The organism is Altericista sp. CCNU0014 (assembly GCF_044923475.1).
GTDB lineage: Bacteria > Cyanobacteriota > Cyanobacteriia > Thermosynechococcales > Thermosynechococcaceae > JAAURS01.
In genome coordinates, this window is the sequence record NZ_CP137338.1 from 3,885,093 (window position 1) to 3,939,334 (window position 54,242).

The following is a 54,242-nucleotide window of genomic DNA, read 5'->3' on the forward strand; positions in this document are numbered from 1 at the left end:
CGCCAACCCTTGTAACCCTGGAAAGTACGCACATGACTCCCCCACCCGACTCGGCACTTCTAGATACTCCGGTTAAGGATCTGACCATCACAAAGTCAACCGATCCAGCGAATCCCAAAGCTAAGAAATCTGGCGGCAATTGCGGCTGCAGCACCAACGAAAGCGCCAAACCCGCGCTCGACCAAAAAATGATGGATCGGATTTCCAAGCACCCCTGCTACAGCGAAGAAGCCCACCACCACTACGCCCGGATGCACGTCGCCGTTGCCCCGGCCTGCAATATTCAGTGCAACTACTGCAATCGCAAATACGACTGCGCCAATGAAAGCCGCCCCGGTGTGGTGAGCGAACTACTGACGCCAGAAGAGGCCGCCCACAAGGTATTAGTGATTGCGGGCAAGATTCCCCAGATGACGGTCTTGGGGATTGCTGGCCCTGGCGATCCGCTGGCAAACCCAGACAAAACCTTCCGTACCTTTGAACTGATTGCCGATAAGGCCCCTGATATTAAACTGTGTCTCTCGACCAACGGGCTGATGCTCCCCAATCATGTGGATCGCATTAAAGCCCTCAACGTGGATCACGTCACCATCACGATTAATATGGTGGATCCAGAAATCGGAACCAAGATTTATCCCTGGGTGCGCTACAACCGCAAGCGTTACACGGGCTTAGAAGCAGCTCGCATCCTCCACGAGCGCCAAATGGAAGGACTCCAAGCGCTCAAGGAAGCCGATATTCTCTGTAAGGTGAATTCGGTGATGATTCCAGGGATTAACGACGAACACCTGGCGGAAGTAGACCAAGTGATTCGTCAGAACGGGGCATTCCTCCACAACATCATGCCCCTGATTTCTGCTCCAGAACACGGCACCCACTTCGGGTTGACGGGTCAGCGCGGTCCTACTTCTAAGGAGCTCAAAGCGCTTCAAGATAAATGCGCCGACAGCAACATGAAGATGATGCGTCACTGCCGTCAGTGCCGTGCCGATGCGGTGGGCTTGTTGGGTGAAGACCGCTCCCAGGAATTCACCAAGGACAAGTTCATGGAAATGGAGCCAGAGTACAACGCCACAGTGCGTCAAGTGGTGCATTCCACCATTGAGCAGCGGCGCATCGAGCAGCAAGCCATCAAAGCTCAGGTGAAAAAGGCTCCTGCTGTTGAAACGCCCAAAATTTTGCTAGCTGTCGCGACCAAGGGCGGCGGATTAGTGAATCAGCACTTCGGTCATGCCAAGGAGTTCACGATCTACGAAGTGGATGGCAGCGAAGCTCGCTTTGTAACCCACCGCAAGATCGACCAATACTGCCAAGGCGGCTACGGCGAAGAAGCCACCTTGGAAGGGGTAATCAAAACCATCGCGGATTGCAAGGCCGTGCTGGTTTCCAAAATTGGCGATTGCCCTCAGAAAGAGCTGGAAATGGCGGGCATCCAATCCGTGGAAGCCTACGATGTCATCGAAAAAGTGGCCCGAGAGTATTACGACCAGTACCTGCAAACCCTGCAAGGAGGGTAGTCATGGCTTTCCAAATCACTCAGAAGTGCATCAGTTGCGATCGCTGTCGTCCGGTCTGCCCGACGGGAGCCATCCAAATCCAAGACAACCGCTACTTCATCAATGCCGATCTCTGCAACAACTGCGAAGGACATTACTCAGTACCGCAATGTCGCGCGGCCTGTCCGGCCAACGGCGGCGGATGCATTCCGGTCTTCCAAGATTATTGGGACTGGTGGTTTGCTACCTACAACCGCCATATCGATCGCCTCAAAGGCACGGCTTCCGCAGACTATTGGGAGCGCTGGTCTGAAGTCTATTCCGCAAAAATTGCTGCCCTGATCCATCCCGCCCAGTCCGCAGGAGCACAACCATGACGGTTATTTACCTAGACAACAACGCCACCACCAAGGTCGATCCGGAAGTGGTTCGAGCAATGCTTCCATTCCTCACGGAGTTCTACGGCAACCCGTCCTCCATGCATACCTTTGGTGGCCAAGTGGGCAAAGCAGTCAAAACCGCACGATCGCAGGTCGCCCAACTCCTCGGCGCAGAGGACTCGGAGATTGTCTTCACCAGTTGCGGCACCGAGGGCAACAATACCGCCATTCGCGCTGCGATCGCCGCCCAACCCGACCGCAAACACATCATCACCACGGCAGTAGAACACCCCGCAGTGTTGAACGTGTACAAGCAGCTCGAAAAGCAAGGCTACACCGTCACCTACCTCTCGGTGGATGGCAAAGGTCAGCTCGACCTCATGGAACTCGAAGCGTCCCTGACGGGCAATACCGCCTTAGTTTCCACCATGTACGCCAACAACGAAACGGGGGTTGTCTTCCCCGTGGAGCGAGTGGGACAACTGGCCAAGGAATACGGTGCCGCCTTCCATGTGGATGCCGTCCAGGTCGCGGGGAAACTTCCCCTCGACATGAAGACCAGCACCATCGACCTGCTGACCATTTCCGGCCACAAGCTCCATGCTCCCAAGGGCATCGGCGCGCTCTACGTGCGTCGCGGGTTCCGCTTCCGTCCCTTCCTGCTGGGCGGTCACCAAGAACGCGGTCGTCGGGCTGGAACGGAAAATGTTCCTGGCATTGTGGCCTTGGGCAAAGCTGCCGAGCTGGAATCCCTGCACATGAAAGAAGCCATCGCGCGGGAACGCCAACTGCGCGATCGCCTAGAGCAAAGCCTTCTCAAGGCCATTCCCGATTGCGAAGTCAACGGCGATCGCAAGCAGCGCCTGCCCAATACCACCAACATCGGCTTCAAGTACATCGAAGGCGAAGCTATCCTGCTCTCCCTCAACCAGTACGGGATCTGCGCCTCCTCTGGCTCCGCCTGCACTTCAGGATCGTTAGAACCCTCCCATGTGCTGCGGGCCATGGGTTTGCCCTACACCATCCTGCACGGCTCCATCCGCTTCAGCCTGTCCCGGTACACCACCGAAGCCGAAGTCGATCGCGTCCTCGCCGTGATGCCGGGGATTGTGGAACGCCTGCGCGCCCTCTCCCCCTTCAACAGCGACGCCTCCGACTGGCTCCAAGGCCGCGAAGAAGCCGTCCTCGCCACTCGCTAACTTCCCCATCTTTTGCACCCCTTTATCCTTAGGAACACGGCCATGTGGGACTACACCGAAAAAGTACTAGACCTCTTCTATAACCCCCAAAACCAGGGCGCTATCGAAGACCCGCAAGAATCGGGCATTGCCGTGGTCTACGGCGAAGTGGGCAGCATTGCCTGCGGAGATGCCCTCAGACTTCACCTCAAAATCGAGGTGGAAGCCGACAAAATCCTCGACTCCCGCTTTCAGACCTTCGGCTGCACCAGTGCGATCGCCTCTTCTTCGGCCCTGACGGAGCTGATCAAGGGACTGACCCTGGACGAAGCCCTCAAAGTCACCAATAAAGAGATTGCCGATTACCTCGGCGGTCTGCCGGAAGCCAAAATGCACTGCTCCGTCATGGGCCAAGAAGCCCTCGAAGCCGCCATTTATAAATATCGCGGCATTGAAGTGGAAGCCCACGACGAAGACGAAGGCGCGTTGCTCTGCTCCTGCTTTGGCATTACCGATGCCAAAATCCGTCGGGCCATCATCGAGAACAACCTGACGACCGCAGAACAAGTTACCAACTACGTCAAAGCCGGGGGCGGCTGCGGCACCTGTCTCGCTGATATCGAAGACTTGATTGCGGCGGTTCAGGAGGAAACTGCGGCCACTGCGACCAGAGTCGCGGCTGAAATTTCCATTGCTCAACAGCGCGCCCAACAACCCCTGACCAACCTCCAGAAAATCTCCCTGATTCAGGAAGTCCTCCAAGAGGTGCGTCCCGTGCTCCTCGCCGATGGCGGCGATGTCGAACTCTATGACGTCGATGGCGATCGCGTCAAGGTCGTCCTCAAGGGTGCTTGCGGCTCCTGTAGCAGCAGCACGGACACCCTCAAATACGCCATTGAAACCAAATTGCAAGAACGAGTATTACCCACACTCCAAGTAGAGGCTGTGATATGAACGCCATTCAACAGAAGCTGACCGTTGAGCGATCGCCGCCCAACCCAATTCGGGAGGGACTGCAACACTGTCCTACCCGCTGCCAACCTATCCCGAATTGATTGAACCCTCTCAACACCTCTAAGGAGAAAATCCATGACTGACGAAAACATTAGACAGATAGCCTTCTACGGCAAAGGTGGGATTGGTAAATCCACCACCTCGCAAAACACGATCGCGGGGATGGCTGAACTCGGTCAGCGCGTCATGATCGTGGGTTGCGACCCTAAAGCAGATTCCACCCGCTTGATGCTCCACAGCAAAGCTCAAACCACCATTCTCCACCTCGCAGCCGAACGCGGCGCAGTGGAAGATTTAGAACTGGACGAAGTGCTGTTGACCGGATATCGCGATGTACGCTGCGTTGAGTCCGGCGGTCCCGAACCCGGCGTCGGTTGCGCGGGACGAGGCATCATCACCGCCATCAACTTCCTAGAAGAAGAAGGCGCTTATGAAGACCTCGACTTTGTATCCTATGACGTATTGGGCGACGTGGTTTGCGGCGGGTTTGCCATGCCTATCCGGGAAGGCAAAGCCCAAGAAATCTACATCGTCACCTCTGGCGAAATGATGGCCATGTACGCGGCCAACAACATCGCACGGGGCGTTCTCAAGTACGCTCACTCCGGCGGTGTGCGTCTCGGCGGTTTGATCTGCAACAGCCGTAAGGTCGATCGGGAACTCGAACTAATCGAAACCCTCGCCAAGCGGTTGAACACGCAAATGCTGCACTTTGTGCCTCGCGACAACGTGGTTCAACACGCAGAACTGCGCCGGATGACGGTGATCGAGTACGCCCCCGATAGCCAACAGGCCGAAGAGTACCGCACCCTTGCCAAGAAGATCATCGACAACAAGAACCTCACCATCCCGACTCCTATCACGATGGACGAACTGGAAGATCTGTTGGTCGAATTCGGTATTCTCGGCGGCGAAGAAGAGTACCAAAAGGCCATTCAAGAAGGCACCAAAGCTCCCGCTGGCGTTGTCTAGCGGCGGCAGGCGAATTGCGCCCCCTTGATGCCTTTAGAAGGGGGGATAGGCAACGGGCGATCGGTGCTCTGATCGACAACCGCTTATCCCCTCTGCCCAATCCCCCCTTTCTAACCCCTATCTCGATGATGAGAGGAAACTATGACCTACACAGAAGACAAACCCGACATGGCTGAGGTAGACAAAAAACAGCTCATCCAAGATGTCTTGGAAGTCTATCCCGAAAAAGCGCAGAAAAAACGGGCCAAACACCTCAACGTATTCGAAGAAGGCAAATCCGACTGCGGCGTCAAATCTAACATCAAATCCGTCCCCGGTTCCATGACCACCCGTGGCTGTGCCTATGCAGGGTCTAAGGGTGTGGTCTGGGGTCCAATCAAAGACATGATTCACATCAGCCACGGCCCCGTAGGCTGCGGTTATTATTCCTGGTCTGGACGCCGCAACTACTACATCGGTACCACAGGCATCGACTCCTTTGGCACCATGCAGTTTACTTCGGATTTCCAAGAACGAGATATTGTGTTCGGTGGCGACAAAAAGCTCGCCAAACTGATTACCGAACTCGACGAACTTTTCCCCCTCAACCGAGGCGTGTCCATCCAGTCTGAATGCCCCATCGGGCTGATTGGGGACGACATCGAAGCGGTTGCCAAGAAAGCAGCCAAAGAAATTGGCAAAACCGTGGTTCCAGTGCGTTGTGAAGGCTTCCGGGGCGTGTCTCAATCCCTCGGACACCACATTGCCAACGATGCCGTACGGGATTGGGTTTTCCCCCAATACGACAAGGAAAAGAAAGCAGGCAACATTCCCGATGGCACCGAGTACGATGTTGCCATCATCGGCGACTACAACATCGGCGGAGATGCCTGGTCGAGCCGGATTCTTTTGGAAGAAATTGGGTTGCGGGTTGTCGCCCAATGGTCTGGAGATGGCACGCTCCATGAAATGGTCAACACGCCATCGGTGAAGCTGAACCTGGTTCACTGCTACCGCTCGATGAACTACATCTCCCGCCACATGGAAGAAACCTACGGAATTCCTTGGCTGGAATACAACTTCTTTGGGCCGACGCAAATCGCTGAATCCCTCAGAACGATCGCCGCTCGGTTTGACGAAACGATCCAAGCCAAAGCGGAGGAAGTCATCGCCAAGTACGAAGCTCAAACCCAGGCTGTCATTGAAAAATATCGCCCTCGACTAGAAGGCAAAACCGTGGCGCTGATGGTGGGCGGTCTGCGTCCTCGCCACGTCGTTCCGGCCTTTTACGACTTGGGCATGAAGCTGATTGGCACTGGGTACGAATTCGGTCACAACGATGACTACAAACGTACCACTCACTATGTGGAAGACGGCACGTTGATCTACGACGACGTTTCGGCTTACGAGTTTGAGGAGTTCATTAAAGAACTGAAGCCCGACCTAGTGGCTTCTGGCATTAAAGAAAAGTACGTCTTCCAAAAGATGGCGTTACCGTTCCGCCAAATGCACTCCTGGGATTACTCCGGTCCCTATCACGGCTATGACGGCTTTGCGATCTTCGCCCGTGACATGGATCTCGCCCTCAACAGCCCGACTTGGGGTCTGATTGGAGCACCGTGGAAAAAAGCAGAGGTCGCCACTGCGTGAGACACAACGCGATGGGGGGATAGGGGCATGGGGTCGCGGAGTAATGAGAACCCCTGCTCCCCTCTTCCCCGCCTCTCTGCCCCTCCTTCCCTCATAACCTTTGGAGAATAAGATCATGGCTCAAAATAATATCGATCGAATCAAAGACCACGCGGAACTGTTTCACCAGGATGAGTATCAAGATCTGTTTGCAGGTAAGAAACAGTTTGAAGGCGGACACGACCCCGACCTAGTGGCCCAGACGGCTGAATGGACCAAGAGCTGGGAATATCGCGAAAAGAACTTTGCCCGCGAAGCCCTGACGGTCAATCCGGCAAAAGCCTGTCAGCCCCTCGGCGCAATTCTTGCAGCGGTTGGGTTTGAAGGAACACTGCCCTTCGTTCACGGCTCCCAAGGTTGCGTGGCCTACTTCCGCAGCCACTTTACCCGCCACTTCAAAGAACCCTTCTCGGTAGTTTCTTCTTCGATGACGGAAGATGCGGCAGTGTTCGGCGGTCAAAACAACTTGATTGACGGTTTAGCCAACAGCTACAGCCTCTACAAGCCCAAAATGATTGCCATCTGCACCACCTGCATGGCTGAAGTCATTGGGGATGACCTCCAAGCCTTTATCACCAATGCCAAAGCCGCCGGATCGGTGCCGGAAGAATTCCCCGTGCCCTATGCCCATACGCCCAGTTTTGTCGGTTCCCACATCACGGGCTACGACAACATGATGAAGGGCATTCTGAGCAACTTGACCAAAAACCAGAAAGCTGAAACCACCAACGGCAAAATCAACTTTATTCCTGGCTTTGAAACCTACATTGGTAACCTGCGGGAAATTAAGCGGATTGCATCTTTGGTGGGCGTCGATTACACCCTGCTCGCAGATAACTCGGACTACCTAGACTCTCCCAACACGGGCGAGTACAACATGTATCCCGGCGGCACGCCGTTGGAAGCAGCAGCAGACTCCATCAATGCCGAAGCGACGATCGCCTTCCAGTCCTACTCCACCACCAAGACCCGCGAGTATATCGAGAAGGATTGGCAGCAGCCTACCTCCGTGGTCCGTCCGGTGGGCATTCGCGGCACCGATGAGTTTCTGATTAAGCTCTCTGCTCTGACGGGTAAACCCATTCCCAAAGAGCTGGAGGAAGAAAGAGGTCGCGCGGTGGATGCGCTCACTGACTCCCAGGCTTGGCTGCACGGCAAGAAAGTTGCCATGTACGGCGACCCGGATTTGGTCATCGGACTGACTCAGTTCCTCTTGGAAATTGGTGCAGAACCCACTCATATTGTGGTCACCAATAGCAACGAAGTGTTTGAAGCCGAATTGCGAGCCTTGTTAGATTCCAGTCCCTTTGGGGCGGGCGCGACCATCTGGGGCGGCAAGGATCTGTGGCACCTGCGATCGCTCCTGTTCACGGAACCCGTTGACTTGCTCATCGGCAACTCCTACGGCAAGTACCTCTGGCGCGATACCCACACGCCCCTCGTGCGGATTGGCTACCCGATCTTCGATCGCCACCACCTGCACCGCTATGCCACTTACGGATATCAAGGCGCGATTAACTTGCTCAACTGGATTGTGAATACGCTCCTCGACGAGTTAGATCGCAACACGATTATCCCTGCCAAGACCGATATCTCCTACGACTTGATTCGCTAGATCCTCCCCGTAGGGTGGGCGCTGCCCACCCTACCCACTCCTCACAGGTGATTCCCATGGCTACTGCAACCCACGACCATTCCCATTCCTTTATTCCGAGAGAGCCTTCCGACAATAAGCTGTTAGCTCCCCTGCGGCGATGGGTGGATGGAATTGAAGTGGGCGATCGCCGTTTTGCTCACCTGCTCTGTAAAATCATTCCCTGCCAATGCGCCTTCGAGCGAGACATTTCTCTCTTTGGGCGCAAGTATCACATCCCCGCCCTGTGCAAACTCAACCCGCTCTACTACGAAACCATTGGACTCCGGTTCAGAGCCTTGAGCTACCTCACGGATGTCTGCGGCGAAGATGTCACCTGCTACATTTGCTGATTTTTCTCGAACCATTTGGTTGGACGTTCCCCTCTACTTCCTTTATTTGGGACATGAGCCATGAAAATCACCCAGGGCAAAATCAACGAACTCCTCAGCGAGTCGGCCTGCGAACACAATCATAAAAAAGAAGGCAAGGGCAAAAATAAATCCTGCACCCAGGTGGCTCAACCCGGTGCAGCTCAAGGGGGATGCGCCTTCGATGGCTCCACGATCGCCCTCGTGCCCATCACCGATGCCGCCCATCTGGTTCACGGCCCGATCGCCTGTGCGGGCAACTCCTGGGGTAGCCGGGGTAGCTTATCCTCCGGCCCCATGCTCTACAAAATGGGATTCACCACCGATATTACCGAAAACGACGTCATTTTTGGGGGTGAAAAGCGGCTGTACAAGGCCATCCAGGAAGTCCACCAGCGCTACAGCCCTGCTGCGGTTTTTGTCTACGCCACCTGCGTCACGGCCTTGATTGGCGACGATCTAGATGCCGTCTGCCAGAAAGCTGCCGAGAAAACTGGGATTCCAGTCATTCCAGTCAACTCTCCTGGGTTTATTGGCAGTAAAAACCTGGGGAATCGAGTGGGCGGCGAAAGCTTGCTGGAGTACGTCGTGGGCACGGTAGAACCGGAAACCACTACCCCCTACGACATTAATCTCATCGGTGAGTACAACATTGCTGGCGAACTCTGGGGCGTGTTGCCCTTGTTTGAGAAGCTAGGCATTCGCGTCCTCGCCAAAATTACCGGAGACGGTCGCTACAAAGATATCTGCACGTCCCACCGCGCCAAACTCAACGTGATGATCTGCTCCAAAGCGCTGATCAACATGGCCCGGAAGATGGAAGAGCGCTACGGTATTCCCTACATTGAAGAATCCTTCTACGGCGTGGAAGATATCAACCGCTGTCTCCGCAACATTGCCCTGAAACTGGGCGACTCCGAGTTCCAAGCGCGAGTTGAAGATCTGATTCGGAATGAAACTGCAAAATTAGATCGAGAATTAGCCTCCTACCGCGCCCGTCTCAAAGGTAAGCGGGTCGTACTCTACACCGGGGGCGTCAAAAGCTGGTCGATTATTTCCGCCGCCAAAGATTTAGGTATGGAAGTCGTCGCCACCAGTACCAAGAAGAGTACCGAAGAAGATAAAGCCCGGATTCGGGAATTGCTGGGGGCCGACGGCATCATGATGGAAAAGGGCAATGCCCAGGAACTGCTGCGGGTGATCGATAAAACCAAAGCCGACATGTTGATTGCGGGCGGGCGCAACCAATACACCGCCCTCAAAGCTCGGATTCCCTTTTTAGATATCAACCAGGAACGCCACCATCCCTACGCCGGATACGTCGGCATGGTGGAAATGGCCCGCGAACTGGATGAAGCGCTCTACAGCCCCGTCTGGGCTCAAGTGCGTTCGGCTGCCCCTTGGGATCTAGAGGAGGCTGTGTAATGGCGACCGTAAACCTACCGAAGAAATCCGTTGCGGTAAATCCGCTCAAGCAGAGTCAGCCCCTCGGCGCGGCCCTGGCGTTCCTGGGACTGAAAGGCATGATGCCCCTGTTCCACGGCTCTCAAGGCTGTACGGCCTTTGCCAAGGTAATGCTGGTGCGCCACTTCCGCGAAGCCATTCCTCTCTCCACCACCGCAATGACGGAAGTGAGTACCATCCTGGGGGGCGAAGACAATGTGGAACAGGCAATTCTCACCCTGGTGGAAAAATCCAAGCCGGAAATCATCGGCCTTTGTAGCACGGGATTGACGGAAACGCGGGGCGACGACATGGAAGGCATCCTGCGCCAAATCCGCAAGCGCCACCCCGAACTCCACGACTTGCCCATTGTGTTTGTCTCTACCCCCGACTACCGAGGCGCGCTCCAGGATGGGTTTGCCGCAGCGGTGGAAAGTATCGTGCGGGAGTTACCCATCGCCGGAGAAGTGCGTTCCGACCAGGTAAATCTGCTGGTCAGTTCGGCCTTCACACCGGGCGACGTGCAGGAACTCAAGGATATTCTGGCGGCCTTTGGGTTAACGGCGATCGCCGTTCCCGATCTCTCGGCATCCCTGGATGGACATCTGGAGGATGCTTCCAGTGCGGTCACGAGCGGCGGTACCACCCGCGCCGAGCTGCGGGAAATGGGCAGTTCCGTCTACACCCTCGCCATCGGCGAGAGTATGCGGGGGGCGGCTCAAATTCTGCAAGATCGCTTCAAAATTCCCTTTGAGGTGATTCCCCATCTCAGTGGCCTGGGTGCAGTCGATGAGTTCTTGCAGGGACTGTCGGATCTGAGCGGTGTGGCTGTCCCCGCCCAGTATCGCCGTCAGCGCCGCCAGTTGCAGGATGCCATGCTGGATACCCACTTCTACTTCGGTCGCAAGCAGGTGGCTTTGGCGCTGGAGCCGGACTTGCTCTGGTCTACCACTCAGTTCTTGCAATTGATGGGGGCCGAGGTGCAGGCTGCGGTGACGACCACCAAATCACCACTGCTCCAGGATCTGCCTCTGGATTCCGTCACCATTGGCGACCTGGAAGACTTCGAGCAACTGGCAGTTGGGGCCGATCTGTTGATTACCAACTCCAACGGCGCGGCGATCGCCCGCAAGCTGAAAATTCCTCTGTATCGCCAAGGCATTCCCGTCTTCGATCGGTTGGGGAACGGTTCGGCTTGCAAGGTGGGGTATCGCGGCACGATGCAGCTCTTGTTCGAGATCGGCAACTTGCTTTTAGAACAAGAGGAAGTTCGGGCCAAACACTAAGTTTTTTTTGGAACGACCGAGGAGGATTTACCCATGAAAATTGCCTTTACGACGAGCGATCGCGTCCACATCAACGCCCACTTTGGATGGGCGAAAAAGATCGACCTGTACGACGTGAGCGCCGAAGGGTACAAGTTTTTAGAAACCCTTACCTTTGAGGGCGACCTCAAGGAAGACGGCAACGAAGATAAGCTTCTACCCAAAATTGAAGCCCTCTACGGCTGCACCATCGTCTACGTGTCGGCCATTGGCGGAAGCGCCGCCGCACGGTTGATTAAGAAAAAGATTACCCCCATCAAAGCCCAGTCCGAGGAACAAGAAATAACCGATATCTTGACCCGACTGGTGCAAACCCTGAAGGGCAATCCCCCGCCCTGGCTCCGCAAAGCCTTATTGCAAGCAAATTCTAGTTTTGACGATCTTGAAGTAGAGGAAGAAGTAACCGTATGAGCACCACCGTCACCGAAACCGCCCCCGTTGTCGTTGCCGATTCGCCCTTTTTGAAGGCGATCGCCCAGCAAATCCGCGCCAACGACCCCTACGGCACCTACCGCAATTGGTCCAATGAGTTACTCCTCAAACCCTATGTGGTGAGCAAAGCCCAAAAACGGGAGATCTCCGTGGAAGGCGAAGTCGAACCCTTCACCAAAGGTCGGATTTTGGCCTTTTATCGGGCGATCGCCGCCTGCATCGAAGAAAAAACCGGAGCGCTGTCCCAGGTGGTCATCGATCTGAGCCACGAAGGGTTTGGTTGGGCACTGGTCTTTTCCGGCAAGTTGTTGATTGTATCCCGTACCCTGCGCGATGCCCAACGCTTCGGCTTCGAGTCCCTTGAAAAGCTCGCTGCCGAGGGGGACAAGCTGATTGAATCTGGCATTACCTTAGCCGAGCGCTTTCCTGAAGTTCGTCAATTGTGAGGTGTCTATGGTCGTCTCGACCCAATCCGAACCCGTTGCCCTGACAGCGGATGCGCTGAAAACCCAGATCAAGCGCCTGAATAGCAAAGCAGGCCAGATGAAAATGGATCTCCACGATCTCGCCGAAGGTTTACCCACGGACTACCAAAATTTAATGGAAGTCGCCGCCCAAACCTACGAAATCTTTCGCCAAATCGACGATCTCAAACAACAACTCGTCACTCTGGAGCAAAAAACATGAAACGAACATTAGCTGAATTCGATCGGATTGTGGATGCCGAGCAATACTTCGAGTTTTTCGAATTGCCCTACGACCCGCAAGTAGTAAATGTCAACCGCCTGCATATTCTCAAAAAGTTTGCTGAAGCGATCCGCAATATCGATGCGGCCTCTACCGCCACGACCGAGGGCGATCGCCTCGACGAATATCGCGCGGCGCTGGAGTCTGCCTACGAAGTCTTTTTATCCTCCAATGCCCTGGAGCAAAAACTCTTCAAGGTCTTCAATCAAAAGCCGCAAAACGTCGTGATGTTGAAGGATATGGTCATCGTGCACTAGTAACTTGTCGGCGATTCCCCGCTCCTAAAAAGCTGCGGTATACGCACGAGTTTTAGAAACGCCGAAGACGTTGCACTCGCCCCCCTAGCCCCCCAAGTTTGGGGGGAAATAAACCGAGATCTTGCATTTCTCTCCCCAGAATTGGGGGGCAGGGGGGGCTAATGCAGGGTTGGAGGGTTTATCAGTCCCTGGACCGCAGCAGCCCAGTCTAGTTGAGAGGAGAAGTACCGTGGAACCCCTAAACCCTATCGAACTCGAACGCTACCGTCGCCAGATGATGCTGCCTGGATTTGGCCGAGAGGCCCAAGAACGCCTGAAAGCCTCAACCGTTCTGGTGACTGGCGTCGGCGGCTTGGGCGGAACCGCCGCCCTTTACTTAGCGGTTGCGGGCGTGGGTAAGCTCATCCTGGTGCGGGGCGGCACCCTCCGGCTGGACGACATGAATCGCCAGGTCTTAATGACCGACGATTGGGTAGGTCAGCCGCGAGTGTTCAAGGCTCAGGAAACCCTCCAGGCCATCAACCCCGACCTGGAAGTGGAAGCAATCTGCGAGTACGTCACCCCTCACAACGCCGACGACTTGGTGCGATCGGCAGATCTGGCCCTCGACTGCGCCCATAACTTCCCCGAACGCGACTTGCTCAACGCCGCCTGCGTGCGCTGGGGCAAACCCATGGTAGAAGCCGCCATGAACGGCATGGAAGCCTATCTGACCACGGTGATTCCCGGTCAAACCCCTTGCTTATCCTGCCTCTTTCCTGAAAAACCCGACTGGGATCGGCGCGGGTTTGGGGTGTTGGGCGCAGTATCCGGGACGCTGGCCTGTTTGACGGCCCTGGAGGCCATCAAGGTGATTACGGGGGTAGGGCAATTTTTGCGATCGCAACTGCTCACCATGAACCTAGACAGTTTGGAGTTTGCCAAACATCGCACCTACCACGACCCCGATTGTCCTGTCTGTGGATGTAAACCTCAGCCCGTAGAGTGCCTCGAACATACTCCCGCGCTAGTGGCAGTCTAGATAGATCTGATGGAAATAAAAGTAGAGTCCTTGTTAATTGTCCACTTTTTGATTTAGGAGAACTTCCATGAGCCTCACCCTAACTGAAAAAGCAGAATTTCGTCTCCGGGCCTTCCTGCAAGGCTCCGCTGACAAAGACAATCCCCACCAAGGGATTCGCGTCGGCGTTGCCGATGGCGGCTGTAGCGGTTACTCCTACACCCTCGATATTGCAACGGCACCCCAAGCCGAAGATCTCGTGGTCGATCGAGGCAGGGTTAAGGTTTACATCGACCCCCAAAGCGCTCCCTTACTCAATGGGGTCACGATCGATTATGTCGAAGGATTAATCGAAAGCGGATTTAAGTTTAGCAATCCCAATGCCACCGATACCTGCGGCTGCGGTCAATCCTTTACCGCTGGCGATTGTACCCCTGCGGCAGTGCCCTGTAGTTAAACTGCAATTCCTATTCTCTCATCCCTGGATTTTGGAGGTTCCAGCCATGACGACCTATCAAGTACACCTCATCAACAAAAAGAAGGAATTGGATATTACCATTCCTGTCGAAGACGACACCTATATCCTGACTGCCGCTGAAGAAGCTGGGATCGAACTGCCCTTTTCCTGTCAGTCCGGTTCCTGCTCTAGCTGCGTCGGCAAAGTGGTTGAAGGCGAAATCGATCAGTCAGATCAAGTCTTTTTAGACGACGAACAAATGAGTAAAGGGTTTGTGCTACTGTGCGTGGCCTACCCGCGCTCCGACTGCACGATTCGCACCCACCAGGAAGCCTACCTCGTCTGAGTGCGATCGCCCTCGCGTCAGTCCACGGCCACCATGACATCGCTGGACTTGATGACGGCGTAGACTTCCTTCCCCTCAGCTAATCCGAGGCTTTCTGCCGAGGACTTGGTGATAATTGCAACCACCGTAACCCCTGGGGCAACTTCGAGCGCGACCTCCGTATTCACAGCCCCCGGTACCAGTCCAGTCACTTTGCCCTTGAGGGTATTTCGAGCGCTAATTTTCATGCTGCATCACTCCCGCGAGACGACAGACGAATGGAGCCATCCTAACGAATGTCTCTCAACCCAAACCGTATTGGAGGAAACGAACCATGGCAACACTCACAGGGTTGACACTCGGTAGAACAGCCTGGACGCCTCAGTTTGTCCGGGAAATCAATCAGAAAACCTGCATCGGCTGCGGGCGCTGTTTCAAAGCCTGCGGGCGGGATGTACTCATGCTGCGCGCCCTCAATGAAGACGGCGAATTTGTCGAAGATGACGATGACGACGAGATCGAACGAAAGGTTATGTCTATCGTTCACCCAGAATATTGCATTGGTTGTCAGGCTTGTTCGCGGGTCTGTCCGAAGAACTGCTACACCCACGCTCCCATGGAGGACGCTTAGATGTACCTACCCACATTTACCCGCCGTTGGCGATCGCCCGCTCCCGACGTCCAGCAAGCAAAGATCGCGCCGAAAGATCGCGCATCTTTTGCCCAGCAGCACTTCTACCACCGCTGCGATCGCTCCTTGCAGAACCTACTCTCTCGCTGCGATTGGCGAATTGTATGGCGCTCTGAAGTGCCCGTGCTGACCATTAGCTGTCCCAATACCTTCCTGTACGGCCAAATCCTGCACGAAATGGTCGATATTAGCCGCGCTTTGCAATCCTTGGGCTGCAACGCCTGTAATGCAACAATCCGCATCTATCGCCCCCTGGGCGGGATATTTCCCTTGAAATTGCGGGCGAAAGATCTGTTACCCCATGCAGTTGTAAAACAGTGCGCTACAGTGAAGGACATCTCATGTCAATTGCTAACCCGCTGAATTCTACTGCCCCAATTTCAGAATTCGTGGGGGATTGGAATGCCTTGATGCTTTCCGTATTCGTTGGTGTGAGGAATAACGCAGAATGAAAAGACGAAAAGTTCTATTGCTGATGGCGATCGCCGCAGGAGCGGGTCTAGTGTCCATGGCGATCGCCCCACGTTTGTTTGGCCCCCCATCGGCCCAAGCCAATAGTACCCTCCTCGTTTCAGCAGCGGCCAGCCTGCAAACAGCGCTCAAAGCAATAGAACCGCGCTTTGCCCAAGCTAACCCCAGCGTCAAACTCACCTATAACTTTGGTTCGTCCGGCGCGCTCCAGCAGCAAATCGAACAGGGCGCGCCCGTCGATGTTTTTGTGTCGGCAGCCCAAAAACAAATGAACGCGCTCCAGGGCAAAGGGCTAATCCTCAACGGGACGCGTCGCAATCTCCTTTCCAATCGGCTGGTGCTGATCGTCCCGCTCAATTCCACGCTGGGTTTGAGTGGATTTCGGCAACTGGTTAAGGCCAACAAGATCGCAGTCGGCGAGCCGCGTAGCGTCCCTGTCGGGCAATATGCTGAGGAAGTATTCAAAAACCTGGGCCTTCTAGGCCAGCTCAAATCTAAACTCGTGTTTGGCAATAACGTCCGCAGCGTTCTGTCGGCAGTCGAGAGTGGCAATGTCGATGCGGGGGTTGTGTATAGGACCGATGCCAAGCTGTCCAACCGCATCAAACAAGCGGCGATCGCCCCTACAAGGTTACATTCGCCCATTATCTACCCAGTGGCGGTGCTCAAAGGCAGTAAAAATGCAGCGGCAGCGAAAGCCTACGTGCAGTTTTTGTCGAGCGATGCCGCCAAGACCGCGTTTAGAGCTTACGGTTTTGGTACGCCCTAATCTGACGGAGCGATAACGCTATGCCCTCCGATCTCTCTCCCCTATGGATTTCGCTCAAAACTGCATCTCTAGCCACCCTCATCACCTTCGGGTTGGGGCTAGCAGCAGCCTATTGGATGCTGGGCTATCGCGGAAAGGGGCGATCGCCGATCGAAGGACTCTTCATCTCGTCGTTGATTTTGCCGCCTACGGTGGTCGGTTTTGTGCTGCTGTTGCTGTTAGGCAAAAACGGTCCCCTGGGGCAACTGCTGCCCGCCGATTGGGCGATCGTCTTTACTTGGTATGCCGCCGTGGTTACAGCAACTGTAGTGGCCTTTCCATTAATGTACAAAACCGCACTCGGGGCCTTCGAGCAAATCGATGCGAACTTGCTACGCGCTGCTCGCACGCTCGGCGCCTCGGAAGTGGAGATCTTCTGGCGCATTACTTTTCCTCTAGCGCTACCGGGAATTCTAGCGGGCACTACCCTTGCCTTTGCTCGCGCCCTAGGGGAATTCGGTGCAACGCTCATGCTTGCAGGCAACATTCCCGGCCAAACTCAGACCATTCCGATGGCAATCTACTTTGCCGTGGAAGGGGGCGCATTTCAAGATGCCTTGTTTTGGTCGCTGGTCATTATTGGTATTTCTTTGTCTGGGATTATCGGTGCCAATTTCTGGCAGGGACGGCGTAGGTCCGCGATCGAAAGACCTTTCACCTCCGGCCCCAGAACTCGTCTCAAGCCATCGCTGGCCAAAGACTCCGGTTCACCTGCACGAAACGATGCAAGTCTGACGGTCGACATTCGCAAACAACTTGCCGACTTTGACTTAGAGGTCGCCTTCGCAGCCGACCAGCAAACCTTAGGACTTTTGGGCGCGTCGGGTGCGGGGAAAAGTTTGATCCTGCGCTGTATTGCCGGAATTGAAACGCCAACGACCGGACGCATTGTCCTCAACGGGCGCGTGTTGTTCGATGCTCGACAAGGGATTAATATCCCTAGCCGCGATCGCCGGATTGGTTTTTTGTTCCAAAATTACGCACTGTTCCCCCACCTCACTGTGGCTCAAAATATTGCCTTCGGTCTGCCCAAAGGGCTACCAAAGGCCAGCATCAAGCAAGAAGTCGCCGCACAACTGGTTGCCGTGCAACTCGAAGAGCTAGGACAGCGCTACCCCCATCAACTCTCTGGCGGGCAACAGCAGCGGGTTGCCCTCGCTCGCGCCCTCGCCAGTCGCCCGGAAGCGCTTTTGTTGGACGAACCCTTTTCAGCCCTCGATACTCACCTGCGCGATCGCATGGAAAAGCTGACGATCGCCAATCTGGCTTCCTATCAGGGTGTATCGCTGTTTGTGACCCACAATCTAGAAGAAGCCTATCGGGTTTGCGAGGAGTTATTGGTGTTGGAGGGCGGACGGGCGATCGCCCAGGAACCCAAGCATCGAATTTTCGAGCATCCCCAAACGGTCAGCGTGGCGCAATTAACCGGGTGCAAAAATTTTTCGCGAGCGAGAGTGCGAGATGCATGCAGGGTGGAGGCGGTGGATTGGGGCTGCACGCTGGAGGTAATAGAAGCGATTCCAGAGCGCCTGGTTCAGGTGGGGATTCGCGCCCATCAGATTGTGTTCTTGGAAGCACCGGGATACGGTCAACAGTCCTTACCCACTTCTGCGATTCAAGGGTTTTATTGCGAAGAAGCACGGCATTGTCCCAGTCGTTCTTCAGATGCTGGCGAGGCGGAGACTGGCAGGACGGAGGTTGGCGATCGCGCTGACTTGGAAGGTCGCAAACCTTTACCGCCCAATATATTTGACTGCTGGTTAGCGGGAACGAGCGAAACGCCGCACCGCATGACATTGTTTCTCAAAATCCTGTCCGAACCGAACCATCCGAGCGATTATCATTTACAGGCGGAGGTCTTTAAGGAAAAGTGGGTTTTACTCAAGGATCGACCGTCACCCTGGCGAGTTCACCTCGATCCGATGCGGCTGTTGTTGTTGGAGGAGTGAGGGGTTGGGGCGATCGCGAGTTGCAGAGCGATCTAGGAAAAAGGAGGGCGCGCGGGAGAGAGTGCGGCAACACATGGGTTTGGGGTGGCGATCGCTCGCAGAGTTATTTAGTTACTTCCTTCTTGGAAGTAGGCTTCCTCGTAAGGTTGCAAAACGACCCAGCCATTCCCCTCAAACTTCAACTGAATTGCCTCCCCACTACCGCGACCTAAAAAAGTACCCAAAGTAAAATCAGTCACAATTTCTGGTTCCAGCGAACCCGCCCAAGCTACCGTTGCATTCGGGTCGGAGAACACGGGTATACCCGGTCTAACCTTCAACGCCAATGGCTCGTAATGGGTTGTAATTGCAACCATTCCCGTGCCCGACAAGCGAATGTTGAAGAGTCCACCCGTCGCCATACCTGCAATGCGTCGCATTAGCTTGATTTCCCACTTTATCGAATTCTCCATTGCCAACACGTCATTACCATTCACAAAAATGGTTTCATTTTCAAGATTCAGGATGTGAATTCGTTTGCCTTTATCGGCCAAGTAAATTTGTCCCGTGCCATCCATTTTCATGAGAGACATCCCTTCGCCGGAAACCATCTTTTTCATCAAGTTTCCCAATCCGTGTTCTAGAATCCCTTCGCGCTTAAACGTGACATTTCCCCAGTAGCCAATCATCGCTCCTACCTTTGTCCAGACTCTGCCCTTTAATTTCACCTCTAGCAAATGCGGGCTTTCCAGTTCAAAAGTGCCTTGTCCGCGATCCTTTTGAGACGAGGTATTGAGAAATTCCTGAATAGAGTATCGAGACATAATAGATTTTAACGAACTCAACCCGTAGCTTTTACAGCATAACCTCCGCAGTCACTGGGTTACCACCGTCGATCTTCCACGTCAAAACGCACGATCGCAACATGTAAGAGGAACCCTCAGCTCCCGCAACCCAGCCAGAAGAATCATTGCTGTCGAAGCTGTCATCTTCCCATTCGACTATTGAGATGCACGCCAAAGGATGGATGCTCAGCATAAATATCAGGTTATAAGATTAGTTCATTACAAAGTCCAAAAGGTGTATTAGTAAACCAAAAGCAGTATTATTCTTCTGCACAATTAGAAGATCGAAGATTGCGAAGATTCCGTGGTATTTTTGGACAGAAAAAATCAGATTAAATTGCATTATTTTGTGTTGAGATTTCCTCAAGCATTTGCAGTGCAATTGGCCTATCATGGAAACATCTCGATTGCGAACGAGCGGTAATTATCGTTACCCTGCAAACGCGATCGCGCCAGTCATATCTTTCGGAATAACCTGTATGACTGACGGCTAGAGCATCCAAACTGTCTTAACTTCCGCAGTTCGCGCGTCTTGTCCAGTTATCAAGCTGAGACAGCTCTCAATTGTGCGGTAGATCGAGTCTTAGAGTTTTTAGATGCGATCGCGCACTGGGCGATGAATCGCAAGTATCACACGAAGGTTTCGCCACTTTTTAGCAAAATTTCGGCATTAGTACGGATCGGTAACTCGTCACCGATCGCGCCAGATATCAGCCCAAGCAGCTTTCCATTATCAACATTAATAGAAACTTTGCAGCTCTTAACATGAGGGAAATTTAATGCAACAGCGCTCAAATGATTTTTTAAGGAGAACGACGACCCTTAAAAAACAGATAAACGAAAGTTCTAGCCATGAATCGCAAGTTCCTTCTTCTGAACGGGCCCCACTATTATATAATAAAAATTCATTCACCTCTGAAGCGCTAATCCTTACTGTATTTAGCTTAACCTTTTCGCTATTTGGAATTGCATATAGAAAAATAAAGCGCTCGAAAGATACGCGAGTTCTATCCCAATATTCCTCTAAAATTCCTTGCGAACAATGTCAATTTTATTCAAGAAATTCTTATTTGCAATGTGCTGTCAACCCTTCTGTTGTTTTGAGAATTGAGGCCGCTCAATGCAATGACTTTTCCCCTCAACCCGAACGTCCGTTCCACGAATCACCTTTTTAAGAAAGTCTTGAAATAATTTATTTTTTAATATTTTATGTATGAAAACCACCAGCAACTAAAATAAGCGTGGTGGTTATTTGATGGATCGAGATAAGTTTGTTCCTATCGCTCTTAAGGCTTTTGCTACACCAACACTGCGATAAAGCTTGAAGAACGATTCAAGATCGAATCGAGTAACCGGCAGCAGTCACTGCTTGCCGAATGGATTCTTCAGAAGCCACAGCCATATTCGGATCTTTGGGCTGAATTGTAACGGTCTGAGAGGTCAGATCGACGTCTACATCTAGGGTTGGGTCGACGGTATTAATGGCGTTTGTAATGCCTTCCACAGAACCAGGATCGATAGTATTAGAAACCTTAATTTTTAGTGACATGCGCGAGTTAAATATTTAGTTCTTCCTTAAGAGGATAAATCCATCCTTCGTAAAGGCGCACCCGCCAAAAGAAATAATTCGGTTACTTTCAGTAGAAAGCAATACAATTGCGTTGCCCTTGATATCCCTCCAACCCGTCTTTCACTGCAGCTCGAAGCGACAGCTAAGGTTTTCAATTGCTCTGTGCAGATCCGTCGCTTCCAGATTTGGGCAATACCGAGCGTTGCCGATCGAAGGTACGATCGCTGCTGCTGCTCCCAAGCAACCTAAATGCCTGAGCCTGGCGTTCAGATCGGAGCAGCCAGAGAAAATTACTGCGATCGCCATTAGCTCGAGATGCTTTAGCATTACAGCAACCGTAGCCTTAGAACCTTTAAATAACTTGACTTAACTCGACGCCCGTTCTAAAGTCTTTAGCTAGAACGACTCATCGCATTATCTATATTTTCTTAACTCGTTCACTATCATATTGCATTTTTTTTACTTACCCGGCTGACGCAAGGCGATCGCAGAGGCTATGAATGCACCAGAGATTTATACCTCCCATCCAAAACGTCAGATCGTCCAGCCAGTTTGCGGGCAGCTCAAAATTCAATATGAATGGACGCATAAAAATTTTGTACCAGTTGCCCCCTTCCCCAAAGGTCTAGCCCGCTCTGACAAGAACCCCATCTATCGCAAACAATAATGTTCGATCGGTCATTAAAGATGGAAATTAAGAGTCGGCGAGAAGAATTTGAGCGGCAGGGCTATATCTTTTGTAAAGATTTTTTCTCTAAAGATGAGATAGATAACTTATGGGAAAATATTAAACTTTCTGACATAGAGGAGAATACTTTTAGATGGGACCAAAATCGATTGCAGTTTCACACTCACTTTCTAAATCGCAATCATAAAATTCGAGACTTAATCGCCCAGTCTAAGGTTGTAGATTTACTGTCCCAGATCGTTGGAGCCAATATTTGGGTGCGATTCGATCAGGCAATATCTAAAGATCCAGGCGCGAGTATGATGCCATGGCATCAGGATAATGGATATACTCGACTCAAACATACCTACTATCAAGTATGGATTCCGCTGACAAAAATGACCCTTGAGAATGGCGGGCTTTTAGTTCAGTCAGACAACTATTCTGCAAATCAGAAGATCTTGCCCCATAAATATGTAGACGGCTTCTTTGTCTGCGAAAAACCTCCCAATAAATCTCTTTTTATCGAAGCAAAACCAGGCGATATAGCGATCTTTTCGTCATTGCTGCTACACTGTACCACTCCCAACACCTCTAATGAATCTCGCTGGTCGTACGTGGTTGAGTGCTTGCCCTTAAACTGCTTCGATCCGCTTGTAGAGCCGCCGTATTTTGTGATGGCTCGCGATGGCAAACCTTACTCGAAGTTCGTTCGCTTTTTCCCGCAGCGTTTGAACCCCATTAATGTTTTGAAGTACGGATGGTTTAAACTAAAAAATGTTTGGTACTGCTGGCTGAGACCTGTTGTAAGACACATTCTTAAAATTCAAAGTTGACAGAGACACGACCTTTGTAGGGCGATCGCCGTGACCGACTCCGTTAAGATACCAGAAGATTTACAGCAAGAACTAGACGCATTAAGACACGACAACGCCCTTCTGCTGGGGCTGATGGCAGGCGGCTATGCTTATTTTCTACGTCAGTTGATGGTCGGCCATCAACAAGGGTTGAGCCCAACAGCCTGCGAACAAACCATTGTTGACGCCTTAAAACGCGTGCTGTCTACCCAAGAGCGTTTTGGCTGCGAATACTTAGCCGAGATCGAAGCAGCGCTGGCCAACATGACCCAAACCGTTCCCTTGGAATCCTATCTCAAGCAAATTACAGCAGCGCGATCGGACAGCAAACTCGAAAAAAAGCCCTAAGCGGCAATCACTCGCGCACCTTCGGACAAGCCGGGACTGCAGCTGCCGTGACGCACTGCCCGATCAAGCAAGGCTGATGGTAGGCCGCCTCGGTTTCTAGAGGCGGAGGAAGCTGCCCAAACGCCATCTCGCAACTGAGATCTTCAAAATTAGGCGTCATCGTCAGCGGAATCCCAAATTCTTGGGTAAAAAAAGATTGGGTGGGCAACTTACACATGTTGATGCACATTCCCACGCAGCCGCTTTGCTCCAGGTATCGACATTTTTTAATGTGAACCCCACTGCGCTGCGATCTAGGCCGACCGCTCTCGTCTGTCACATCAACCGCCCTAACTTCGCAGGGCCCTACGAGCCACTCGAATAAAACCGTTGCAAACCAGGCATTCAACTCGCAGACAACCTGCGTAGGCGAGAAAAAAGTCCGAATCAGTTTCAAGACTGGAGCCGGCACTAAAGATCTCAAAACGACAGATACGACCTCCTGTTGCTGGGCGGCATTGCGACCTCGCACGATCTGCTGCGACAGATCGACAAAGCCGTCATAGCCAGACTTCACCGTCCCCGTTCCGATGGCGATCGCCATTTTGCGCGAAAACAGCCAAATAAATAACCGATCGAAGAGGTTGTCGTTGTAGCTTTCCTTCACGGGAGTCTCCCAAAGATGTAGCAGGGAAGGGACGCCAACGCTAGAGCGCGGAGCGCTTGCTGGATCGCAGTTCCCCAATCATCTTAACGCTAACCCCCCTTGTCCCACTCGAACAGCGCTCCCCCATCCGCCAAAAATCGCTAGAGCCGAGAAAAACTCGACCCTAGCGATGGTGCTTCGGCCTAGAAATAGCGCTTACTTGCTAGAGAGCGTCGAACTCGTAAAGGCATCTGCAACAACGAAGCCAGGCGTACGCTGGGTGTAATCTGTCTCTTGACCTGTAAAGGATGTCGCAAGTCGCTCGAACGAAGCCGATCGCCAGTTGCGTTCGTGAATGGGCTTGGTCTGTTCGCCTCGGAAGTAGGCTTGAGTGCCTAGGATCGCCGCAGCGGCCCAGCCCAATACAATTACCGAAATTAATAACGTCATCATAATCCTGTCTCCTGAGTTTTCGAGTATTTATCTGAGCGATTCAACAAATTCAACGGATTCAACGAATTCAGCTAAGCCAGCAGTCCTAACTGCTTTCCGTGGTTCTTTGCCAAGCGAATGAGGTTTTGACGGTAGCTACTGTCTACCCCAAAGCGATTGCAGACAGCTGTAATAACCCGAGCGTGAAGGGCGATCGCCTTACCGCGCGTGCGATCGAACGCTTTAGTGCCGAGCCAGTTTTTTAACGCAATCACAATAGGGGCAAACATCGAAATACACCTCTCAATATTTTCATCTGCAATGTCAGTCAACTTTCAGCGGCTGTGCCTTAGCTAACCGCTAGCGCTATACCCAGAAGCGTTCCTACAAAAGCAATGGCCGCAACCCCTTGAATCCAGTATTGGCGCTGCTGCTCGCGCGAAGGAACTTCAGCAAAATAAAGGGTTGGCTCAACGGCAAAGTTATTTAACAGGCCACGTTCGTCTTGGGTGGTGTGCATTGGCTTCCTCGTTCTGCGTTTTGCAGGCTTTGTAAACTTTCATGAAATTAATGTAACAAGATTGTAAAGTTTTGTCAAATAAAATTGACAAAAATCTAGAAACTCTCTCTAGGTCGGGGCTTGGCAAGGATCCGATTTTGCCAGGACCGCAAGATGCTCTAAGTGTCCGACCCATTGCGGCGCGATCTTCTTCAGGGCTGGGGCGATCGAGCGAAAGTAGCGGGTCGAGGACCGAGGGGATCCAATTCAAAAGAACCTTCGCCCTGCGAGTACAATAGAGACTGAAAGCAGCCGATATAACGTACCGCTATGGCTATTAAGAAAGGCGATTTAGTCCGCCTCCTCCGCGAAAAATTTGAGAACAGTATCGAAGCTCAGGCCAGCGATCGCCGCCTCCCCCCCTACGTCTTTGACGGCACCGGGGAAGTGGTAGAACTCAGCGGCAACTACGCCCAAATTAAATTCTTGGTGCCCACGCCTACGGTGTGGCTGGCAGTAGATCAGCTCGAGGCCGTGAAGTAAGAGCGTGCAGCGGCGATGGCGACTGAGCGCTGCGATTCATCCCATCCGAATATCCTGAGACGATCGTCATGACCGCAACCGCCTCATTCTGCTCCCAATCCGCCCTTGTTTCCATTATTGGGGCAGGCAATGTCGGCAGTACCCTAGGTCAACGCCTCGTCGAAAAAAACCTGGCCGATGTCGTTCTGCTCGACGTTCAGCCCGGACGCCCCAAAGGCTTAGCCTTAGATCTGATGGAAGCCCGCGGTGTCGAACGACACGATCGCACCATTCTCGGCACCGACGACTATACCCAGACCCAAAACTCCGACCTAATTGTCATCGCTGCCGGAATTGCCCGCAAGCCCGGCATGAGCCGCGACGACCTGCTCAAAATCAACGCTGGTATCGTCGTGGATGTGGTGAAACAGGCGATCGCCCATTCCCCCGAGGCGATCGTGCTCGTAGTGACGAACCCCCTCGACGTCATGACTTATCTGGCCTGGGAAGCCGCTAAAATTCCAAGCCATCGCATTTTGGGAATGGCTGGAGTGCTAGATGCTGCTCGATTTGGTACCTTTATTGCCCTAGAGCTAAACGTCTCGATCGTAGACGTCAATGCGATGGTGCTGGGCGGCCACGGCGACTTGATGGTTCCGCTACCACGCTACTCTACCGTCAGCGGCATTCCCATCACAGAACTCATGAGTGAAGCCACGATCGAACGTTTGGTGGAACGCACCCGCAACGGCGGAGCCGAAATTGTCAGTTTGATGCAAGCAGGTAGCGCCTACTTCGCGCCAGCGTCCTCCGCCTGCGCCATGGTGGAATCTATCCTCTACGATCGCGCGCGCATCTTGCCCGCTGCCGTTTACCTCAATGGAGAGTACGGACTTTCCGACCTGTTCATCGGCGTTCCGGCTTGCCTGGGTCGCGGCGGGGTCAACCAAGTTTTGGAGCTAGAACTCTTAGATCGCGAGCAACAGGCGCTCCAAGCATCCGCAAATGCCATTCGCCAAAGCATTGCAGATGCTAAAGCACTTTTAGGTTAATTTTCCCGTCGCAGCGCCCAGACGCGAGCCTTAAATTTTACGCTAGGATTTGCTGACTGCATTCCTGGACCTGCGATTTTTTCCATAGAAAGGATGTGCTTCTATGGCAAAGCGCAGCCCTCGCCAGCGACAGGCGTGGTTGTAACACTGATATCGAATGACGGGAAAAACATAGCTGATCGCGCGCTCGATGGGTTTGCGATTCGCCCGGTGGAGCGGCTGCTTACAAGAAGGGCAGGGTGACATAGTTGACTCTTTATTAGGTGCAATTGGTCATTGAGCCTAATCGATCCCCTCTGCGATCCCCATTCTACTCCTAAGGGGTAAAAAACGACAAAATAGGATGCGGTACCGATCGTTTGCCGGATTTACGGCAATAAATGTTTACGCTTTAAATTGGATCTTAAAGTTGAGTTGCATTGAATGAATCTTCCTCAAACCATTTTTTTTGATGCCGTGGGGACCCTGTTCGACGTACGCGGAACCGTGGGTGAAATCTACGCTCAGTTTGCACGTCAGGCCGGAGTTCGTGTCGATCCCCAGCAACTCAATACCGCTTTTATCCAAAGTTTTCGAACTGCGCCCCGCGCGGCCTTTGCAAACGCGTCCCCCCAAGCATTGCTCCGTTTAGAGTACGAATGGTGGCGCGCGGTGGCCTGTCAGAGTTTCGAGACCGCGGGCGCGCTGTCAGGGTTGGAAGATTTCGACGCATTTTTCCAGCCTCTTTTTACCTATTTCGAAACGGCAGCGCCTTGGATTTTATATCCAGAAACGTTAAAAAGTCTTGAAAGAGTTAAGGCCCTTGGCATCGAAACGGCCATTATTTCAAACTTCGATAGCCGTCTTTATGCCGTGCTTCAGGCCCTAGAATTGGATTCGTGGTTTCAATCCATCACCCTTTCAACTCAGATAGGCGCGGCAAAACCAGATCCTGCCATCTTTGAGGCGGCCCTCGAAAAACATCGGGTTCTGCCGACCCAAGCCTGGCATGTGGGCGATAGCTGGACCGAAGATTACGCAGGGGCTACCGCTGCCGGTCTGCGGGGAGTATGGCTCAATCGCAAGGGTGCCCAACCGGATTTAGGCGCGCAAGCGATGGTGGCTGCGCGCTTGGAAATTTCCGATCTAGCGGCGTTGGAGGGAATACTGCAGGCCCAAAGCTAGACCCATGAGGATTGCGGGCAATAACACTAAAACCATTGCGACGGTCGGGGTTTTGGGTATTGCCAGTTGAGGCCCGATGGCTTTAATGGCGAAGGAAATGAGGCCCGAAACGATGACTACTTTGCCAATAAAGCGATAGCTGCTGGCTTGCACGGTCGAATCCCTTTACGTTCGTTGGGTGTTGGATGAGCGTCTCAAAACACTTATCGTAAAATTATCGTATGGTTTCTGGCTTCAGGGACATAGAGGGCGATCGCCAAGTTTATGGCTATTCTTCTGGTAGATGACGAAGTTGAACTCACGGAGCCGCTCTGTCGCGCGCTCAAGCGAGAGGGCTATGCCGTAGAGGTTGCCTACGATGGCGAAACGGCCCTAAAAATGATTTGGCAACAGCAGGACGATGCAACGCCCTACGAACTGCTGATTTTAGATTGGATGCTGCCCAAGCAGTCGGGGATCGAGCTGTGTCAGAAGGTGCGATCGCGAGGAGATACCACTCCCGTCTTATTCTTAACCGCTAAAGATACCCTCGACGCGCGGGTGCAGGGATTAGACGCAGGTGCGGATGATTATTTAGTAAAACCCTTCGAGCTTCGGGAACTGCTCGCGCGGGTACGGGCGCTTCTGCGGCGGGGCGAGCTATTGGGGCTCAAAAACGGCGGCGGCGATATCATTCAAAATCAGCGCATTGTTGCCGAAGGCTTGGAACTAGACATCGAAAACCAAGTGGCCTACCGCAACGGGCGCGCGATCGCCCTATCAGAGAAAGAATGTCGGCTGCTGGCCTTTTTAATGTTGCACCCGCAGCTCCTGACCCATGAAGAAATTTATCGAAATGTGTGGCCCCTTGAGGAAAAACCGACCAGTAACGTCCTAGCGGCCCACATTCGGCTCTTGCGCCGCAAAATCGAAGATTCTCAGGAGCTGCCATTGATTCGCACCATTTATGGAAAAGGATATCGGTTTGGCACAAATGCCTCAGAATAACTTCAGCGATTGGCCTGATAGAGCAGCCTTCCCCCAATCAGAAAACCTGCAATGGTGGGGAGCCAGGCCGCAATAAAAATTGAAAGCACGCCCGCTTCTCCCAGCGATCGCGCGATAAACGAAACGGTATAGTACCCAAAAATAATCGCGAGACTCAGGCCAAATCCCTTCGAACTGGAACGCTGCCGTTGCTGTAGTCCCAATGCCGCGCCCACCAGCGCAAACACCACGCAAATAAAGGGAAACGAAAGCTTCGTCTGAAGTCGCACCGCAAGCTGGCGGGCATACTTAACTTCCCCCGTGCCTTTAATCAAACGCCAATAGTCGTAGGTATCGACAATGCTCATTTCATCGGCAGAGCGAGTCTCGGTGGCTAAATCGAGCGGAGCGCGAGAAAGGGGAAGCGTGGTTCTTTCAAAAGTATCGATGGCCTGATAGGTTTGGGCGTCGGCGCTCAGAGCGTAGGCCGTTCCATCGAGCAAATCCCAGACTTGGCTTGCAGGGTTCCAATGGGCCGCTTCTGTAACCAAAATCTGAGTCAACATCCCTTGGGTGAAGCTCAAAACGGTCAGATCCTGCATGAGGTCGCCATCGAATCGTCGGGCATAGAAGACTCGCGATAGCGAATCGCGCTCGAATTCCCGATAAAAAATATTTTTATCTCGAAAGGCCGGTCTGACTTCATGGAGCGCCCGATCCATCAATTGCCCCGCTTGAAAATTGGCGGCAGGCACCACAAACTCCCCCAGGGCAAAGGTCAGAAACGTCACCCACAGCCCCAACAACAACCCCGGCACCGCTAGCCGAATCGCACTCACGCCAAGGCTGCGAAACGCTGTAATTTCGTTGGTTCGTGCCAGGCGGTTATAGACTACCAAGCAGGCCAGCAACATCGCCATCGGCAGCGCTAAAGCGAGAAAACTAGGGACTTTTAATCCCAAAACCTGGACCGCAACCGATAGGGGAAGACCCTTCTCGCTGACTTGGCGCAGCAAATCGAAGAGCGATCCCAATGTCAAGCTAATACCCAGAAACGCGCTGACGCCAAATAAAAACGGCATCCACAGCGCTTTGAGCAAATAGCGATCGAGGGTTCCCCAAGTCAGGATATAGAAGCCTGGATCGGAGATGTCCCAGGAACCCGTATCAGGGGGTGGTATCTGGGTCATGAACGTCAGTCAAAACCTTAAAGCGGATCGAGACTGGATGCAGGTTGCTGTCTCCAGACCCCCATTCTAGTTCTAGCGTGTCGCCGGTCAGCTTCTCCAGCGACTGCAACAGCTTTCGAAGGTGGGGAGTGCTCGCGCCGCTATCGACATAAAGGCGTTCGGAGAGTTTGCCCAAGCGCTTCCAAGTCGTGTGGAGCTTTGCCATGGTCTGCTCGAGTTGGGCGGCCTGATGTACCAGATCGGCAGCCGAGTTGAGACAGCCCACGCGCAACGCTTCTTCTAAGGCCTGCTCCAGATCTATCCCGCTATCTTCCAGGGCTTGGACGTGGGCTGCCGAGTCTAGATACTTGGCTAAATATTTAGCCTCTGCCGTCACCTGCTTGAGGGTTTCGACGTCAGGGGTTTCGGATAGCTCTGCTTGCAAAATGGTTTGATGTTCGGGCGGGAGTTTTTCGAGTTCGCGGGCAAGGGGCGCGAGGTAGCGGCTGGGAATCGTATTGTTGGCAGCCTTGGTTTTAATTTCTGCTGGAATTAACCCTGAAGACATTGCGGTCCAATCATCGGAGAGCTGGCGCACTTCGCGGCGAGTAATGCGCTTGCCATCGCGGGCTGCTTCAGTAATCAGCTGCTGCACTTCTGGCTCGGCCTGAGCGGTTTCTAAAAAAGCCGACTTGCTAAAGAGATTCATGGACTCTAGTTCTAGCGTTCCAGCACTGAGGAAGCCGTCGGCGTTGGTTGCCAGCTCCATCAGCCGATAGGCCTGAGTTTTACTAATTTCGTGATTTTGCAGCCAGTTAAGAAAACCAACCCCTCGACCTTCGCCGCCCCGCTTTTCGCGATCGCGCACTGCTTTGAGAATGCGCCCGCGCCAAATTTCGGTCTGGAGGTCAAAGCGATCGCAAACTTGCCAAACCGTCTCAACCTGTTCTAAAAAGTCATGGTCCGTGATCGCATCGTTGTCGGGATCGGGAAGCTGAAGCTGTAAATTATCTGGACTTGTCGCGAGGGGATGAATCAGGGTAGAAGGCAGGTCTGAAACAGAAGCCATAGCCAACAGCAACATATTGAGTAGGGACGCTTCATTATGCCACGTCTTTTAGGATGGCTGCCGATCCGGCAGGTACGATTGTCAACCCTTCAAACTGCCAGCAGAAGTCGAAACAGTTTCTTGCCTGCGTCCCAACCAGTTGGCCTGCAGCACATCCGTCGCATCGTCTACCGAAAGGGGGCGGTCGAACAAAAAGCCTTGGGCTGCTTGGCAGTCTAGCGATCGCAGCAAATGAAGTTGCTCTCGCGTTTCTACCCCTTCTGCCATCACCACGAGATTGAGACTCCGCGCCAACGAAATCGAAGATTGAACCATTTCAGCGGCTCTCTCATCGAGACCGAGCTCGCGAATGAAGCGCCGATCGATTTTTAAGATATTCAAAGGCAACTGCTGGAGTTGCTTCCGAGGAATTCTGCTGACCCCAAAGCGATCCATAGCAGTTTGAACGCCCAGCGCTCGCAACGAGCGCAATACCGATGAGGCAGCGGAAAAATACTGCATGACTGTCGCTTCCGAGACTTCTATTTCAAGCACCTGAGGCTCTAGCTCCGTGTCGCTTAAAATGGTCTGAATCATTCTTGCCAAATGGGGATGATAAAACTGCGGTGGAGAAAGGTTGATCGAGATGTTGAGCGGATGCAGTCCCATACGATGCCATTGTTGGAGCTGAGCGCATACCGTCTTAAAAACCCATTCGCCAATTGAGAAAATCAGATCGCTTTGCTCTGCTAGAGAAATGAATTCCAATGGATAAATCAACCCTTTTTCTGGATGCTGCCAGCGCAGCAGCGCTTCCATACCTATAATATCGTTGGTCTCAAGCTCGAACCTGGGCTGGTAATATAGTAAAAATTCACCTTGTTCCAGCGCTCGCAGCAGATTTTGCTCCGACTTAAACGATCTGGGAAGCTCAAATTTGGTTCTTTTTTCTAGCGGTTTTAAGTTCTGCAATCCCTGCTTTTTAAGATGGGTAAGCTCGGCAGGTTCGGATTCGGAGGGGTTGACCCGCCCGACGTGAATGGATATTCCCTCCCAATCGCATCGGTAATAGCTGCACTGAAACCGCCCGATGGGGAAAAACAGCAACCTCCCCCAGAAGCGATCGAACGCACTGCGTTTTACCCTCGCCAAGGCATACCCGCATTGAGGACAACTCGCTCGGTTCAACCTAACAAACAGCAAGAAGCGCAGAATTACTAAAGTAATACTGATGATGAAGCCAATCTTTAGCAGAACCATATTGTTAAGAGAGCGACGTTGAGAAATTAGAGCGGACTTAAAGCGACTACCTTTGAATTTTGTGAATTTTGCTGTACGGCACCCTCCCCCAAACTAGAAACTTGTTTAAAGATACCCCTTGTTTAACAGATATTCTGCTCGTAGGCCACATTGAAACGCTGATAAACAGTCGTTAACCCGCTCTCATCTCCGACATTTCCCGGAAACAGAACCACAGGCAGATTTGGGAATAGGGGATGTTCCGAAGCAGTTTGCACGACCGAACAGCCGGGGACGATCTGACCTAGCAGACGTGCAGTTCGAAGATTCAACCCCGTACTCAAGACATCGTTGGATGTAATGCCGCCTTTACTGACCAAGTAACCAATGTCCGCCGGCAATCCTTTCACAATATCCATCAACAACGCTGAAACCATCTCGCCAAACTGAAGCCGCGTTTCCGGTTCTGCAAACTGAAGTTCTTGACGGCTGGTATACACCACTGGGGTTTGTCCTCGTTCGCGATGCATCTGCACTGCTGCGATGGTTTCTTGAAGCAAGACTGGGTAAGCATCGGCTCGATCGTGCAGTCGGCCTACTTCGACTTCAATACCCGCAATGCCCTCCTGCTTCAGCAGATGCGCGAGTTGCTCGGTGGTCTTTTGGACGTGAGAGCCAACCACAAAAGCACCTGCCTTTCCTCCTCGCACGTACTGGGCCATCTGTTCTGCTGCGATGGGTTGAGGGGGGAGTTGTGCCAGCGCTGTCAGCAAACTGGCGGCGCTGCGAAATAAAAAGCGTTTGCCGGCGGCGGCAGCGGTCAATACGTCTCGCGCAAATTTATCTAAATCCTCCTGCTGTTCTGCATCCACGGCAACGCACGAGTTGGAAGCCAACCCCATCAGCCGCTCTAAACAACCTGACTGCAGGTCCGCACGCAAAAAGCGCTCTACGCGCTCGGCGGGAATTGCGCCTGCCGTTTTCTCTGCCACGTAGTCGGGTAAATAGCTAGACCTGTAGCCAAACACGGAATCTTTAGCAAATTCGGTTTCGTGCACGGGTGTGGGTACCCCGTCGATCGTTAGATAGTGAACGCTATTTCGGGTAATCCGTCCGCCTTCGAAAAAGGCAGGCACTAAAAAATGAGCGTCAAAGGGTCCCAAACACTCAGCAATGACGTCGGTTTCGATGGGGTAATGCCCTCGCAAGGTCGAGTCGGAACGGCTCACGACCAGAAAATCTGGGATGGACTCGGCGGCGATCGCCACTTTCAAGTTCTCGCAAACCTCTCGAGTGACCCGAACTGCCGCATCGGGCGCTAGGGCGCGGGTATTGGTCAGGATGAAAAAAATTGGAGCGGCATCGGTCAGGCCGATGCGGAGGGTTTCAACATCCCAGCGCGTCAGGAGCAAGCAACTGTGAACTGTCTGGGATCCGGTGGGATCGTCGTCGAGCACGATGATTTTGGGCCGCTGCGTCATGGGTTCTGTACCAGTTGAAGGGGAAAATCGGAAGAGAAAGATCGCAATCTCTCGCAGGTGCAGAGATCCCCATTATTTTAGGGGGTTCGGGGACGCTCGAGCGCTTCTGGGAGATAAGTTGGCAAGCCGTGGAGGCCGAACAGAACGGGCGGACTCTCACGCGCGGCAATCGCTCCCCATAAATGGACTCCCCATGAATGGGACGCAGGTGAAGTTTACTAAAGGCTGAATTAAGTCTGTATAAAACTTAGCCATTTTGTTGAATTTTTAGGGGGTATGCAATAATATCTCTGCTAAGTAACTTTACTCAGGTCACTGAGCATAAACTTACAATCAGATAGAGTAGGACAAAAATAATGAACCGTTTTAAAGCAACCTTAGCCATTGCAGCATTTAGTATTTTTGCGCTGACCGCCTGCGGTGAAGAAGCGACAAAAGTAACTGAAGGTGCCAAAAACGCTGTGGACCAGACGGCCAAAACCGCGACCGAAGGCGCTCAAAAAGCGGGAGAAGGTGCCATAAAAGCGGGAGAAGTTGCGATGAAGACCACGACCGAAGGCGCTCAGAAGGCGGGAGAGGGTGCCATGAAGGCTGCTGATTCCGCTAAGGGTGCGGCCACTGGCTTAGTCGATAAGGCAACCACGGGTGCAGCAGGTTTGATGAGTTTGAAAGATAGCATTCCAGGGCTCAAGGACGGTGCCGCTGCTGCCCTGACTGCTGTTAAGGCAGGCGATTTTAAGACTGCACAAGCAGAAGCCACCAAACTCCAAGAGTCTTGGGGAAAAGTTAGCGAAATTGTTAAAGCCCGCTCTGGGGGAAGCTATGACAAAATTAGCGCTACGCTCAAGACGGTCCAAACCGAATTGAAGGCGCCAAGTCCAGACAAAGCTAAAATCATGTCCGACCTTCAGTCGCTTTCAACGGAAGTGAAGGGATTGGTGGCAATCAAGTAGTAGTAGTTCGTTTCGTTCGTCCGCCGACAACAGACAGGAGGGGTTGGGGGAATAGACCTCCTCCTGGATTCAGAAACGAGCCTAATTCTCAAATAGCGCGGCGCTCCAGCAAAAAAGCTGCCGAAAGACAGCAGCTTGGAAAAATTTCAGGGAAACGCGCGTAGCGCTAGGCAGGGATCCTTTAACGAATGACGAAGGGTCGAATTAATAGGCCAGGGTTTCGAGAGTCTGACGCAGGTACAGTTGAACCATAGCGTCCAGCGTTCCTTCAGGACTCTTGGGTTCGATTTTTCGATCTAGAACCCAACGCTTGAAGCCCGATGTATTAGCGATCGCCTGGCTGAGTTCGCACCAGTATTTTCCGTCTGCTCGAAAGGCTGTAACTTGAGGAGAGATCGTCTTGTGCTGAGTCATAGTTTTTTTCCGCTCAGAACATGAAAGAGTTTGAAGACGTAACCCTCACCTAAGGCCGCTTGCAGGCAGAATAATAGACCTGCTGAATCGCGCTTAGTGGTAAAGGATACTTTTAAGAGTGTAGACAACTCTTCACCATAATACGACCATACTAAAAAACTGATTTGACGTTTGTTGCTAGGGATACCGAATTTCGATCTTTGGAAAGGCAGTCACGGTAAAGGCTTTTTGACTCTCGTACCTGGGAATAATACACTCGCAGTAGCGCAACCTAGACTCCCGTCTTGAGACTTCTGTCGAGTGCCTCCCATAATAAGCAAATCCATGCCGAAAGACGCGTCCGAAGGACCAAACAGCACCGATCGAGGTCCGCTCTCTTCTCCGCTTTGGGTCGCGATCGTCAATTACAAAACAGCCGCTTTGACGTTGGATTGTTTGGCCTCCCTCATTGCGGAGCATCGACGCGGTCTCAAAATGACAGCTGTGGCGGTGGACAATGCGTCTGGAGACGGTTCTCTAGAAGTTTTGCGCCAAGGACTCGAGGCGTATCGAAATCCCGATTGGATTCGCTTGGAGCAATTGCCCAAGAATGGCGGGTTTGCCTACGGAAATAATGTCGTGCTCCGTCAAGCGCTGGAAGCGCCACATCCTCCCGACTATATTTTGTTGCTGAATCCCGATGCCACCGCGCGCGAAGGGGCGATCGCCCCGCTCGTTCGTTTCTTGAACGAGCATCCTAAGGTGGGGTTGGTCGGCAGTCGCCTAGAAGACCCGGACGGGACTCCCCAAACCTCTGCCTTTCGGTTTCCCTCTATTTGGAGCGAGTTAGATAACGGACTGCGTCTGGGGATTGCTTCTCGGTTGATGGGGCATCGGCGCTTAGCCTTGCCGATCGCGGCGGAACCCCACCCTGCGGATTGGTTGGCGGGCGCCAGTCTGATGATTCGCCGGGAGGTGTTGGAAACAGCCGGGTTATTTGACGAGGATTATTTTTTGTATTTTGAAGAAGTCGATTTTTGCCATCGCGCCCAGCAAGCGGGCTGGGAATGCTGGTACGTGCCCGAAAGTCGGGTGGTGCATTTGGTGGGGCAAAGTACGGGGGTGACGGATACGCGGCGATCGCCCCAACGGATGCCGCAGTACTGGTTTGAGTCGCGCCAGCGCTATTTCCTAAAGTTCCACGGCGCGCGCTATACTGCCATTGCCGATTTGCTGTGGATGGTCGGATTTGCCCTTTGGCGGGTGCGGCGCTGGTTGTTTCGCAAACCAGACTCCGATCCGCCCTATTTTCTGCGGGATTTCTTCCGCAATAGCATCTGGGTCAAACGAGGTCAGTCGTGACGGATTCCTCCCGCGAACCCCTAGGACTGTGGGCGCAAATTCGCGAAGATTGGGTGGCCCACGGTCGGGACTGGACTAAGCCGGGCTTTCGGGCTGTCGCAACCCATCGGTTTGGTGCGTGGCGAATGCAGGTGCAGCCGATGGTCCTGCGCGCGCCGCTGAGCCTGCTGTATCGCGCGATCTATCGATATATTCGGAATGTGTATGGGATTGACTTACCCTATACGGTGCAGTGGGGGCGGCGCGCTGTCATCGAGCACCAGAGCGCGATCGTGATCCACGGTCACAGTCGGGTTGGAGATGACTGCATTTTGCGGCAGGGCGTCACGCTGGGCAATCGCTATCTGGATCGGCCTTTGGAGGCTCCAACCCTGGGCAATCGGGTGAATGTGGGGGCAGGGGCTAAGATTTTGGGCGGTGTTACCCTCGGCGATGATGTCAATATTGGGGCCAATGCGGTGGTGCTTATCGATGTTCCGGCGGGCCAAACGGCGGTCGGTATTCCGGCTCGGATCTTGAAGACCCAGGATGCTTGATGCGATGGAAAAGGTCTCCCAGTTTGGCATTGTGGCGATCGGTCGGAATGAGGGCGATCGCCTGGTGGCTTGTCTCAAGGCGGCGATCGCGCAATCGCCCTTCGCGGTCTATGTGGATTCCGGTTCGACAGATGGCAGCGTGGAGAATGCGAGATCCCTTCACGTTGAAGTTGTAGAACTGGACTTGTCCGCACCGTTTACTGCGGCCCGCGCCCGTAATGTCGGATGCGATCGGTTGCTGGAACGATATCCCCACCTGGAGTACGTGCAGTTTGTGGATGGGGACTGTACGTTGATCGAGGGATGGTGCGATCGCGCTTTGGCGATCCTGCAAGCCGATCCAACTTTGGCGGTAGTATGCGGGCGGCGACGGGAGCGATTTCCTCAAGCCTCAATCTTTAACGCGCTCTGCGACTTTGAATGGAATACGCCCGTAGGAGAAGCCCTTGCCTGCGGGGGGGATGCGCTGATGCGGGTGGCTGCTTTCCAAAAGGTGGGGGGGTATGCACCCTCTCTGATTGCTGGGGAGGAGCCAGAGCTATGCTTCAGACTGCGGCAGCAGGGCGGACGGATTTTAAGAATCGACTGGGATATGACTTGGCACGATGCCCAAATGCTGGCATTTTCTCAGTGGTGGCGACGGGCAATTCGGGGGGGCCACGCGTTTGCGGAGGTGTCTTGGCTCCATCGCCGCGATCCTGAAGGGTTTTGGCAGCGAGAAAGCCGCCGCATTTGGCTTTGGGGTGCAATTGTCCCGTTGCTGAGTTTTATTTTGCTGCCCGTTACGAATGGCTGGAGCGGGTTGCTCTGGCTCCTCTATCTGCTCTTGGGGTTTAAAACCTACCGCCATGCTCGATGCCAAGGTTCCGTTTCCCTTGCGTTTTACTATGGAGTATTTTGCACGCTGGCAAAATTTCCAGAACTTCAAGGTCAGCTCCGGTTTCATCTGAACCGATTCAAGGGCGATCGGAGTGCTTTGATCGAATACAAGTAACGCGCGCTCTGCAAGAACGCTAGCGCGTACTAGGTAGGAATCAGTTCTCCAGGTCGGAGTTTGGCCCACTTGCCCATCTCGGCTTTGAAGCTATCGCAGCCCACTACATCCCACTCCAACTGAATTTCTTCGGCGGCGCTGGTGCGGATGTTGACGTTAATGGTCGGGTTTTGCGGTTCGAAATGAGGGGTTTCGGTCAGGTGCGGCTGTTGGTGTTGACCTTCAACGGCGTGATAGGTCTGGCAATCATCAACGTAGTGACAGTTAATGCAAATACACATGGGTTGAATCCTCGTGGGGATGGAGTCAAGGGTCGTCGGTTGGGCGACGTTGTACTGCGTACTGCCACTCTAGCGCATCTGTTGGGAATGGTTGCAGGGCGATCGCCTTTGCCAACGCTCCAGTTTTTGCCGCGCTGGCTCTGGCAATTGAGGGGAGGGCGATCGCGGTTCTTAATGATGCCCTCGCAAGAGATGACCGTAAAGGTTATCGCATTTTGGGCCTAATTCAGATTGCTGAAGCAGGCTTAGAATGGAGAAAAGGTGGTCACGGAGCACGTATGACGACTGAACAGTTATTACTGGAAAAATGGCGATCGCTTCCGCGAGAGAAGCAGCAACAGGTATTGGATCTTGTTGAAACGTTTTGCGGGGAGCAAAAGTCGCAAGATCCTGTGGCTTCCTATACGCCGAAAACATTGTTGGGAAGGCGGTTGAAAGAAATTCGGGCCGAAATTTTAGCCTCTGGCGAACCGCTTCTAGACTGGGAAGGTATTGAGCGCGAAAAAGCTGAAAGAAGAGGAGGATATCAGGGGCACATTATCCAATCTTCAATTTAGTTTCGGCGATCGCAGTTCTCAAGCAGACGAGGGGCGATCGCATTACCCACGCTTCGGACGGATTGGGGCGATCGCTCCAGTACTTGAAAATCTTGAAATTGGACGCTGTATTGGCAGACTGCGTATTATAGAGACACACCGTTCGAGTGGCTTTTACGCCATCTTTGCATGATTGAACCTGGGGATTTTCAGCCCTATATCCAATCCATTCTCGATTCTTCACATAAAGATGGGGATTGGGGCGATCGCTATATCCTCACTCAGGCGGAATTGCCGCTACGGGTGCAAACCTATGAGTCATCCTCAAATGATCTAGAGCAATCCCAGTCTACAGAGAAAAAACAACGAGAACAGTTTGCTGTACTGGATGGATTGCGAAAATATGCACCGGAACAGGCTTTGCTGGTGGGTAAACCTGGTTCGGGGAAATCGACGGCATTGCGGCGGTTGCGATGGGAGGAAGCGAATCGATGCGCTCAGGCCATTGAACAAAATCAGGAGGCGATTCCGCCAATTCCAGTGTTGCTAGAGTTGCGTAGTTTGGGCGGCTCGGTGTTGGAATTGCTTCGAGAGACTTTGGAATGGAGTGGGGTCGATCTGGAGGAAAGGGCATTAAAGGCGCTATTGCGAGAGAAGCAATTTTTGCTGCTGTTGGATGGGGTGAATGAGTTGCCGCATGATGCGGCACAGAAGGCAGTGAGTAAGTTCAGGCAGTTGTGTGCTTCAGCGAGGGTTCCACTGATTTTCACAACGCGGGAGTTGGGTGCAGGATTTGATTTGGGCATTAGTCGCAAGTTAGAGATGCTGCCCTTATCTGAGCCTCAGGTTCGGGAGTTTGTGCAAAAACAGTTGCCCGAACACGGGGATGTTTTGCTGCGGCAGTTGCAGGGACGATTACGAGAGTTGGCGGAAACGCCGCTTTTGCTGAAGCTATTGTGCGAGGTGTTCCGACACAATAAGCATCAGGTGCCTCGGAGTCGAGGCGAGTTGTTTCGTCTGTTTGCGCGGGACTACGACCAGATTAAGCCATGGGATACAGTCGCAGCTTCGCCAGGATTTCGAGAGTTTCGGGATGAGTTGTTGCGAGAGTTAGCGGCGGAGATGATGCAGGGGGTGCAACCGACGGGATTGCGATTGCAAATTAGTCGCGATGAGGCGGAGCGGATTCTAGAAAAGGGTTTGGCTGGTCGGGTAGAAGCGGCGGGGCAAAAGGCAAAGGAATGGCTGGAGGATCTAATTAAATATCATTTGTTGCAAGTGGCAGCAGACCCGAACCAGATTGAGTTTCATCATCAATTGTTTCAGGAATACTATGCTGGGGAATGGCTTTTTTTACAGTTAAAAAGCTTGAGTGATGATGAACTAAAGTACCAATATTTGAATTATTTAAAGTGGACTGAGCCACTGGCAATGACTTTCTCTTTTGTGGAATTTGAGCAGCAAGCTGAGCATCTAGTTCAACTAGCGCTTGCAATCGATTGGAGTCTGGGAGCACGACTGTCAGGAGAAGTAAAAACAGAGTACCAAGAGAAAACTACTCAGTTGATTCAAAAATTAAAGACTACTACGCTTGTAAAAATTGCCTTGCTGGAGAAAGCTCAATCAGAAAAGGTGCTTGACAGCTTTCGAGAACTGCTGACGCACACTGAAGTAAATATTCGCAGAAGAGTGACTTGGGCATTAAAGAGTATGCCTGAAAGCAAAGTAATTCCTCTAATAGAGACTGCCTTGAAAGATTTAGACTCAAGAGTTTGCGATGATGCAGTTCACGTCATGAAGCAATTAAAAAGCTTGCAGCCAGTGTCACTATTAGACAATGTCTTGACAGAAAATTTCTCTGAAAATTCTTGTATTCAAGCAGTATTTACATTGCAGAATATTGCAAGCAAAGAAGCAATACTTACATTATTAAAGACAACTTTACATTCAAGACATAATGTAAGAGTTATGGCAATCGAAGCACTCAAAAAACTATGCAGGGAAGAGGTTATATCAACTTTAGATATGGCTTTAGCAAGTGAAGATCCATTTGTTAAAGTTAGCTCCGTAAAGATGTTTATAAATCTGGAGGACGAGACAGTAGCTCCGTATTTATACAAAGCTCTATTGGATTTAAATGAAAAAGTAAGTATGGAAGCAAGAAAGGGATTAAATCTAATACAAGAAAAAGCTATATTAAACGTGCAAAAAAAGATAGAGTCTGCTCGTATTGATCCAGAATTAAAAAGAAGAAAGACGATTGAGCGACATATCAAAGATGTGGAATTTGGAAATTCTATACAGCAACGGAATGCAATGATAAGCCTATATTGCTTGGGTGAGGATATACTACCAATAGTAATAAAGCACTTAGATAGTCCAGATATCGATAAACAGTTTAACGCATGTAATATGCTCTCTACTCATCTAGTGAGAAGATTTCCTGAAAAAATAAATATATTTAAAAAATTAATTCCAAAATTACTTAAGATTCTTGAAAATAGAGAAGATTCTCTACCTCATGCAGACGCAGCATCTGTGTTGGGACAAATCGGAGATCAAACGGTGTGTCCAAATTTATTGCAAATAATGAAATACAAAGAATCTGATACTCGAATGGAAGCAGCAAATGCACTCGTGAAGTTAGGTTGTCAGGATGTAACACAAGATTTATTTGCAGCAATACAAGATCCTGGATTTTCTGTCCAAAACTCTGCTGTTCGAGGACTTGGAGTTCTTCAATGCAAAGAAGCGATTCCAAAGCTGATTGATTTATTTGAGGATTCGCTTATTGAGACTTCAGTATATGAAGCATTAAGTCAATTCCATGGAAATACTGCTGCTGAATATCTACCCAAGCTGGTTGAACTTATTTCAACTCAAGCAGGCGAGAAGATATTACAAGCAATAGCTATCATCCAATCTAACTGTAAATTTTATGATTACAATATTGCTAAATCTTCTCCACCAGAAAAAAATATTAAAAAGCTAAAAAGAGGAGTTACATATATCAATATTAATTCCCCAAAAACTCAAATCTTTGAGCAGGTCGATAATTATATCGAAAATAATATTAATCATAAGGATAGGAAGTCAAAGCCATGACTCAAGAACTCCTGCAAAATATTGCTACTGAAATTCAACTCTTCAACACGCTAGAGCAAAAAGAAAATTTTCTCATTATTCTGGGTGCTCTCACAGCGCGGCTCATCAGCCTTAAGAAAGCTTCAGAAGTCCTAAACCTTGAACCCGAAGCCTTCCTGCAAATATTAGATCTAATGGGTATTGAATTCTCCTACCTGACCGAAGATGATATTGCTGCCGAGAGAACCTGGTAATGAAAGTTGTCCTCAACACATCGCCACTCATTTTCCTGACTCGGCTAGAACTGCTAGAGATCTTTCTTTCGCAATCGGGAGAATACTTCACGCCCCAAGCTGTTTTCGATGAAATACAAGCCAAAGAAGACGAGGTTAGCCTGTCACTGAAAAAAATTTTTGCCAACCAGAAAATTGAGATTAAACCAATCCAGATGAGCGTCTTAGCCAACAGCTTGAACCAGCGCCTAGGACGCGGCGAATCCGAAGCAATGACCCTCGCCCTAGAACTCAACGCCAACTACATCATTCTGGATGACTTCGCCGCTCGACGAGAAGCCAGTCGTTTAGGTTTACAGGTCAAAGGCACTTTGGCAATCATCAAAAAACTCCACCAAGAAGGGCAAATTACGATTGACAACCTAGAAGACCTGTATCAACGCATTATCAGTATTGGATTTCGAGTCAAGCGCTCAATTTTCGACGATATTTTTGCATAGGAGCTAAAACCAATGCCAGACAGCTCAAAATACAACTTCCCCAAAGCCGAAAAAGTCCAAGTCTTCGAGCATGTCAAAACCTATATCGAACACAATCACGTCGCTGATGAACCCCTCAAGCAACAAATCAAAGACCTGAGCACCCTCATCAACACCCTTCAAACCACCCATCGCCCCACCACCGAAACTGAAGCCCTGACCATCATCAATGCCGAATTTTGCGAAATTCAAACCACCCAGCCCACCCGTTGGCAAACTCTCCAACATCAGCTACACCTGCTCAAACGCCAGCTCCTGAATCCAGAACGTCACTTCAGCGCAGGCAAAGCCGCCCTCAACGAAGTTGCGAAACATTATTTAGAAGACAGCGTGGTCGCCAAAGCCATCTTGACCTATCTCGAAACCATGAGTGAAGATCCTAGCTAAGGAGAATGAACCCATGCAAATCGTTATCGAACTTCCAGACGATATCGGCGATCGCCTCCAACTAAACCCCACCAACCTCTCTCACCGCATTCTGGAACTCATCGCAGCAGACCAATATCGTCAAGGTCGTATTGGCGCAGCAGAAGTGCGGCGAATGCTTAACCTGTCATCCCGTTGGGAAACCTATGAATTTCTAAAGCGCGAAAAAGCCGACTTGCCTTATACCGTAGAAGATCTAGATCGAGATGTTCGTTCAATAATGAGTTTAGCGAGGCTGCCAGGTTTTGATCGCTCTGCCCATTAGCGCCGCATCTTGATAGGGCGTATTAAAAGAACGCGACTTCAACACGCTGGACTTTGCCGACCAACCTTGGCACGGATCGAAAAGTGTCAACTCTGCCTTCTGCCCTTCAGTCAAAGGAGTAGACGCAATCCCTAAAATCTGAAGCGGTGCAGTACTGAGTTTCTGCCACAAATCTAAAGCACTCCAGCGCCCAGACTCGACAAACGTCTGCCACAGCAGCGGCAGCGCAAACTCCAGCCCGATCGCCCCCGGCGGTGCCTCCGCAAAAGGGACCGTTTTTTCTTCGTAGGTGTGGGGCGTGTGGTCAACGGCGATCGCATCTAAAACCCCAGTTTCCACCCCCCGAATCAGCGCAGCCTTGTCTTCAGGATTGCCAAGGGGTGGATCGAGCCGTAGATTGACATTATAGGAGCGTAAATCTTCACTGTCCCAAAGCAAATGCAGCCACGTCACGCTGGCCGCGATCGGTACACCGCGTGCTTTAGCTGCCTCAATTAGCGCCACGCTGCGCGCTGTAGAGACGCGCATAATGTGAACGGGGGTTTGAAGCGCCTCTACCATTTCAAGCAGCGCTGCCAGCGCTGAAGTTTCTGAAATCACTGGGTTTTCGAGGAGTCCGGTCTGGAGGGCTTGGACGCCTTCGCGGATGACACCCTTAGTGGCAAGACTGCGATCGCAAGGCCACAAAGCAATGGGCGTTTGGACCGGGTGCAGGTACTCCAAAATCCGCCGCACCAGCATTGCGGAATTGAGGGGCTGACCGTCGCTAAAACCGCAGATCCCAGCTGTAGCCAGTTCGGCGAGTTCTACCAGCGTCGTGCCTTCTAGATTTTGGGTTAACGCGCCCCATAGGTGAAAGGCGACGGGCAGATCGGCAGGGCAATGGGCCAGCATCCAGTCCACCTGTTCCGGGCGATCGATTGCCGGATGGGTAGAGGGCAGCAGCGCCACGCGGGTAAACCCGCCCGCCACAGCCGCTTCCGCCATAGAATGGAGGGTTTCTCGAGCTTCAAAGCCCGGTTCGCCAACAGTGCTGTAGAGATCGACCAACCCCGGCCCGAGCACCAGTCCGGTACAGTCCCGCACCTGGGTATGCTCGGGCCATTCCTGAATCTGAGGAGCGATGCGGCGAACGGTCCCGTCAGCCCCGATGAGCGCATCAGCCACCCGATCGGTTTGCGCGAGCGGGTCGAGGAGCCGAACTTGTCGAAGCAGTTCGTCGGTCATGATGCCTGTCGCCCTCCGCTCACGACTAGAGCGCGCCCGCTGCGGTGCGGTCTAGGACGCCGCCCAGATGGGTGGTGATGTTCATGGCTTGTAAAATGGGCGGCCCTTCGGCGGGATAGTCGATGACGCTGACCGCGCCGTTCCCTTGCTTGAAGCTCCAAAACTTTTCGGCTCCCGCCCCCACCACATGGCTCAGGATGACCTTATTGATGGCATCGTGGGCCACAACCAACCCCACTCGAGTCGTGCCGTTAAAGTCAGACCGAGCCGATTCGACGAGATCGTTCCAAGCGGTGATCGCCCGATCCCACACCTGCTGAAGATTTTCGCCCTCCGGCATTTGTACCACCTCCGGCTGAGTGCGCCATTGCTCTAGTTCCCGAGCGTATTCCCGAGCAATTTCCGACTCCAGCTTGCCTTCCCAAGTCCCGTGACCGATCTCGCAGAAGTCGCTCTGCAAGGCCAGCGTCACGGCGGGGTGGTGCTGCAAAATCGCCTCGGCGGTTTCTTTGGGGCGCAGCATAGGGCTAGATACCGCAAAGTCAATGGGTTCCGACCTTAAAAACTCGGCAGCCTGCTGCGCCTGCTGGTGGCCCGTGGGGTTGAGCGGCACATCGATCTGGCCCTGAAATCGGCCCTGACGGTTCCAGTCCGTTTCGCCGTGGCGCACCAGCAGCAGCCGCAGCGCGTTTTGAGCTTTACGAACCTTGGGGACGGGTAGGCCCAAGTGGCTGGTGACATTCAGCGACTCCAACTGAGCGCTGCCCAAGCTGCCATCGGGGAAATTCAGGATACTGATATTGCAGTTGGCCTGCTGAATCGATTGATACTGGGTTGGCGGCAGGCCCAGGGCGGTACAGATCAGCGTCCGGTTAATGCCGCTGTGCCCTACGAGCAAAACAGTTTGGTCTGCGTGGTTGGGCAGCAGTTCTTGCCAAAGTTGTCGGGCCTGCTCGAAGAGGGCGGGAATGGGATAAAACGGTTGCGTTTGTCCGTCTGCAGCAGGCACGTCCATCTTGAGCAGATGGGGCGCGGTTTGCCACTGCTGATAGGCCGCCGGATCGGTTGCCTTAATGTCGTCAAATAAGACCCCTTCCCAAAGCGGCAGGCTGATTTCGATCAACAGAGGATTGACGACGAGGGCAGGAATTTTGCTACCGTTTTGAGTCAGCATCTCTAGAATCGTTTGAGCCGTCTCTCGAGCGCGGGTGAGAGGACTGTGATAGAACGCGTCGATCGGAAGACCCTGGAGGGTTTGACCCACAAGCCGAGCGTCGGCAAAGCCCTTTTCGGTCAAATTTGAAACGTTGAGATGCCCTTGAACGCGACCTTCAACATTAAAACTGCTCTCGCCGTGACGCACTAAAATAACACGAGTAGCCAGGGTTCTATCCTCCGCTAAAGCCAGATGCATTTTACCCCGTCCCGCTTGTTTTACTCCATCGCACTGTCAGGGATGATGGTGATAGCAGTTGGAAACGCTTTCCCAAACCACATTCAGCTAGAAAGGATCCTTCAGGGGCATGAAAGTTTATCGACCGATTTTAGTCGCGCTCGCGATCCTAGTGGGTTTGCTCGCGAGCAATCAACTGATTAGCAGTTGGACTAAGCCGCAGGTGCAGAGTCAGCTCAATCTGTACCAGTCCGATTTAGTCCTCAGTGCGTCAGAGTGGAAAGTACTGGATCGGGAGGTTCGGGGAGAGACGTCTTTACAAAAATCTTTCCTGGGCGAAAATCCGATCGAGGATGCCATCAAAAGCTACAAAACGGTTCGGGTCTCGGCGCAGAAAGAGGTCGGCCAGCTCGATCCGGGCGCGACTAAGCCATCAAAACCGACTGCGCGAAGTACGCCGGACGCGAACGAACTCCCTAAAACCAACGTAGAGATGGAATCTGGCGCGCCCATCGCGCGATCGCCCCAAAATACCCAAGGTCAACTCGTCGACGCGCTGGATCTGCGATTGGGGCTGCTCTACAGCAAGGCCGGAGAATCGGACAAAGCGCTTCAAACTTGGACTGAATTAGCTGCCCGCCCGAAGGCGCAAGCCAGCACCCAGAAGATCGTACCGACAGCTCAAGTCTTACTGGGCCTTTGGAGCGATCCGCCGCGCCTGTTGCCCAATGCCGAAGCAATCTTAAACAAAAATCTCAACGGCTGGTTCCGGGTTCAGGCTTTATCTAAGCTCTATAGCCTCCAACAGCGCCCCGATGCCGCGCTAGAACTGGAAACGGCAGCGCAAAACACCGCCCGCAGCGCGTTTTTTCGGCTGTTAGTGGTGGGAGCCATGCCCGTACTGGGCAGTATCGTCGGCGCGGCGATTTTACTCATTTGGGGAATTCGTACCGTTTTCAAGCGAGAGAAACCTGTCGAGTTCGACTCTCCGAGTACTTCCGCTGCCAAGGTCGCACCGCTGGCTGAAGCAAGCTCGACCGAGACGGCGATCGCCGCGCGCTCAGAGCCTATCTTAGATAGCGGGACTGGTGCCGTAAAAACGCTGCCAGGGTCTGTCTCGTGGCCGACCGAAACCATCTGGCAGGTCATGGTGCTGTGGTTCTCAGCCTTTTTCGGCGTGAGTTATATCCTCGTGCCCACCGCAGTCGCAGTGTTAGGGCTAAAACCGGAAACCTTCGACGGTCGCCTTCAGGCCTATTTCTCTCTGTTTACTTACGGATGCTTGATGGGGGTGGGGTTCGGCATTTTGCAGCTTTCGCTCCAGCCTTACATTCCTAATGTCCTGCGGTGGCTGCGGCTGAAGTGGGAAGGAAATTGGCTTGCTTGGGGGGTAGGGGGTTATTTTGCAGCGTTACCGCTGGTGCTAATTGTGTCCTTACTCAATCAAAAACTGTTGAAGGAACAGGGAGGCGGCAATCCGATTCTAGAAATCATTTTGCAGGGTCGCGATAAATTCACCATCGCGCTGCTATGGTTCTTGGTGGCGGTGTGCGCCCCGCTGCTTGAAGAAACCCTCTTTCGTGGATTTTTCTTGACATCGCTGGCGCGATACATGCCAGTCTGGCAGGCGATCGCCCTCAGCGGCGTTGTCTTTGCCTTAGCTCACTTCACCTTGGGCGACGTACTGCCGCTGTCGCTCTTAGGCGTGGTGTTGGGCGTAGTGTATTGGCGATCGCGCAATCTACTGGCTTCCATGCTGCTCCACAGCCTGTGGAATAGCGGTTCGTTTATCGGCCTTTTGGTCTTGGGCAGCGGCGGTAACTGAGACCGCGTTAAGACCGCGCTAAGACCGCGCTAAAAAAATCTCAAAATATTGCAATGCGCTTAAGAATGTTTTAATGTGTGTAAAGAGAAGTTTACAAGCGTAGCCTTACCTATGTGGGAAACCGTTGTTACTCAGCTCCTTAGCTTTTGGTTAGTGGCCTGTGCCTTTGGTTGTTACTTCACCCTGGAAGACCAAAGAAACTCTTAGTCTATTGGCACGATGGCGCTCGAGTGGCGCTTTACTACGTTTGTCGGTTTGTTACAGCAAACTCAAAGGATCTACATCTATGGTCAGGCGAGTGTGGCGATTGCAGCAGTCGTGCATCTCCTGAATCGGTAGCTTCCATTGATGGAGATTCCCCTCAAGATTGGGCGGCAGCTTTAGCAGTAACTGCCAGCGAAACCGACCCGCAACCCGCAAGATATTAGCAGGGGCTGGTCCTAGCACTTCTACAGTTGCAGAATCGCGATTGATGGCAGCCTTCAATACTGCAGCAATGCGATCGGCAGCTTTTTCAACCGTTTCCATTTCTGGGCCGCTTATTCTGAGCGAAATCAATTGTCCGTAAGGCGGGTAGTTGAGTTCTGCCCGCAGCCTTAACTCGGCATCCATGCAGGCTTGAAATTCATAGCGCTGCACCGCTCCGATCGCTGGCGTTTCCGGGCAGTAGGTTTGCAGGATGACCTGTCCCGGCGTTTCGCCCCGTCCGGCGCGGCCCGCAACCTGAAGCAAGGTCTGCACGGCTCGTTCGCTGGCGCGGAAGTCCGGTAGATTGAGGAGTCCGTCGGCGGCAAGTACGGCCACGAGCTGGACTTGGGGCAAATCGATGCCTTTGGTCAGCATTTGGGTCCCGACCAGCAGGTCGGCTTCCCCTTCCGCAAACTGCTGGAGTAAATCGCGATGGGCACCTTTGCGACGGGTTGTATCGCTGTCAAACCGCAGCAGGCGCAGTTCGGGAAATTCTCGGTTCAGGGTTTCGATGACGCGCTGGGTACCCGTACCAAAAAATCGAAAATAGGGGGACGTGCAGGCAGGACAATCTTTCGGTTGCTGCTGGATGAAGTTGCAGTAGTGGCAGCGCAGAAACGGATTGCGCTGGGGCGACTCGTGGTGATAGGTCAGCGAGACGCTGCAATTAGGGCAGTCCATCACGTAGCCGCAGCTGCGGCAGGAGACAAAGGTGCTGTGGCCCCGACGCTGGACGAACAAAATCCCCTGCTGCTGCTGCGCCTTCATCTCGCGAAGCGCTTTTTGCAGGGTTTGGCCGAACATGGAGCGATTGCCGTTTTGCAACTCTTGGCGCATGTCCACTACGGTAATGGGCGGTAAAGGACGGGACTGCACGCGTTGGGGAAGGGAAAGGTAGTAGCGCTGTCGAACATCCTGCATCGCCGCCCTCCCCCCTCCCTTGACAAGGGGGGAATCTAGAGATGTAATGCCCTTACCTTGCCCAGAGGTGGGTGGGGTGGGGTAGTGCAACGTGTAGGTCTCTAAAGACGGCGTGGCAGATCCCAAGATCAGCGGGCAGTCGGAGAGCTGCGATCGCCATCCCGCCACCGTGCGCGCGTGATAGCAGGGCGCGGGTTGTTCTTGCTTATAGCCTGAGTCGTGCTCTTCATCTAGAACGATCGCGCCCAGGTTAGGTAATGGCGCAAAGACGGCAGAGCGGGTGCCAATGACGACCTGAGGTTCTTTGTTGAGCAAATAACGCCAAGTATCGTAGCGTTCGCCGTCGGAGAGGGCACTGTGGTAGACCCGCACCCGCGAACCAAATCTGGCTCGGAAGCGATCGGTGAGCTGAGGGGTCAGCCCAATTTCCGGCACCAATACTAAGGCCGACTTGCCCTGCTTGAGGATAGGGGCGATCGCCTGTAAATACACCTCCGTCTTCCCCGACCCGGTTACGCCGTGGAGCAATACCGTCGCGCAGCCCGACAGGCCGCGAATGGCAGCCAATGCCGCTTGTTGGTCTGCGGTGAGGGTAAGGGGCCGATCCCTAGATACGGCGCGTTCTTCAAGGCGCAGGCGCTCTTCGAGCGTAATCGCAACGCACCCGGCCTGGGCGATTTTTTGCAGGGTAGGGGCTGTCGTTTTACCGTACTTGAGCAAGTCCTGAAGCCACAGTTCGCCGCCGTTATGGGCGAGAACGGCCAAAATTTCTCGCTGGCGCGGGGTCAAATCCTCCCCGTCTTGGTTCAATAGCGTTACTTTTTGCTGGCGTTTGGGCTGGGTAGAATGTGCGGGCGGCTGGAGTGTCATCTCCACCCACCCCAATTGCTTTAGCTCTCTCAGCCCTTTTGCCGCGCCCTCGACCCGCTGCTGGATGTAGCTCCAAGCATAGTCGCGGGTTGCAGAACCTTGAAGGCTCTGCACGATCTGCCGGGCGGGGACGCTCAGGGTCTTCAGATCTAGCATTTCAGAACGCAGCAGGCGCACCCGTCGCTGCGATCGCTGCAACAAACCCGGTGGCAGCGCCACCCGAATGGCGGTCATGAGCGGCGTATAGTAGTAGTCCGCTACCCGCTCCAGCAAGGCCCAATAGCCCGGCGGAAACAGACTATCGCTGACGGCTTCGGCAACTTCGCGGATCTGCTCTGGCGCTAAGTCTGGGGGTGGGGTGGCGGTGAGGCGAACGGCGATCGCCCCCACCTGCCGCGCTCCAAAATCTACGCTCAAAATATCCCCTGGCGCAATGGCAACCCCGGCAGGAACCCGATAGGTCAATAGCCCGGTATGGCCGGGGCAGTCTACCAAAACCTCGACGTAGGACGGCATCAACTCGCTTTCTGGCTCCATCCTCGATCCATTGGGGCACTCCGCATTTTAACAATCTCCCTTCGATCGTAAGATCTCGACCTGAATCTGACCCGAAAAATCGGGAATCGGGGGCTTTTTGACCAGACAAACCTTGACCTGCTCCACCATCGGATACTCCAAGACCGCATCTGCAATGACGGTCGCCAAGCGCTCGACTAAGTTAAAGCGCGATCGCCGAATAATGTCCTGCACCTGCGCGATCAAGGGACCGTAGTGGAGCGTGTCTGCCAGCACATCGCTCTGACCTGCCGCCCTCAAATCCAAATAAATTTGCAAACTGACCTCATACCATTGCCCAAGCGTTTGCTCCTCCGGCAGCGCGCCCGTATAGCCGTAACCGCTAATTCCCCGTAAATGAAGACAGTCCGCCATATCATCGCTCCTGATGTGCAGAATACTGCTATCCCAAACCGCTCTCCGCCAAAAATGACCGCAGACTTATCCTAAAACGCTCGCAATCTAGGCGTGCTTGCCTGAAAAATGGGGCATACTGAGAGCATTAAACCTCTTTCGCTTCAAGTGCTGAAAGGATCCCCATACCGCCTTCTCAATTATCCGGGAATGCACTTGCCCCACCTGAATGCTAAATGATTCTTCCAGACGCATTGTAATTGGCGACGTGCACGGTCACTATAAAGGACTTCAGCACCTTTTTTCGTTACTCGCCCTTGGCGACCGAGACGCTGTTTATTTTCTCGGCGATCTCATCGATCGCGGGCCGGAAAGTTCTCAGGTTGTAGCGTTTGTCAGATCCCATCAGTATCCTTGCCTGATGGGCAACCACGAACAAATGGCAGGCTTTGCCTTTGCCGAAGATACGGTCGGTTTTGCCATGGATGCATGGTTGGCTGCGGGAGGCCGGAGTACTTTAGAAAGCTATCAAGACTTAGAGACCCAGCTCGAAGCAGACTTAAACTGGTTTTCAACCCTACCCAGCCATTTCGACCTCGGAGATTATTGGCTCGTGCATGCGGGGGTTCACCCGCGGATACCGATCGAGCAGCAATCTTCTCAAGAGTTTTGCTGGATCCGCCAAGAATTTCACCAAAGTCAAACCCCGTTCTTCGAAGATAAAACGATCGTGACGGGGCACACCATTACGTTTACCTTTCCTGGGGTCGAGCCAGGTCAAATTGCCAAGGGTGCGGGCTGGTTAGACATCGATACAGGCGCGTACCACCCCAGAAGCGGCTGGATGACCGCCTTAGATCTCACCCAGCAGCAGGTCTATCAAGTCAATGTTTTGAGCGGGGCTGAACGGGTCAGATCGCTGGCAGAAGCGACTACCCCCATCCAACCTTCGCTCAAACGAGAGGGTCTGTTTTCCAGAAGACTGATTTCGCGCAGCGCCTAGGGCAGTTTTGCGAAAAAGATCCGACTTAAAAGCGGCACCGAGGAGCTTCGGTGCCGCTTTTAAGTCGGATCTTATGGAAGTTTTCTAGACCGTCGCTTTAACGGGAGTATTCTTGGCCATAAGGGTTCGGTAGGTCGCCCGCATTTTCAGGCCCGCTAACACTTGAAACAAACCCGACCCATTGTTAGAGCCTGGGGCATCTCGGTGCTTGAGCAGCAGTTCGGTCATCTCGCCCGTGTAATCTGCCGAAGTGTTGCTCAGGTGGCTTTCGACGTAAATCATTTCATCGAGACGCTCGAACTGCCCGTCAACCTCTAGCACGGAAACGCTGTTGCCGTAGTATTCGTCAGGACCATAGAACATCTTAATGCCGGGATACGAGCAGGTGAGTTTGCGACCGCAAGGCACCCAGTTGATGGTAGAACCTTCGTCGAACAAATAGACCGGAGCGAAGTCGGGCACGCCCTCTTTCTGAATCAGGCGAACCCTTAACAGGCTACCGGGCTTTTCTTCTTTGGGTACGAGCTGGGTGGGCAGAATTTGAATGACGACATCGGCGTGCTTCTTTTGGGGGTCGATGTAAGCTTCAAAGTCTGGCTTGCGGGCGTTAATGGCGGCAAGGACATCGTCATAGGTGTGACCCCGCTCGGCCATATCCCGCTGAATCTTCCAGTTGATTTTAACTTCGTCGCTAATGTCGAGGTAAACGCTGAAGTCGAGCAACGATCGCACGCGCTCGTCGTAAAGGGGGTGCAGCCCCTCAATCACCACCACGCGGTTCGGCTCGACAGACTCCGGTGGATCGATCAATCCGGTTTCGTGGTTGTAGATGGGCTTATCGATGGTCTGCCCCTCTTTCAAAGCCTTGATTTGCGCGTACATCAAATCGAAGTTGTTGGCGCGGGGGTCTAGCGCCGTGATGCCGGTTTCTTTGCGCTGATAGCGATCCAGACTGTGGTAATCGTCCAGGCAGATCACGGTCATAAAGTCTTCCCCAAACAGATCTGCCAATCGGCGCAGGAACGTGGATTTACCGCATCCAGAATCTCCGGCAACGCCGATCAGTACCACGCGGTCTGGCTTACTGCTCATAACTAGGGTTTCCTCTTAATCATTCTCTCAACAGCACGGGTTTTTGGAGGTACAAGCAAAAATGAGAAAGCTTTACCCATCTTTGGATCGCATCACCCCTTATTGATATTACAAGGCGTTTGACCACTCTGGATACCCATCTTAAGGAATCCGGCAGAGGTTTATCGCTCGAACTCTTTTTCTTTGCCAAACCGAATCCTTTGCAGCGATCCCCTCGAACGATGGTTGCTCAACCAGAGATACCACTTCTCTACGACAAATCTTTAAACGATTTAGGTTTTGGAGTGGGGGGGTGATGCGGGCTGTATCGCTAACTTCAGGGCTAACGCCACGAGGCCGATCGCCACGAGACCAAAAATTCCAGTGCCCATGGTCATGCTGCCGATGACTAAGGTGCGGACGGCAGCGGAGATACCCAGCACGATGGTGTTGTGAGAGCTGGTGGGGTGGGCCGCAAAGGACTGCACCACAGAGGTCGTGAGGCGGTAGAGCAGCACGGCCATCACGCTGGCGATCGCCGCGCCTGAAAGCGATCGCAATGGCGTAAGGGGCTTCGGATCGCTCTCGGGGGGAGAAGAATGCGTCATAAAGAATAATACGAGGGGAATGACTTGAGGGCCAAAGATAAGACGGTCGCGCAATTTGCCCTGCTTTACCATACCAATCAGAGCGGGCGATCGCGAAGGGAACTCCAGGCGGCGTTGTTAGAATGGAGCGGCAATTCTGAGAGCGCCTACCTTAATTCTGAAAGGTTCGCTTAAAATGTGAGAGGAATATGTAAAATTTTGTAATCTTTCGTTTGAATATCCCTCCAGATAGCAAACTCCATGACCTCAGTAACCTCCCTCTTTGCACCAGTTGAAGCCGACCTCGACCAACTGGTAGAGAATTTGAAGCAGCTTGTTGGGGCTCGGAATCCAATCTTATATGCCGCTGCCGAACATCTGTTTCAGGCTGGGGGGAAGCGCATGCGGCCCGCCATCGTATTTTTACTATCGCGAGCAATTTCGACCGATGGGGATATTTCGGCCCGCCATCGCCGTTTGGCAGAAATTACGGAGATGATCCACACCGCCAGTCTGTTCCACGACGATGTGGTGGACGAAGCAGACGTGCGCCGCGGGGTAGAAACGGTCAACTATCGGTTTGGCAACCGCATTGCGATTCAGGCGGGAGACTTTATGTTTGCCCAAGCGTCTTGGTACCTGGCAAATCTAGATAATTTGCAGGTCGTGAAGCTGCTGTCGGAGGTCATCAAGGATTTTGCTGAAGGCGAAATCCAGCAGGGCTTGAGCAGCTTCGATACAGAGGTATCTCTAGAAAGCTACCTGGAAAAGTCTTACTACAAGACTGCATCGCTGATTGCCAATAGCGCAAAGGCCGCTGGGGTCTTGAGCGATGTCTCCGCCGATTTGCAAGAAGATCTCTATCAGTTTGGTCGCGGGGTGGGGCTGGCGTTTCAAGTAGTAGACGACATCTTAGACTTTACGGGTACCACGGATGCCCTCGGCAAGCCCGCTGGCTCCGATCTCAAAAGCGGCAACTTGACGGCTCCGGTGCTATTTGCGATGGAAGAAAAACCGTATCTTCAGGTGTTGATCGAGCGCGAACTCACGGAGCCGGGAGATCTAGAAGAGGCGATCGCCCTTATTCACAACAGCCAGGGCATTGCCAGATCGCGGGCGTTAGCGGAGTCCTTTTCGGCTCAGGCACTCCAGCATTTAGAAAAACTGCCCGCTTCGCCGTCCAAGCACGCGCTGGAAGAGTTGACGGACTATATCATTAAGCGGATGTACTAGTAGGGCGTCCACAGGCATGACAAAGGAAACGATTGAGGCGTCTGTCCCCTCTG

Annotated in this window: 65 protein-coding genes (1 of these 65 only partly in view); 43 read left to right on the plus strand and 22 right to left on the minus strand. The window is 52.8% G+C overall.

The annotated features are described in order from the left end of the window. The first annotated feature begins 32 nt into the window (after positions 1–32). The 17 genes from nifB (at position 33) to R6H26_RS18620 (ending at position 14,719) form a co-directional block, all read left to right on the plus strand. Positions 33–1,517 (plus strand): nitrogenase cofactor biosynthesis protein NifB, encoded by a 1,485-nt coding sequence (nifB, locus tag R6H26_RS18540; protein WP_404784493.1) that lies wholly within the window; start codon positions 33–35, stop codon positions 1,515–1,517. Between the two features lie 2 nt (positions 1,518–1,519). Further along, the gene (locus tag R6H26_RS18545) at positions 1,520–1,873 is read left to right on the plus strand and encodes a 4Fe-4S binding protein (protein WP_404784494.1); all 354 of its coding nucleotides are present in this window, start codon (positions 1,520–1,522) and stop codon (positions 1,871–1,873) included. Further along, positions 1,870–3,075, plus strand: a complete 1,206-nt coding sequence (nifS, locus tag R6H26_RS18550) for a cysteine desulfurase NifS (RefSeq protein WP_404784496.1) — start codon at positions 1,870–1,872, stop codon at positions 3,073–3,075. Before R6H26_RS18545 ends, nifS begins: the two co-directional genes overlap by 4 nt. 42 nt (positions 3,076–3,117) lie before the next feature. Beyond that, positions 3,118–4,008, plus strand: a complete 891-nt coding sequence (gene nifU, locus R6H26_RS18555; RefSeq protein WP_404784497.1) for a Fe-S cluster assembly protein NifU — start codon at positions 3,118–3,120, stop codon at positions 4,006–4,008. A 150-nt stretch (positions 4,009–4,158) separates the two neighbouring features. After that, positions 4,159–5,040, plus strand: a complete 882-nt coding sequence (gene nifH, locus R6H26_RS18560) for a nitrogenase iron protein (protein WP_404791370.1) — start codon at positions 4,159–4,161, stop codon at positions 5,038–5,040. A 141-nt stretch (positions 5,041–5,181) separates the two neighbouring features. Continuing rightward, positions 5,182–6,669, plus strand: coding sequence for a nitrogenase molybdenum-iron protein alpha chain (gene nifD, locus R6H26_RS18565; protein ID WP_404784499.1), 1,488 nt, complete (start codon positions 5,182–5,184; stop codon positions 6,667–6,669). 115 nt (positions 6,670–6,784) lie between these two features. After that, the gene (nifK, locus tag R6H26_RS18570) at positions 6,785–8,323 is read left to right on the plus strand and encodes a nitrogenase molybdenum-iron protein subunit beta (protein ID WP_404784500.1); all 1,539 of its coding nucleotides are present in this window, start codon (positions 6,785–6,787) and stop codon (positions 8,321–8,323) included. 56 nt (positions 8,324–8,379) lie between these two features. Next, positions 8,380–8,694, plus strand: coding sequence for a Mo-dependent nitrogenase C-terminal domain-containing protein (locus tag R6H26_RS18575; RefSeq protein WP_404784502.1), 315 nt, complete (start codon positions 8,380–8,382; stop codon positions 8,692–8,694). A 60-nt stretch (positions 8,695–8,754) separates the two neighbouring features. Then, a complete protein-coding gene (gene nifE, locus R6H26_RS18580) occupies positions 8,755–10,137 on the plus strand; it encodes a nitrogenase iron-molybdenum cofactor biosynthesis protein NifE (RefSeq protein ID WP_404784504.1) in 1,383 nt (460 codons plus the stop codon). Then, positions 10,137–11,441, plus strand: coding sequence for a nitrogenase iron-molybdenum cofactor biosynthesis protein NifN (gene nifN / locus R6H26_RS18585; RefSeq protein WP_404784505.1), 1,305 nt, complete (start codon positions 10,137–10,139; stop codon positions 11,439–11,441). Before nifE ends, nifN begins: the two co-directional genes overlap by 1 nt. A gap of 33 nt (positions 11,442–11,474) precedes the next feature. Continuing rightward, on the plus strand, positions 11,475–11,891 hold the full coding sequence (gene nifX, locus R6H26_RS18590) for a nitrogen fixation protein NifX (protein ID WP_404784507.1): 417 nt from the start codon (positions 11,475–11,477) through the stop codon (positions 11,889–11,891). Continuing rightward, positions 11,888–12,358, plus strand: a complete 471-nt coding sequence (locus R6H26_RS18595; RefSeq protein WP_404784509.1) for a NifX-associated nitrogen fixation protein — start codon at positions 11,888–11,890, stop codon at positions 12,356–12,358. The genes nifX and R6H26_RS18595 overlap by 4 nt, the downstream gene beginning before the upstream one ends. A 7-nt stretch (positions 12,359–12,365) precedes the next feature. Further along, positions 12,366–12,599 (plus strand): CCE_0567 family metalloprotein, encoded by a 234-nt coding sequence (locus R6H26_RS18600; RefSeq protein WP_404784511.1) that lies wholly within the window; start codon positions 12,366–12,368, stop codon positions 12,597–12,599. Then, a complete protein-coding gene (gene nifW / locus R6H26_RS18605) occupies positions 12,596–12,916 on the plus strand; it encodes a nitrogenase-stabilizing/protective protein NifW (protein ID WP_404784513.1) in 321 nt (106 codons plus the stop codon). Before R6H26_RS18600 ends, nifW begins: the two co-directional genes overlap by 4 nt. Before the next feature lie 229 nt (positions 12,917–13,145). Next, entirely contained in the window at positions 13,146–13,937 is a 792-nt protein-coding gene (locus R6H26_RS18610) for a HesA/MoeB/ThiF family protein (RefSeq protein WP_404784514.1), read from the plus strand. Positions 13,938–14,004: 67 nt separating this feature from the next. Beyond that, positions 14,005–14,373 carry a HesB/IscA family protein gene (locus tag R6H26_RS18615; protein ID WP_404784515.1) on the plus strand — a complete coding sequence of 123 codons (369 nt, stop codon included), beginning with the start codon at positions 14,005–14,007 and terminating at the stop codon, positions 14,371–14,373. A 46-nt stretch (positions 14,374–14,419) separates the two neighbouring features. Further along, the gene (locus R6H26_RS18620) at positions 14,420–14,719 is read left to right on the plus strand and encodes a 2Fe-2S iron-sulfur cluster-binding protein (protein WP_404784517.1); all 300 of its coding nucleotides are present in this window, start codon (positions 14,420–14,422) and stop codon (positions 14,717–14,719) included. 17 nt (positions 14,720–14,736) lie between these two features. Here R6H26_RS18620 and R6H26_RS18625 read toward each other — a convergent pair whose 3' ends face one another. Then, entirely contained in the window at positions 14,737–14,946 is a 210-nt protein-coding gene (locus R6H26_RS18625) for a molybdopterin-binding protein (protein WP_404784518.1), read from the minus strand. An 86-nt stretch (positions 14,947–15,032) separates the two neighbouring features. Here R6H26_RS18625 and fdxB point away from each other — a divergent pair, with 86 nt between their 5' ends. From fdxB to modB, 4 genes are all read left to right on the plus strand, one after another. Next, complete coding sequence (gene fdxB, locus R6H26_RS18630) at positions 15,033–15,329, plus strand: ferredoxin III, nif-specific (RefSeq protein ID WP_404784520.1); 297 nt, start codon at positions 15,033–15,035, stop codon at positions 15,327–15,329. Then, a complete protein-coding gene (locus tag R6H26_RS18635) occupies positions 15,330–15,752 on the plus strand; it encodes a hypothetical protein (RefSeq protein WP_404784521.1) in 423 nt (140 codons plus the stop codon). 85 nt (positions 15,753–15,837) lie between these two features. Continuing rightward, positions 15,838–16,629 carry a molybdate ABC transporter substrate-binding protein gene (gene modA / locus R6H26_RS18640; RefSeq protein WP_404784523.1) on the plus strand — a complete coding sequence of 264 codons (792 nt, stop codon included), beginning with the start codon at positions 15,838–15,840 and terminating at the stop codon, positions 16,627–16,629. A 20-nt stretch (positions 16,630–16,649) separates the two neighbouring features. After that, positions 16,650–18,617 carry a molybdate ABC transporter permease subunit gene (gene modB, locus R6H26_RS18645; protein ID WP_404784525.1) on the plus strand — a complete coding sequence of 656 codons (1,968 nt, stop codon included), beginning with the start codon at positions 16,650–16,652 and terminating at the stop codon, positions 18,615–18,617. 107 nt (positions 18,618–18,724) lie between these two features. Here modB and R6H26_RS18650 read toward each other — a convergent pair whose 3' ends face one another. The 3 genes from R6H26_RS18650 to R6H26_RS18660 form a co-directional block, all read right to left on the minus strand. Continuing rightward, the gene (locus R6H26_RS18650; RefSeq protein WP_404784527.1) at positions 18,725–19,420 is read right to left on the minus strand and encodes an AIM24 family protein; all 696 of its coding nucleotides are present in this window, start codon (positions 19,418–19,420) and stop codon (positions 18,725–18,727) included. Between the two features lie 1,354 nt (positions 19,421–20,774). Next, entirely contained in the window at positions 20,775–20,990 is a 216-nt protein-coding gene (locus R6H26_RS18655) for a heavy-metal-associated domain-containing protein (RefSeq protein WP_404784529.1), read from the minus strand. Between the two features lie 141 nt (positions 20,991–21,131). Continuing rightward, complete coding sequence (locus R6H26_RS18660) at positions 21,132–21,338, minus strand: hypothetical protein (protein WP_404784531.1); 207 nt, start codon at positions 21,336–21,338, stop codon at positions 21,132–21,134. A 169-nt stretch (positions 21,339–21,507) separates the two neighbouring features. Here R6H26_RS18660 and R6H26_RS18665 point away from each other — a divergent pair, with 169 nt between their 5' ends. Genes R6H26_RS18665 through R6H26_RS18675 form a run of 3 tightly spaced genes read left to right on the plus strand, consistent with a single transcriptional unit; the run spans position 21,508 to position 22,883 of the window. Next, the gene (locus R6H26_RS18665) at positions 21,508–21,678 is read left to right on the plus strand and encodes a hypothetical protein (protein WP_404784533.1); all 171 of its coding nucleotides are present in this window, start codon (positions 21,508–21,510) and stop codon (positions 21,676–21,678) included. Between the two features lie 20 nt (positions 21,679–21,698). Beyond that, positions 21,699–22,514 (plus strand): phytanoyl-CoA dioxygenase family protein, encoded by an 816-nt coding sequence (locus tag R6H26_RS18670; RefSeq protein ID WP_404784534.1) that lies wholly within the window; start codon positions 21,699–21,701, stop codon positions 22,512–22,514. A 30-nt stretch (positions 22,515–22,544) separates the two neighbouring features. Then, positions 22,545–22,883, plus strand: coding sequence for a hypothetical protein (locus tag R6H26_RS18675; RefSeq protein WP_404784536.1), 339 nt, complete (start codon positions 22,545–22,547; stop codon positions 22,881–22,883). A gap of 7 nt (positions 22,884–22,890) precedes the next feature. Here R6H26_RS18675 and R6H26_RS18680 read toward each other — a convergent pair whose 3' ends face one another. The 4 genes from R6H26_RS18680 to psb34 form a co-directional block, all read right to left on the minus strand. Then, the gene (locus R6H26_RS18680) at positions 22,891–23,529 is read right to left on the minus strand and encodes a DUF4033 domain-containing protein (protein WP_404784538.1); all 639 of its coding nucleotides are present in this window, start codon (positions 23,527–23,529) and stop codon (positions 22,891–22,893) included. 195 nt (positions 23,530–23,724) lie between these two features. Further along, entirely contained in the window at positions 23,725–23,961 is a 237-nt protein-coding gene (locus tag R6H26_RS18685; protein WP_404784540.1) for a photosystem II protein, Psb35-related, read from the minus strand. Between the two features lie 71 nt (positions 23,962–24,032). Then, a complete protein-coding gene (locus tag R6H26_RS18690) occupies positions 24,033–24,230 on the minus strand; it encodes an electron transporter (RefSeq protein ID WP_404784542.1) in 198 nt (65 codons plus the stop codon). A gap of 59 nt (positions 24,231–24,289) precedes the next feature. Continuing rightward, on the minus strand, positions 24,290–24,460 hold the full coding sequence (gene psb34 / locus R6H26_RS18695; RefSeq protein WP_404784544.1) for a photosystem II assembly protein Psb34: 171 nt from the start codon (positions 24,458–24,460) through the stop codon (positions 24,290–24,292). Positions 24,461–24,769: 309 nt separating this feature from the next. Here psb34 and R6H26_RS18700 point away from each other — a divergent pair, with 309 nt between their 5' ends. The 3 genes from R6H26_RS18700 (at position 24,770) to R6H26_RS18710 (ending at position 27,177) form a co-directional block, all read left to right on the plus strand. Continuing rightward, positions 24,770–24,982 (plus strand): NAD(P)H-quinone oxidoreductase subunit O, encoded by a 213-nt coding sequence (locus R6H26_RS18700; RefSeq protein WP_404784546.1) that lies wholly within the window; start codon positions 24,770–24,772, stop codon positions 24,980–24,982. Between the two features lie 68 nt (positions 24,983–25,050). Then, positions 25,051–26,013, plus strand: a complete 963-nt coding sequence (gene mdh, locus R6H26_RS18705) for a malate dehydrogenase (RefSeq protein ID WP_404784547.1) — start codon at positions 25,051–25,053, stop codon at positions 26,011–26,013. 423 nt (positions 26,014–26,436) lie between these two features. Beyond that, positions 26,437–27,177: an HAD-IA family hydrolase gene (locus tag R6H26_RS18710; protein ID WP_404784549.1), complete on the plus strand. Its 741-nt coding sequence runs from the start codon at positions 26,437–26,439 to the stop codon at positions 27,175–27,177. On the opposite strand, the gene R6H26_RS18715 is transcribed toward R6H26_RS18710, so the two are convergent. Continuing rightward, positions 27,139–27,330, minus strand: a complete 192-nt coding sequence (locus tag R6H26_RS18715; RefSeq protein WP_404784550.1) for a hypothetical protein — start codon at positions 27,328–27,330, stop codon at positions 27,139–27,141. The genes R6H26_RS18710 and R6H26_RS18715 overlap by 39 nt on opposite strands. A 111-nt stretch (positions 27,331–27,441) precedes the next feature. Here R6H26_RS18715 and R6H26_RS18720 point away from each other — a divergent pair, with 111 nt between their 5' ends. Then, the gene (locus R6H26_RS18720) at positions 27,442–28,164 is read left to right on the plus strand and encodes a response regulator transcription factor (RefSeq protein ID WP_404784551.1); all 723 of its coding nucleotides are present in this window, start codon (positions 27,442–27,444) and stop codon (positions 28,162–28,164) included. A gap of 2 nt (positions 28,165–28,166) precedes the next feature. On the opposite strand, the gene R6H26_RS18725 is transcribed toward R6H26_RS18720, so the two are convergent. From R6H26_RS18725 to R6H26_RS18740, 4 genes are all read right to left on the minus strand, one after another. Beyond that, complete coding sequence (locus tag R6H26_RS18725; protein WP_404784553.1) at positions 28,167–29,333, minus strand: LptF/LptG family permease; 1,167 nt, start codon at positions 29,331–29,333, stop codon at positions 28,167–28,169. Continuing rightward, the gene (locus R6H26_RS18730) at positions 29,311–30,381 is read right to left on the minus strand and encodes a hypothetical protein (RefSeq protein WP_404784554.1); all 1,071 of its coding nucleotides are present in this window, start codon (positions 30,379–30,381) and stop codon (positions 29,311–29,313) included. Before R6H26_RS18730 ends, R6H26_RS18725 begins: the two co-directional genes overlap by 23 nt. A gap of 81 nt (positions 30,382–30,462) precedes the next feature. Continuing rightward, positions 30,463–31,620 carry a putative bifunctional diguanylate cyclase/phosphodiesterase gene (locus tag R6H26_RS18735; RefSeq protein WP_404784555.1) on the minus strand — a complete coding sequence of 386 codons (1,158 nt, stop codon included), beginning with the start codon at positions 31,618–31,620 and terminating at the stop codon, positions 30,463–30,465. Between the two features lie 122 nt (positions 31,621–31,742). After that, complete coding sequence (locus R6H26_RS18740) at positions 31,743–33,080, minus strand: four-carbon acid sugar kinase family protein (protein WP_404784557.1); 1,338 nt, start codon at positions 33,078–33,080, stop codon at positions 31,743–31,745. Between the two features lie 356 nt (positions 33,081–33,436). Between R6H26_RS18740 and R6H26_RS18745 the strand changes: the two genes are divergently transcribed. Then, positions 33,437–34,033 carry a hypothetical protein gene (locus tag R6H26_RS18745; protein ID WP_404784559.1) on the plus strand — a complete coding sequence of 199 codons (597 nt, stop codon included), beginning with the start codon at positions 33,437–33,439 and terminating at the stop codon, positions 34,031–34,033. Between the two features lie 204 nt (positions 34,034–34,237). Here the strand turns inward: R6H26_RS18745 and R6H26_RS18750 are convergent, their stop codons facing one another. Further along, positions 34,238–34,447 (minus strand): hypothetical protein, encoded by a 210-nt coding sequence (locus R6H26_RS18750; RefSeq protein WP_404784560.1) that lies wholly within the window; start codon positions 34,445–34,447, stop codon positions 34,238–34,240. Positions 34,448–34,771: 324 nt separating this feature from the next. Here R6H26_RS18750 and R6H26_RS18755 point away from each other — a divergent pair, with 324 nt between their 5' ends. From R6H26_RS18755 to R6H26_RS18765, 3 genes are read left to right on the plus strand one after another with little or no spacing between them, the layout of a single operon-like run. Next, the gene (locus tag R6H26_RS18755) at positions 34,772–35,788 is read left to right on the plus strand and encodes a glycosyltransferase family 2 protein (RefSeq protein ID WP_404784561.1); all 1,017 of its coding nucleotides are present in this window, start codon (positions 34,772–34,774) and stop codon (positions 35,786–35,788) included. Then, complete coding sequence (locus R6H26_RS18760) at positions 35,785–36,324, plus strand: serine O-acetyltransferase (RefSeq protein WP_404784563.1); 540 nt, start codon at positions 35,785–35,787, stop codon at positions 36,322–36,324. Before R6H26_RS18755 ends, R6H26_RS18760 begins: the two co-directional genes overlap by 4 nt. A 4-nt stretch (positions 36,325–36,328) precedes the next feature. Beyond that, positions 36,329–37,318 carry a glycosyltransferase family 2 protein gene (locus tag R6H26_RS18765; protein ID WP_404784565.1) on the plus strand — a complete coding sequence of 330 codons (990 nt, stop codon included), beginning with the start codon at positions 36,329–36,331 and terminating at the stop codon, positions 37,316–37,318. Between the two features lie 29 nt (positions 37,319–37,347). Here R6H26_RS18765 and R6H26_RS18770 read toward each other — a convergent pair whose 3' ends face one another. After that, the gene (locus tag R6H26_RS18770) at positions 37,348–37,599 is read right to left on the minus strand and encodes a Ycf34 family protein (protein ID WP_404784566.1); all 252 of its coding nucleotides are present in this window, start codon (positions 37,597–37,599) and stop codon (positions 37,348–37,350) included. Between the two features lie 39 nt (positions 37,600–37,638). Here R6H26_RS18770 and R6H26_RS18775 point away from each other — a divergent pair, with 39 nt between their 5' ends. After that, entirely contained in the window at positions 37,639–37,824 is a 186-nt protein-coding gene (locus R6H26_RS18775) for a hypothetical protein (RefSeq protein WP_404784567.1), read from the plus strand. Beyond that, positions 37,815–38,156, plus strand: coding sequence for a hypothetical protein (locus R6H26_RS18780; protein ID WP_404784569.1), 342 nt, complete (start codon positions 37,815–37,817; stop codon positions 38,154–38,156). Before R6H26_RS18775 ends, R6H26_RS18780 begins: the two co-directional genes overlap by 10 nt. Here R6H26_RS18780 and R6H26_RS18785 read toward each other — a convergent pair. Then, a complete protein-coding gene (locus R6H26_RS18785) occupies positions 38,137–38,295 on the minus strand; it encodes a hypothetical protein (RefSeq protein WP_404784570.1) in 159 nt (52 codons plus the stop codon). The two genes, R6H26_RS18780 and R6H26_RS18785, sit on opposite strands and share 20 nt — an antisense overlap. A gap of 29 nt (positions 38,296–38,324) precedes the next feature. Between R6H26_RS18785 and R6H26_RS18790 the strand changes: the two genes are divergently transcribed. Genes R6H26_RS18790 through R6H26_RS18810 form a run of 5 tightly spaced genes read left to right on the plus strand, consistent with a single transcriptional unit; the run spans position 38,325 to position 42,682 of the window. Continuing rightward, positions 38,325–41,240, plus strand: a complete 2,916-nt coding sequence (locus R6H26_RS18790; RefSeq protein WP_404784571.1) for a HEAT repeat domain-containing protein — start codon at positions 38,325–38,327, stop codon at positions 41,238–41,240. Further along, positions 41,237–41,473, plus strand: a complete 237-nt coding sequence (locus R6H26_RS18795; RefSeq protein WP_404784572.1) for a hypothetical protein — start codon at positions 41,237–41,239, stop codon at positions 41,471–41,473. The genes R6H26_RS18790 and R6H26_RS18795 overlap by 4 nt, the downstream gene beginning before the upstream one ends. Next, positions 41,473–41,952, plus strand: coding sequence for a hypothetical protein (locus R6H26_RS18800; RefSeq protein WP_404784574.1), 480 nt, complete (start codon positions 41,473–41,475; stop codon positions 41,950–41,952). Before R6H26_RS18795 ends, R6H26_RS18800 begins: the two co-directional genes overlap by 1 nt. A gap of 12 nt (positions 41,953–41,964) precedes the next feature. Beyond that, the gene (locus R6H26_RS18805; RefSeq protein WP_404784576.1) at positions 41,965–42,378 is read left to right on the plus strand and encodes a hypothetical protein; all 414 of its coding nucleotides are present in this window, start codon (positions 41,965–41,967) and stop codon (positions 42,376–42,378) included. 13 nt (positions 42,379–42,391) lie between these two features. Continuing rightward, the gene (locus R6H26_RS18810) at positions 42,392–42,682 is read left to right on the plus strand and encodes a UPF0175 family protein (RefSeq protein WP_404784578.1); all 291 of its coding nucleotides are present in this window, start codon (positions 42,392–42,394) and stop codon (positions 42,680–42,682) included. Here R6H26_RS18810 and R6H26_RS18815 read toward each other — a convergent pair. Together R6H26_RS18815 and R6H26_RS18820 are read right to left on the minus strand one after the other, a co-directional pair. Next, complete coding sequence (locus R6H26_RS18815; RefSeq protein ID WP_404784579.1) at positions 42,644–43,909, minus strand: dihydroorotase; 1,266 nt, start codon at positions 43,907–43,909, stop codon at positions 42,644–42,646. The two genes, R6H26_RS18810 and R6H26_RS18815, sit on opposite strands and share 39 nt — an antisense overlap. Positions 43,910–43,934: 25 nt before the next feature. Then, entirely contained in the window at positions 43,935–45,293 is a 1,359-nt protein-coding gene (locus tag R6H26_RS18820) for a histidine phosphatase family protein (RefSeq protein ID WP_404791372.1), read from the minus strand. A 139-nt stretch (positions 45,294–45,432) separates the two neighbouring features. Between R6H26_RS18820 and R6H26_RS18825 the strand changes: the two genes are divergently transcribed. Beyond that, entirely contained in the window at positions 45,433–47,127 is a 1,695-nt protein-coding gene (locus tag R6H26_RS18825) for a lysostaphin resistance A-like protein (protein ID WP_404784581.1), read from the plus strand. A 258-nt stretch (positions 47,128–47,385) separates the two neighbouring features. On the opposite strand, the gene priA is transcribed toward R6H26_RS18825, so the two are convergent. Beyond that, on the minus strand, positions 47,386–49,923 hold the full coding sequence (priA, locus tag R6H26_RS18830; RefSeq protein ID WP_404784583.1) for a primosomal protein N': 2,538 nt from the start codon (positions 49,921–49,923) through the stop codon (positions 47,386–47,388). A 27-nt stretch (positions 49,924–49,950) separates the two neighbouring features. After that, positions 49,951–50,316 carry a dihydroneopterin aldolase gene (folB, locus tag R6H26_RS18835; protein ID WP_404784584.1) on the minus strand — a complete coding sequence of 122 codons (366 nt, stop codon included), beginning with the start codon at positions 50,314–50,316 and terminating at the stop codon, positions 49,951–49,953. 208 nt (positions 50,317–50,524) lie between these two features. Between folB and R6H26_RS18840 the strand changes: the two genes are divergently transcribed. Then, positions 50,525–51,298 (plus strand): metallophosphoesterase family protein, encoded by a 774-nt coding sequence (locus R6H26_RS18840; RefSeq protein WP_404784585.1) that lies wholly within the window; start codon positions 50,525–50,527, stop codon positions 51,296–51,298. A gap of 84 nt (positions 51,299–51,382) precedes the next feature. Here R6H26_RS18840 and R6H26_RS18845 read toward each other — a convergent pair whose 3' ends face one another. After that, a complete protein-coding gene (locus R6H26_RS18845) occupies positions 51,383–52,390 on the minus strand; it encodes a phosphoribulokinase (protein WP_404784587.1) in 1,008 nt (335 codons plus the stop codon). 272 nt (positions 52,391–52,662) lie between these two features. After that, positions 52,663–52,977 carry a DUF3082 domain-containing protein gene (locus R6H26_RS18850; RefSeq protein WP_404784589.1) on the minus strand — a complete coding sequence of 105 codons (315 nt, stop codon included), beginning with the start codon at positions 52,975–52,977 and terminating at the stop codon, positions 52,663–52,665. A gap of 240 nt (positions 52,978–53,217) precedes the next feature. Here R6H26_RS18850 and sds point away from each other — a divergent pair, with 240 nt between their 5' ends. Together sds and lepB are read left to right on the plus strand one after the other, a co-directional pair. Continuing rightward, positions 53,218–54,189: a solanesyl diphosphate synthase gene (gene sds / locus R6H26_RS18855; RefSeq protein WP_404784590.1), complete on the plus strand. Its 972-nt coding sequence runs from the start codon at positions 53,218–53,220 to the stop codon at positions 54,187–54,189. Positions 54,190–54,205: 16 nt separating this feature from the next. Next, on the plus strand, positions 54,206–54,242 hold the 5' portion of the coding sequence (lepB, locus tag R6H26_RS18860) for a signal peptidase I (protein ID WP_404784592.1). Its footprint extends 584 nt past the window's final position; only the first 37 of its 621 coding nucleotides appear in the window; it begins with the start codon at positions 54,206–54,208; the stop codon falls past the right edge of the window.

What these genes read in the sequence shown, in the direction of transcription:
- R6H26_RS18595 (WP_404784509.1), top strand. Translation starts at nt 11,888, where the DNA reads ATGAGCACCACCGTCACCGAAACCGCCCCCGTTGTCGTTGCCGATTCG.
- R6H26_RS18545 (WP_404784494.1), top strand. Translation starts at nt 1,520, where the DNA reads ATGGCTTTCCAAATCACTCAGAAGTGCATCAGTTGCGATCGCTGTCGT.
- R6H26_RS18600 (WP_404784511.1), top strand. Translation starts at nt 12,366, where the DNA reads ATGGTCGTCTCGACCCAATCCGAACCCGTTGCCCTGACAGCGGATGCG.
- R6H26_RS18700 (WP_404784546.1), top strand. Translation starts at nt 24,770, where the DNA reads ATGGCTATTAAGAAAGGCGATTTAGTCCGCCTCCTCCGCGAAAAATTT.
- R6H26_RS18850 (WP_404784589.1), bottom strand. Translation starts at nt 52,977, where the DNA reads ATGACGCATTCTTCTCCCCCCGAGAGCGATCCGAAGCCCCTTACGCCA.
- nifU (WP_404784497.1), top strand. Translation starts at nt 3,118, where the DNA reads ATGTGGGACTACACCGAAAAAGTACTAGACCTCTTCTATAACCCCCAA.
- R6H26_RS18725 (WP_404784553.1), bottom strand. Translation starts at nt 29,333, where the DNA reads ATGACCCAGATACCACCCCCTGATACGGGTTCCTGGGACATCTCCGAT.
- modA (WP_404784523.1), top strand. Translation starts at nt 15,838, where the DNA reads ATGAAAAGACGAAAAGTTCTATTGCTGATGGCGATCGCCGCAGGAGCG.
- sds (WP_404784590.1), top strand. Translation starts at nt 53,218, where the DNA reads ATGACCTCAGTAACCTCCCTCTTTGCACCAGTTGAAGCCGACCTCGAC.
- R6H26_RS18795 (WP_404784572.1), top strand. Translation starts at nt 41,237, where the DNA reads ATGACTCAAGAACTCCTGCAAAATATTGCTACTGAAATTCAACTCTTC.
- R6H26_RS18685 (WP_404784540.1), bottom strand. Translation starts at nt 23,961, where the DNA reads ATGATGACGTTATTAATTTCGGTAATTGTATTGGGCTGGGCCGCTGCG.
- R6H26_RS18690 (WP_404784542.1), bottom strand. Translation starts at nt 24,230, where the DNA reads ATGTTTGCCCCTATTGTGATTGCGTTAAAAAACTGGCTCGGCACTAAA.
- R6H26_RS18840 (WP_404784585.1), top strand. Translation starts at nt 50,525, where the DNA reads ATGCTAAATGATTCTTCCAGACGCATTGTAATTGGCGACGTGCACGGT.
- nifW (WP_404784513.1), top strand. Translation starts at nt 12,596, where the DNA reads ATGAAACGAACATTAGCTGAATTCGATCGGATTGTGGATGCCGAGCAA.
- nifS (WP_404784496.1), top strand. Translation starts at nt 1,870, where the DNA reads ATGACGGTTATTTACCTAGACAACAACGCCACCACCAAGGTCGATCCG.
- R6H26_RS18845 (WP_404784587.1), bottom strand. Translation starts at nt 52,390, where the DNA reads ATGAGCAGTAAGCCAGACCGCGTGGTACTGATCGGCGTTGCCGGAGAT.
- R6H26_RS18800 (WP_404784574.1), top strand. Translation starts at nt 41,473, where the DNA reads ATGAAAGTTGTCCTCAACACATCGCCACTCATTTTCCTGACTCGGCTA.
- R6H26_RS18825 (WP_404784581.1), top strand. Translation starts at nt 45,433, where the DNA reads ATGAAAGTTTATCGACCGATTTTAGTCGCGCTCGCGATCCTAGTGGGT.
- R6H26_RS18650 (WP_404784527.1), bottom strand. Translation starts at nt 19,420, where the DNA reads ATGTCTCGATACTCTATTCAGGAATTTCTCAATACCTCGTCTCAAAAG.
- R6H26_RS18635 (WP_404784521.1), top strand. Translation starts at nt 15,330, where the DNA reads ATGTACCTACCCACATTTACCCGCCGTTGGCGATCGCCCGCTCCCGAC.
- R6H26_RS18655 (WP_404784529.1), bottom strand. Translation starts at nt 20,990, where the DNA reads ATGTCACTAAAAATTAAGGTTTCTAATACTATCGATCCTGGTTCTGTG.
- R6H26_RS18660 (WP_404784531.1), bottom strand. Translation starts at nt 21,338, where the DNA reads ATGCTAAAGCATCTCGAGCTAATGGCGATCGCAGTAATTTTCTCTGGC.
- nifX (WP_404784507.1), top strand. Translation starts at nt 11,475, where the DNA reads ATGAAAATTGCCTTTACGACGAGCGATCGCGTCCACATCAACGCCCAC.
- R6H26_RS18735 (WP_404784555.1), bottom strand. Translation starts at nt 31,620, where the DNA reads ATGGTTCTGCTAAAGATTGGCTTCATCATCAGTATTACTTTAGTAATT.
- priA (WP_404784583.1), bottom strand. Translation starts at nt 49,923, where the DNA reads ATGGAGCCAGAAAGCGAGTTGATGCCGTCCTACGTCGAGGTTTTGGTA.
- nifB (WP_404784493.1), top strand. Translation starts at nt 33, where the DNA reads ATGACTCCCCCACCCGACTCGGCACTTCTAGATACTCCGGTTAAGGAT.
- R6H26_RS18750 (WP_404784560.1), bottom strand. Translation starts at nt 34,447, where the DNA reads ATGACTCAGCACAAGACGATCTCTCCTCAAGTTACAGCCTTTCGAGCA.
- nifN (WP_404784505.1), top strand. Translation starts at nt 10,137, where the DNA reads ATGGCGACCGTAAACCTACCGAAGAAATCCGTTGCGGTAAATCCGCTC.
- R6H26_RS18720 (WP_404784551.1), top strand. Translation starts at nt 27,442, where the DNA reads ATGGCTATTCTTCTGGTAGATGACGAAGTTGAACTCACGGAGCCGCTC.
- R6H26_RS18815 (WP_404784579.1), bottom strand. Translation starts at nt 43,909, where the DNA reads ATGACCGACGAACTGCTTCGACAAGTTCGGCTCCTCGACCCGCTCGCG.
- R6H26_RS18615 (WP_404784515.1), top strand. Translation starts at nt 14,005, where the DNA reads ATGAGCCTCACCCTAACTGAAAAAGCAGAATTTCGTCTCCGGGCCTTC.
- folB (WP_404784584.1), bottom strand. Translation starts at nt 50,316, where the DNA reads ATGGCGGACTGTCTTCATTTACGGGGAATTAGCGGTTACGGCTATACG.
- nifK (WP_404784500.1), top strand. Translation starts at nt 6,785, where the DNA reads ATGGCTCAAAATAATATCGATCGAATCAAAGACCACGCGGAACTGTTT.
- modB (WP_404784525.1), top strand. Translation starts at nt 16,650, where the DNA reads ATGCCCTCCGATCTCTCTCCCCTATGGATTTCGCTCAAAACTGCATCT.
- R6H26_RS18770 (WP_404784566.1), bottom strand. Translation starts at nt 37,599, where the DNA reads ATGTGTATTTGCATTAACTGTCACTACGTTGATGATTGCCAGACCTAT.
- nifD (WP_404784499.1), top strand. Translation starts at nt 5,182, where the DNA reads ATGACCTACACAGAAGACAAACCCGACATGGCTGAGGTAGACAAAAAA.
- R6H26_RS18710 (WP_404784549.1), top strand. Translation starts at nt 26,437, where the DNA reads ATGAATCTTCCTCAAACCATTTTTTTTGATGCCGTGGGGACCCTGTTC.
- R6H26_RS18575 (WP_404784502.1), top strand. Translation starts at nt 8,380, where the DNA reads ATGGCTACTGCAACCCACGACCATTCCCATTCCTTTATTCCGAGAGAG.
- R6H26_RS18730 (WP_404784554.1), bottom strand. Translation starts at nt 30,381, where the DNA reads ATGGCTTCTGTTTCAGACCTGCCTTCTACCCTGATTCATCCCCTCGCG.
- fdxB (WP_404784520.1), top strand. Translation starts at nt 15,033, where the DNA reads ATGGCAACACTCACAGGGTTGACACTCGGTAGAACAGCCTGGACGCCT.
- R6H26_RS18765 (WP_404784565.1), top strand. Translation starts at nt 36,329, where the DNA reads ATGGAAAAGGTCTCCCAGTTTGGCATTGTGGCGATCGGTCGGAATGAG.
- R6H26_RS18745 (WP_404784559.1), top strand. Translation starts at nt 33,437, where the DNA reads ATGAACCGTTTTAAAGCAACCTTAGCCATTGCAGCATTTAGTATTTTT.
- psb34 (WP_404784544.1), bottom strand. Translation starts at nt 24,460, where the DNA reads ATGCACACCACCCAAGACGAACGTGGCCTGTTAAATAACTTTGCCGTT.
- R6H26_RS18665 (WP_404784533.1), top strand. Translation starts at nt 21,508, where the DNA reads ATGAATGCACCAGAGATTTATACCTCCCATCCAAAACGTCAGATCGTC.
- R6H26_RS18620 (WP_404784517.1), top strand. Translation starts at nt 14,420, where the DNA reads ATGACGACCTATCAAGTACACCTCATCAACAAAAAGAAGGAATTGGAT.
- R6H26_RS18810 (WP_404784578.1), top strand. Translation starts at nt 42,392, where the DNA reads ATGCAAATCGTTATCGAACTTCCAGACGATATCGGCGATCGCCTCCAA.
- R6H26_RS18740 (WP_404784557.1), bottom strand. Translation starts at nt 33,080, where the DNA reads ATGACGCAGCGGCCCAAAATCATCGTGCTCGACGACGATCCCACCGGA.
- R6H26_RS18805 (WP_404784576.1), top strand. Translation starts at nt 41,965, where the DNA reads ATGCCAGACAGCTCAAAATACAACTTCCCCAAAGCCGAAAAAGTCCAA.
- mdh (WP_404784547.1), top strand. Translation starts at nt 25,051, where the DNA reads ATGACCGCAACCGCCTCATTCTGCTCCCAATCCGCCCTTGTTTCCATT.
- R6H26_RS18790 (WP_404784571.1), top strand. Translation starts at nt 38,325, where the DNA reads ATGATTGAACCTGGGGATTTTCAGCCCTATATCCAATCCATTCTCGAT.
- nifE (WP_404784504.1), top strand. Translation starts at nt 8,755, where the DNA reads ATGAAAATCACCCAGGGCAAAATCAACGAACTCCTCAGCGAGTCGGCC.
- R6H26_RS18670 (WP_404784534.1), top strand. Translation starts at nt 21,699, where the DNA reads ATGGAAATTAAGAGTCGGCGAGAAGAATTTGAGCGGCAGGGCTATATC.
- R6H26_RS18625 (WP_404784518.1), bottom strand. Translation starts at nt 14,946, where the DNA reads ATGAAAATTAGCGCTCGAAATACCCTCAAGGGCAAAGTGACTGGACTG.
- R6H26_RS18755 (WP_404784561.1), top strand. Translation starts at nt 34,772, where the DNA reads ATGCCGAAAGACGCGTCCGAAGGACCAAACAGCACCGATCGAGGTCCG.